The organism is Streptosporangium sp. NPDC020072 (assembly GCF_040631445.1).
GTDB lineage: Bacteria > Actinomycetota > Actinomycetes > Streptosporangiales > Streptosporangiaceae > Streptosporangium.
On record NZ_JBEYAB010000011.1, the window covers coordinates 224,887 to 282,557 of the forward strand.

A 57,671-nucleotide genomic window follows, 5' to 3' on the forward strand; every position below is an offset into this window, starting at 1 on the left:
CCGCCGGGGCCGCCACGCCGTACCCGAGGAAGCTCATCGCGGCGATCAGCCCGGCCGACCAGGTGAGCATCGCGCCCAGGTGGACCAGCAGCGGCGTGGTGACGTTGGGCAGGATCTCGCGGAACAGGATCCGGCGCCGGGGGTAGCCCAGAAGCCTGGCCGCCTCCACGTACTCCTGCCCCATCACGCCGAGCGTCAGGCTCCTGGCGAGCCGTACCGTGCCGGGCAGCAGCGTGACGGCGACGGTCGCCACGACCAGCGGGCGGGAGCGGCCGAGCATCGAGACGGCCAGCAGCACGAGCACCAGGTGCGGGAAGGCCAGCAGCACGTCGGCGCACCACAGCACGGCCCGGTCGGCCAGGCGCCCGGTCCAGGCGGCCGACATGCCGATCGCCGCGCCCGCGAGCAGCGCGAGGACGGCGGCGCAGACGGTCGTCAGCACGAGGGAGCGCCCGCCGAGCAGCACCCGTGACAGCACGTCGGCGCCCAGGTAGTCGTAGCCGAGCGGCGCCCCGGGGGCGGGCGCGCCGTAGGCCGGTCCGACCAGTTCGTCGGCCGCGTACGGCGCCGCCACCGGTCCGAGCACCGCGACCAGCACGACGAGGACGGTCAGCAGCGCCCCGAACCTGACCTGCCGGTCGCGCAGCGGGCGGACGGCCCCCGCCAGGACGTTCACGACCGCGCCCGTTCCCGCCCGCCGGTCGCGCGGGGGACGGATCGCGCTCACCGCTCCCCCGTCCTGAGCCTGGGGGTCAGCAGCACGGTGACCAGGTCGGCCAGGAGGTTGACGACGACCACCCCGCCCGCGACGAGCAGGGCCGCCGCCTGGATCACCGGGATGTCGCGGGCGCCGACCGCCGCGTTCAGCGCGCCGCCGAGGCCCGGGTAACTGAAGGCGACCTCGACGACCAGCGAGCCGCCGAGCAGCACCCCGGTGGTCAGCGCCGTCGCCTGTACGGCGGGCACCAGCCCGTTGGGCAGGGCGTGGCGCCAGATCACCCGGCGTTCCGGGACGCCCCGCAGCCGGGCGGCGGTCGCGTAGTCGGACTCCAGGGCCTCGGCCACCGAGGAGCGGACCTGGCGCAGCAGGTAGGGCGTCTCCGCGGCGACCAGGGTCAGGGCGGGCAGGAGGAGATAGTGGGGCTGGGCGAACGGCGACACCCCGGGTTCGAGCAGCGAGGCGGCCGGCAGGACCGGCCAGACGGTCGTGGCCAGCAGGACGATCAGGGCGACGGCGACGACGAAGCCCGGTACGGCCTGCAGGGAGACCGCCACCGAGGTGACGACGCGGTCGGCGAGGCCGCCCCTGCGCAGCGCGGCGAACAGGCCGAGGGCCAGCGCGAGGGCGACGGCGACGGTCAGCGCCGAGGCCAGCAGGGCCAGGGAGTTGACGAGCCTGCCGCCGAGCAGGGACGCCACGTCGGTGCCGGAGTCGAGGGATCGGCCCAGGTCACCGGTGATGACGCCGCCGAGCCAGGTGAGGTACCGCTGCCACAGCGGCCGGTCGAGTCCGAGGTCGAGCCGCAGCCGGGCCAGGCTCTCCGGGGTCGCGTCCCCGCCGAGGATCGCCATGGCCGGGTCGGAGGGCAGCGCCTGGGTCGCGGCGAACACCACGACGCTGGTGGCCCAGACCGCCGCCGCGCCGTACGCGACCCGGCGCAGCAGCCACCTCCCCCGGCCACCCGCCCGGGGTCGCCCCGGTTCCTGTCCGGCCATGTCAGGTCGTCTCCTTGACCCAGAGCTTCTCGAAACGCCAGGTCGCGAACTGGGTGTGCTCCGGGGTGACGCCGCCGACGCCGGTCGAGACCGCGTCCAGGGCGTTGTTGAAGCCCCAGATGACCATTCCGCCCTTCGCGTGCTGGATGCGCTGCATCTCGTGGACCAGTTCGGCGCGCCTGGCGGTGTCCGGCTGGGTGACGGCCTGTTCGAACAGCTCGGTGAAGCGCGGGTCGGAGAAGTGGGTCTTGTTCGCGGCCGAGACGGGCGCGTCCAGGTGCAGGGCGCTGGACAGGAACGACTCGGTCAGCAGGCCGCCGGTGCTCATCGTCCAGTCGAGGCGCCGCGGGCCGTTGAAGGTCGCGGCGTCGACCTTCTTCACCGTGACGGTGATCCCGGCCTTCTTCGCCTGGGCGGCGAAGACCAGCGCGGCGGCGTCCCCGCCCTCCCCGGAGACCAGCTCGATCTGCAGGTTCTCCCGGCCCGCCTCCTTCAGCAGCGCCCTGGCCCGTTCGACGTCGTGGGGACGTTGCGGGATGCTCCGGTCGAAGGTGGGGTCCTGTGGCGAGTAGAGGTCGTTGGCGAGGCGCCCATGGCCGGACAGGGCGCGATCGACCAGTTCCTGCCGGTCGGTCAGCAGCCGGAACGCCTCACGCACCCGCTCGTCGCGGAAGGGCTCCTTGCTGAGGTTGAGGTCGAAGGACTGCCAGTTGCTGGTCTCGGAGACGACCACCCTGACCCTCGGGTCGCCCTGCAGCAGCCTGACCTGGTCGGCGCCGATGCCGTTGGCGAGGGAGATCTGGCCGGCCTGCAGCGCGGCGATCCGGGACGCCTCGTCCTGGAAGTCGATGATCTCCAGTTCGTCGGCGTACGGCCGGCCGTCCTTGAAGTAGTTCTCGAACCGGGTGAACAGCGACCGCCGCCCCGGGGTGAACTCCTTGAGCTTGTACGGCCCCGCCCCGACCGGCCTGGCCGGGTCGTAGTCGACGGGGACGACGGCGCCGAAGTTGGTGAAGGTGTCGGGGAAGGGCACGAAGCCCTTGCCGTCCTTGAAGTGGAAGCGCACGGTCCGTTCGTCGACCTTGTCGATCCGCTCCCGGTCGAGGGTGAACAGCAGCGCCGCCCAGGGGGAGCCGAGCGCGGGGTCGGTGAGCCGCCGGGCCGAGAAGATCACGTCGTCGGCGGTGATGGTCTTGCCGTTGTGGAATTCGAGCCCCTGCCTGAGCCGTACGGTCCAGGTCGTCGCGTCGGCGTTCGCCTCGGTCTCCTCGGCCAGGGCCGGGGACCAGTTCATCTCGGCGTCCCACTCCCACAGCTTGCTGTAGACCGCGAAGCCCCTGATGATCGAGCCGATGGTGAGCGGCTTGTGCGCGTCGAGCGTGCCCGCCCTGTCGCCGTCGACCACGCCGAGCCTGAGCCTGCCGCCCCGCCTGGGGGCGCCGTCGGCGACCGCAGCCTGCTGGATCGTTCCAGGGCGCGCGGCCTCCTGCCCCGGGGCGCAGCCGACGAGCGCCGCCCCACCGAGAAGTACGGCTCCGCCGAGGAAGCCACGCCGGGTGATCTGGCCGTTCATCGAAGTGTCTCCTGAAGGGTTACGCGTCCGCGCGCAGCGAGGGGATCTCGAAGCCGTGGTCGAGGTCGAGCAGGGGGAAGAGCAGGTCGGCGACCCGGTGCGCCTCGGCGATCAGCGGGAAGCCGGACAGGATGAAGGACTGGACGCCGTGCTCCTGGTACTCGCGGATGCGGGCGGCGACGTTCTCCGCGCTGCCGACCAGGTAGGTGCCCGAGCTCGGTGAGACCACGTCGAAGCCGAACAGGCTGGGCCCGGTCCAGACGTTGGGGTGGATCTCCAGGTCGCGCACGTCCGGCAGGCGCCCGGAGCGCAGCGCCTCAAGACGCCGGTTGACCCGCTGGTCCTGGCTCCGGTAGGTCTCGATCGGTTCGGGCAGGTTCCACTTGGCGAGTTCGAGGGCGGTCTCGACCGAGGTCGCGCGCAGCAGCGAGGCGGCGTGCTCCCAGGCCTCCTCCTCGGTCTCGCGCACGATGATCTGCAGGCGGGTGCCGTACCTCAGGGTGCGGCCGTGCTTGGCGGCCTCGGCACCGACGCGGCGGAACTTCTCGCCGAGGCGCTGCGGGGTGTCGGCGAAGCTGAGGTAGACGTCGAGCAGGCCCGCCGAGTGGGCGACGCCCGCGGGTGAGGTGCCCGCGCCCCACAGCGGTGTCGGGCGTACGGCCGTGCCCCACGGAGACAGCGGCCCCCCGGGCCCCGCCCGGCCTGCCAGCCGGACGTGCCTGCCCTCGTACGGCTCCGGCTCGCCGAGGTAGACGCGCTGGAAGGCGTCCCAGTACTCGGCGCTGAAGTCGTAGCGCTCGTCGTGGCCGAGGTGCAGGCCGTACTGGGCGAGGGTGGCGTCGTTGCCGTTGACCACGTTGAACAGCAGCCGCCCGCCGGAGAAGCGGTCGATGGTGTGCGCGATCTGGGCGAGTTTGGCGGGTGAGGTCAGACCGGGGTAGACGGCGGTGAGGAACCGCATCCTCCGGGTGGCCCCGGCCATGGCCGCCGCGACGGTCAGCCCGTCGTCCCGGCCGGTGCCCAGCAGCGCGCCGTAGTAGCCGAGCCGGTCGATCGTCTCCGCGACGTGGCGCAGGTGGTCGAAGTCGGTGGCCCATCGACCGCGCTCCTCCCAGGGGTACGGCCCGTCGGGGGCGGTGAGGTACCACAGGAGCTGGGCGGGCGGGACGGTCATCGGTGTTCCTTTCCGGGGATTCGGCGCAAAACATACTATACAGATAGGAAATAAATGCAATTACGGACGGCCTCCAACCCGATCCGGGCAGGCCGGAAGCACCGGAGGTGACGGACGGCGGACACATCCCCGTACGGTGGGCAATCGCCTGATTGCCTGCCGTCGCCCTCACGTTCGTGATCTGATGACCTTCCCCGCTCCCTGCACACCGTCCGCGAGCACGCCTGCCCCGGCGCGCCCGCGGACGCCCGCCCGGCCGTTCAGGCGGTGCCCGCCCCCGCGGCGGGCGCCGCCCCTCGTGAGTATGGAAGTCGCTGCCATGTCGCCGAACGTAAGTCGCCTGTACCAAGCGGTCCTCCGGGACAGGACCGCACCGATATCCCCCCGGCTGCGACGCACCTTCGGGGAGTGGCTCGCCGCCAGGGGATTGCCGGCCCCGGAGACGGGCAGGGAGGCGCAGGAGTTCGAGCGGGACGGAGTCCGGGTCCGCGTCGAGCGCTCGGGCGAGTGCGGGCGCTACCTCGTCGAGGAGAACCGGGCGGAGGGCCTGCTGCGCACCCGGGTCGCCTACGCCGAACGGACGGGCGGACCGGCGGGCTGGGTGGTCGTCACGGTCGAGGGGGACGGTGAGAGCGGTGCTGGACACGCCCCGGGGTTCGTCCAGGCCTACCTGCGCACCGCCAGGATCACCGACGGCGGCACGCACCTGCCGGACGCCGCAGAGGAGGTCGACGAGGACGCCGTCCACCGGCTGGTCTCGGTGCTCTCCGAACGCAGGCGCCGCGTCCCGGTGGCCGTCGTCTCGGTCGATCCGCAGGACCCGCGGGCGGCGAGGACCCGGGCCGAATACCTGGCGGGCGCGGTCGCCGGGGCCGGGATGGTCGCGCGCTTCGCCGACCTGCACGCCCAGCAGCGCTTCAACGAGGCCATGGGCTCCGACCTCGGGGTGTTCGGCGGGGGGATCCGCACCTACGTGGCCCCGTTCGACCCGGGCGGGGAGAGCTACCCCTACCGGCACCGCCCGATGGGCGGGGCGATGGTCCGCAAGCAGGGCAGGCAGGCCCTTGACCTGGCCGCGGACGGCATCATCGGGGAGACGGCGCGGCGCGCGCTCCCCGACGACGTGCAACGGGCCTACCGGGTCGTCTCCAGAATCCTGGTCGGCAAGGCGACCGCCGGTGACCTGGCCGAGGCCATGACCCCGCGTCCCGCGCCCACCGGCTCCCCGGGAGACGGGCTGCGCCGCTGGATGATGGCGATGGGCCCCCGCAGCGCCCCCGCCGAACCCGTCCCCGCGCGCGGCGCGGAACCCCCCGCCGAACCCGAGCCCGCGGCGACGGCCGTCCCGGCCGCCGAGCCGGAGCCCGCGCAGGAGCGGCGTTCCCTGGACGTGGACGAGCTGGCCCGCCTGGTCGCCGCCGTGGTGGTCAGGGAGCTGCGGGGCGAGCTGGACGCCGCCCTCGGCCTGGCGGCCTCCTCATCCGGGGCCTCCGGCGGTTCCGGCAGTGGTTCCGGCAACGGGGAGATCCTGCGTCAGATGCGCACCCTCGGCGCGCACGTCGAGGGCCTGCGCGATCTGGTCGTCGTACGGCAGAGCGGCGACCAGCTGCTGGCCGAGGCCGAGGACGAGAGCGACAGGCTGGCCGGTGAGATGGACCGCCTGCACACCGAGCACGAGATCCTCCAGCAGGAGTACGCCGAGGCCGTCGCGTCCGCCCGCAAGCTCCAGGAACGGGTCCGCTGGCTTGAGGGCAGGCTGGCCAGGGCGGGCAGTCCCGCCTTCGGGCTCTCCCCCGACGACGCCGTCTTCGAACCGACCAGCCTCATGGACGCCCTGAACATGGCGCGGGAGAAGCTGGTCCACGTGGAGATCGGCGACACCGACACCGAGGCCGCGAAACTCGACCTCACCTACCCCACACTCGCCAGGGTCTGGGCCTCCAAGACCTGGGACGCGCTGCGCGCGCTCGACGCCTTCGCCCAGGCCAGATCGTCGGGCGAGTTCTCCGGAGGGTTCTTCGACTGGTGCAGGAGCTCGGCCGTCCTGACCATCCCGGCCGGGATGGTCGCGATGAGCGAGTCGAAGACCGTCAACACCAACGGCAGATACAGCACAAGGCGGACCTTCTCCGTGCCCGCCGAGGTGCACCCGTCGGGGAAGGTGATGATGGAGGCGCACATCAAGATCCGCAAGGGCGGCTGCCCGGCGCCCAGGATCCACTTCCACGACGACTCCGGCGGCCTCACCGGCAAGGTCTGGGTCGGGCACGTGGGCGACCACCTGCCCAACCCGCACACCAACTGACCTCTCCCACGGCCGGGGCCGTGGGAGGTCGTCGCGCCGTCGCCGCCCGCGCCCGGACTCCTCGAAGACCGGTCACCGGGTGAAGAGCGGTCTGGTGCGGGAGGCCGCGACGGCGGCGAAGCCGTACTCCAGCATCTCCTTCTCGTAGCGCGCCTTGGCCTCGGGCGGGGGAAGCGTGGCGAGCAGTTCGGTGAGGAGGGCGGCGTCGCGCAGCGCCGTGTTGGCGCCCTCGCCCTGCCCGGGTGACATGGCGTGGACCGCGTCGCCCAGCAGCGTCACCCCCGGCTCGTGCCATGGCCGTACGGGCCGGGCCGAGTGGAGGTTGACGGGGAAGGTCGCCTCGGCCTCCGCCTCGGCGACGACCTGGACGGCGCCGGGGTGCCAGCCGGCCCGCCGCAGGGTGTCCAGGGCCAGGCCGCGCAGCCGTTCGCCGTCCCATCGCCTGAACTCGTCGGCGGCGATCGTGCTCGCCCCCGGCCAGCCGCGCAGGGACCAGGCGAGGTAGTCGGGCACCGGGGTGAGGCCGGGGTGACCGCCGCGGGCGCGGCAGGCGACGGCGCCGAACGAGGTGCCCGCCGGGTCGGAGGTGATGTTGAAGCCGTCGGTGAAGACGCCGGGCAGCCAGTCGAGGGTGCGTTCGGTGAGCGGCGTCCTGCCGTAGATCATGCGGCCCAGGTCCTCGATCTCCGCGTCGGGGACGAGCTGTCCGCGTACGGCGGAGGCGACACCGTCGGCGCCGACGAGCAGGTCCCCGTCCGCCTGGCTCCCGTCGGCGAAGACGGCCCGGATCCCGCCGTCCTCGGTGGTGCGGTAACCGGTGAAGGTCTTGCCGAAGCGCACGTCGAGATCGTTGAGCAGGATCTCCCTGAGCGTGAGGCGGTTGACGCCGAACACCTGGTCCCGGGGGTACGGCGGGACGGGGTTGGCGAACCTGGGGTTGAGGCGGTGGTCGGCGACCACCAGCCGGGTGGCGGGTTCGAGTGACGTCTCGACGCAGCGGTCGAAGAGCTGAGGGGGCAGGCAGGCGCGCAGTGCCCGGCTGCCGGTCTCCTTGACGGTCAGCCGCCAGCCCTGGCCGCGGAAGTCGGCCGAGGCGTCGCGGTCGAAGACGCTGACCTCGATGCCCGCCCGCCGTAAGCCGTGCGCCAGGCAGAGCCCGCCGACGCCGGCACCGATGATCAGTACATGGGTTCTCACGGTGGCGACCCTACGATTTAACTGCCGCGACAGCAACTGCTGGAGCAGCTATCCTTGCCGCCATGGATCCTTCCCTGATCGCCGTGCTCGCCGCCGGAGGACTCGTCCAGCAGGTCGGCCGGGAGCTGCGCAACACCGTGGAGGCGCGGCTGGCGCCCTTCGACATCACCTCGCAGCAGGCGGCGCTCCTGCTCAACGTGCTGCGGGGGCAGACCGGTCCGGCCCAGCTGGCCGTCGTGCTCGGCACCGACACCGCGGGGACGACCAGGCTCCTGGACAGGATGGAGGCCAAGGGCCTGATCAGCCGGAGCAGGCATCCCAGCGACCGGCGCGCCGTGGTGATCGAGGCGACCGAGGCGGGCCGGGCGCTCGCACCCCGGATCGCACCCGTCTTCGGCCAGGTCAACCGGCGGATGCTCGACGGGGTGTCGGACGAGGAACTCCGGGCGCTCACCGGACTACTGGAACGCATGCTCGGCAACCTGCGATCGCCGTAGGCCCGCAAGGACGTCCGGCCGTCACCCCGCACCCCGGAGTCCGCCCGGTACGGTCGGCACCGGAGGCCACCGCTTCACCGGCCTGCCGGGACGACACCCGTGCGTCCTCGGTGGAACACCCGCGGATCCGGGCTTCCCCGGGTCGGCGCAGGTCTCACGGCCTGTGGCAGGGTGGATGACCGTGACCCGCCCCGGTCGAGCCCCGCGTCCAGACCGCCCTGCCGTCCGCCGCCTGATCCTTGTCTCGGGACAGGAGGGCGCGGGCAAGACCACGATCATCCGTGCGCTGTTGCCCCACACTCCGAGCGGCGCGAGGGTCGACGCCGAAGACCTGGGCCAGGTCAATCCGTGCCTCTTCGACGACGCGTTCTGGCGGCTGCTCCGGGCCAACGTCGCCGCCCTCGTCCGCAACTACTGGGCCGCCGGCTTCGAGAACGTCATCACGGGAAGTTTCTTCACCACGCGCGACGACTTCCTGCGCTTCCGCGAACTCGTCCCCGAGGTGGACGAGGTGTTCATGGTCCAGTTGCTCGTGCAGCCGGACGAACGCCTGCGCCGACGCCTCACCCGCGCCAAGCGGACCACCCAGGAGTGGCGCGACAGGGTGGACCGGACCGACATCGCCGACACGGCGATCGCCGCCGACCAGGACGGCTACCGCTATCTCGCCGTCGACAGCACGGCGATGACACCCGGCCAGACGGTGACGGCGATCGTACGCGGGTTCCCGGAGATCTACGGCTCCCGGCCACCTGGTTGGGGTGCCGGTAAGAAACGTGTCATGAGCCCCAAACGGCGTTGATCTTGCTGTGACTTGCATGGTCAATGCTGGTTGATCATGAAACACCCCCGATGCACATCGACGATCCTGGACGAAGAGCGCGACCTGATCGCCGGAAAGCGCGACGCCACTCGACTCGGATTCGCGATCTTGCTGAAGTTCTACACGCAGCACGGCCGGTTCCCGCGCGGCCGTTCAGAGCTGCCGGACGACGTGGTGGAGCACGTGGCCAAGCAGGTCCGGGTTCCTGCCTCGGAGTTCGGCTTCTACGAGTGGTCCGGCTCCACGATCGAGTACCACCGCCATCAGATCCGCACCCACCTGGGCTTTCGGACCTGTACGACGGAGGACGCCATGAAGCTGGCGGTGTGGCTGGCCGAGGAGGTCGCGCACGCCGAGCGACGACCTGAGCGGATCCGGGAGGAACTGCTCAAGCATCTGCGCGAGGAGCGGATCGAACCGCCAGCGCCTGGGCGGATCTCGCGGATCGTGGCATCGGCCCTGCACAACGCGGAGGTCGCCTGGTCGGCGCGGATCGCCTCCCGCTGAGTCCGGAGACCGCGCAGCGGATCGACGATGCCAGCCGCGCGGCAGCCGAGGGTGCCGGTGACCGTCAGGAGCCCACGGGTGAGGTGCCTGCCGAGGATGACGACGCCGACTCCGACCTGCTGGCGTTGATCAAGTCCGCGCCAGGCAACGTGAGCCTGGAGTCGATGACGACTGAGATCCGCAAGCCGGCGGCGGCGCGCTCGATCGAGCTGCCGCCTGAGTTGTTCGCCGACGTGGCGCCCAAGGTGCTGGCGGCCTGGCGGGCCCGGGCGGCGGTGGAGGCGCCTTCCCACATGCGCACGCATCCGCGCGAGCTGACGGTGCTGCTGCTGGCGGCGCTGGTCCAGGAGCGGGAGCGGGAAATCACCGACGCGCTGGTGGAGCTGCTGATCGCCACGGTGCATCGGATCAAGGCGCGAGCCGACAGCAAGGTGACCAAGGAGCTGATCAACGCGTTCAAGCGGGTGGCCGGCAAGGAGAACATCCTGTTCAAGGTCGCCGACGCCGCGCTCAGGTGGTGCCCGAGCACCGTGGCACCGCCGGCGGCGGCCAGGTGGTCGCGCCAGGCGCTCACCTCGCGCGGGGTGACGGCCGAGAGCCGGTCGCGCCCGAGGCCGTCGGTGATCCAGGCGGCGAAGCGCTGCAGATGCCGGGAGATCTTGGCGCTGACCTCAGCCGAGCGGACCCCGCGCACGGCCAGTTCGAGGTAGCGCTCCGTCCACACCGGCAGGCTGTCGTCGGCCAGATCGAGCCGGCCGGGAAGCCCCACTACCTTTCGTGAAGTGATTTCGGCGCGATCCGGAGCCGGGCTGAGCGAGGCCGAGCTGGGCGTGGAGGACGGCATGCAGCCAGGGTTACTTCACGGAAGGGCTGTTTCCTGAAGAGAAGTGAGGCGGCCCGCCACCACAACGAATGGCCCGCGCGTCGCCTTGGGCCATCGTCAGCTCTGGAGTTTCTTCCGTACGTGGTCCGCCCCTTCGGAGTCCCGCGGTTCCGTACCGCTCCCGACGCCCGGTCGGATTCATGCCGCTGCGTCGTCGTCGATGCCGAGGGCGACCGCCAGGTCGCGCAGGCACTCTTCGAAGACGGGCTCCAGGTCGGTGTAGGCGAAGTCCAGTTGGTGCAGGACTTCCATGCACAGCAGGCCGTACAGCCTGATCCAGCACGACAGGAAGACGTGGGCGGCTTCGGGCGGCAGTCGCCCGTCGATGGTGGCGGAGTAGGCGGTCAGCTGCTCGCGCAGGGAGGCGGACAGGTCGGCTGGGTCGGGCACCGGGAACGGCCGTGTCCGCCACAGCTCGACCGTCAGGTCGAGCAGGATCTGCTCGAAACTCAGGGCGGCCTGGTGACGCACCGAGCCGGCATCGCGGTTCGGCGGTGCGATGGGGCTGGCGAAGATCCAGCCGAACTCGGCCGGGTGGGCGATGGCCCAGGTGCGCATGGCCCGGCAGACGGCCAGCAGGCGGTCGCCGATCGGCGCGCCGGCGCGGGCGTCGCGGGCCTGCTCCATGATGGCGGCCAACTCGCGGAAGAAGTCTGCGGTCACCGCGCCGACCAGCTCGTCGTGGCCGGCGTAGTAGTGGTAGAGAGCCGGGCCGCTCATGCCGACCTGCCGGGCGACCGCGTTGATGGTCACCGCGGCGGATCCCTGCTCGACCAGCAGCCTGCGCGCGGCCGCGTGAATCTCCTCCAGGGTGGCCTGGCGCAGCCTTTCCCGCCTGCTGGTGTGTGCGGACATCGTCACCCCTTGTGTTGTTTCTTTGGCGCCGTTGACATCTTAGGGCATCTATGTTTCCTTAATGCCTCTAAATAATCTAGAGGTAGTAAGGAGCGAACATGGGACTTGCGTGGTGGATCCTTCTCGCGGTCGTGGTGCTGGTTACGGCCGTGTGGTGGCGGATGTCCAGATCCGCCCACCTTCGGCGGCGCAAGGACTCCTGACATGGCACGTACGATGCGTGACCGCTTGTTCGGCAAGTACGCCATGGAGGCGACCGTCACCGTGGCCCAGCAGGTCAACCCCGCCATGCGCCGGATCCGGCTGGAAACCGACCAGCCCGTCGCCTTCCCCTACACCCCCGGCCAGCACGTCAGGATCCAGCTGAAGGACCCGCTGTCGGTGTCGGGCATCCTGCGCCCGGCCGAGACGCTGCGCACCTACACGATCTGGGACCTCGACCCCGGCAGGAAGGCGATCGAACTGCGCATCCACCTGTACGCGGGCGACGGCATCGGACTGAAGTGGGCGCAGGCGGCACGGCCCGGGAACCGGGTGACCTTCTGGTGGCCGCAAGGTGACTTCTTCACCCGCGAGGCCGACTACCACGTGTTCATCGGAGAGGAGACCGCCGGCGCCGCCTTCGGACCGATGATCAGAGCGTTGGGAGCCTCGACCGAGGTGTACGGCGTCCTGGAGAGCGAAACCCCCGAGCACGACCTGCCCATGCCCGGGACGCCGCCGCTGCGCCGCGTCCACCGCCACGGCGCCTCCGCTGTCGCCTCCCCGGTGCTGCTCGCGGCCGTGGCCGAACTCGACCTGCCGGGCAATGCCGGAGCCGCCTACGTGGCCGGGGAGGCGAGAACCTGCCAGTTGGTGCGCGATTTCCTGGTGCGCGAGCGCAACTGGTCACGGGCCTCGATCAAGACCAAGCCGTTCTGGGCGCCGGGCAAGCGGGGCCTGCACTGACCGTCAAGGAGACCTGAACATGAAAGTGATCATCGTAGGAGGCGGCATCGGCGGACTCGCCACGGCCGTCGCCTTCCATCGGCGAGGCTGGCAGGTGGTAGTCCTCGAACGCGCTGCTGAGTTCACCGAGGTGGGCGCGGGACTGACCATCCAGCCCAATGGCCTGCGCGCTCTGGACGCCATTGGCCTGGGCGAGCGGCTGCGCGCCGGTGGGCTGGCCGACCCGCTCGCGGGGATCCGCAGCAGGCGCGGGGACTGGCTGGTCCGCAATGACGTGGGCAGCCTCAAGCGCCGCTTCGGATCATGGGTGACCGTGCACCGGGCCGCCCTGGTCGACCTGCTGAGAGCAGTCGTGCCGCCCGACGCTCTGCGGTCCGGCATCGAGGTGCAGCACGTTCAGCGCGACGGCACAGTCCGCCACAGCGGCGGCACCTCCACCGCCGATCTCGTCGTGGGCGCCGACGGCGTGCACAGCGTGACCCGGCGTTCCCTCTGGTCCCATCTCCCCGGGCCGCGCTACGTCGGCTACACCACCTGGCGTCTCATCGCCCCGCCTCAGCGCGTCGAGGGGAGCGTGGAGACGTGGGGTAGGGGCGAACGGTTCGGGCACGTGCCGATGCCCGACGGCCGCATCTACTGCTACGTGATGGCCAACGCCCCGGCCGGCTCCCGCGTCGGCCTGGATGAGCTGCGCGAACGCTTCGCCCGCTGGCACCACCCCATCCCCGCGCTCCTCGGCTCCGCGCAAGAGGAGGCGGTGCTGCAACATGACACCCACGAGCTGCCGATGCTGCCCACATACGTCTCCGGGAAGGTGGCCGTTCTCGGAGACGCGGCCCACGCCATGACCCCCAACCTGGGGCAGGGCGCCTGCCAGGCGCTCGAGGATGCGGTCACGCTCGCGCACGCGGTGGACACCCTCGGCGTACGCGCAGGGCTGGAGGCGTACGACCGCACCCGCAGGCCGCGCACCCAGCTGATCGTCCGCCGTTCCCGCCAGGCCGGCGCCGCCGCGCACTGGACCTCCACGCCGCTGACCGTCCTGCGGGACGCGGTTCTTCCCCTACTGCCCACCAGGTTCTTCGCCCGCTCGCTCATCCCCGCCTACACCTGGACGATCTGATGCTTCTCCCACGAATCCTGATCATTGCCGTCGCAGCGATCACGACGGTCGGTGCCGTGCTCGCCGACCTGGTCATCCCCGACCTGGCGGCACAGCACGCCTTCAACCCGGCCTGGCCGCCCCACGCCAAATTCCACGATGCCCAATACATGGTGATGACAGTGCTCCTCGGCCTCACCGGCCTGGCCCTCGCGCTACGGCCAGGCCGGAACACGCTGCTGCACGCCGCCGCCATCCTGGCCATCCCGTGGCTCGGCATGATCGGTGCGCTCCTGTTCCCCGCGACCGCCACCTACGACCCGGAGTTCGCCGACCGGACTGTCTTCGTCCTAGGACTGCACGGGCAGGTCTTTATGGCGATCGTCCTGCTCGTAGCCCTGCTCGTCGCGGCAGCGGTGACGCTGCGCATGCCGTGGTCTTCGCCACCTGGTCATGAGCGCTATCACAGCCCTGCCTGAGTGCCTGTCTTTGAACCCGGACTGGATCTTGTAGTGGGTCACTACATGTGCGGCCCGAGGAAGCAACCGCCGGACGCGTCGATGACCTGCCCGGTGACCCAGCGGCCCGCGTCAGAGGCCAGGAAGCCGACCACGTCGGCGATGTCCTCGGGCTGGCCGACCCGGGGGATCGCGTTGCTGCTCGCGACCATCTTCTGGGCCTGGGGATTGCCGCGCATCCACGGGTTGGCGTCGGTCTCGGTGGGGCCCGGGGTAACCGTGTTCACCGTGATGCCACGGGCCCCCACCGCATTGGCCAGGGTGCGGCCGAAAACGTTCATGGCCGCCTTGCTCATGGCGTACGCCAGTTCCGGTAGTGCGATCCGGGTCGCCGCCGACGACACGTTGATGATGCGACCACCGTCGTTCATCAGAGGAAGCGCTCGCTGGGCGATGAACAACGGCGCCTTGGTGTTGACGGCGAACACCTGGTCGAAGGCTTCGGGGGTGATCGACTCGATCGGCCCCGGGGCGCCGGTGGCGGCGTTGTTGACCACGATGTCCAGCCGCACCTGCCCTGTCCGTTCGCGCAGCCCGGCTTCCATCCCGGTGAACAGCGTGTCCACGTCGGTGGGAACGCCCAGCTCCGCCCGGACAGCGAAGGCGTTGCCGCCGGTTTTCTCGATCAGGGAGACGGTCTCCTGGGCGGCTGTCTCGTTGGACCCGTAATGCACGATCACCAGCGCGCCGTCGGCCGCCAATCGCCGCGCGATGGCCCGGCCGATGCCCCGCGAAGCCCCTGTCACCAGCGCTGTCCTGCCGTTGAGAGTCACTGCTTCCTGCCCTTCTTCACGTCCGTCACGTGCTCGTGCTTCATGATGTGAAGCCTGGCCAAGCGCGCTGACAACACAGTGACAACCCACTGACAGGTCGGAGCCTGTTCAGCAAGGGGCCGGGGCGTGACCGGGGTGTAGGGGACATTTCCGTTTGTGGGTGCTGCGCGGCGGTGCGTGCCGGTCGAAGGCGCGTCGGGTGCGTGACTGGGCTGCGCGTCGTGAGGCGCTGGCGGCTGTGGTCATTTCCGCTGAGGCTGCGGTGTCGTTGGAGTCGCTGGCGACGCGGCAGGCGTGGACGCGGTGTCCGGAGTGCGGCGCGCTGGTGTGGGCTGGGGTAAAGCGGCGCGCGGATGCGGTGTATCGCTCGGCGCAGTGCCGGACGGGGGCCTGGAGGGCGCGGTGGGGCCGTTTGCGGGTGAGGCGTCGGGTCATGAGGGTGATCGAGGTCCAGAGAATGTGTGCTTCGCTGTGGCGGGCCAGACGTTCGTAGTCGCGGCAGTTGCGCCGGGCGCGCATGATCCACGAGATGCTGCGTTCCACGACCCAGCGGCGCGGCAGGACGATGAAGCCCTTCTGCCCGGGCGGCCGGTTCACGATTTTGAGGGTCAGGTGTAGGACGCGCTGGGTCCAGTCCATCAGGGTGCCGGGGTAGGCGGAGTCGGCCCAGACCAGGGTGAGCTGAGGATGCAGCATCGGCCGCTCCACCGCCTACGCGGCACTCGTCGGACGGTGACCAGCAGCTATCCCACCCGCATCCCGCTGCTGCCCCTTTGGCGCCCTGGCAAGATCATTCTCATCGATAACGGCTGTCCGCCCGTTCCTCAACCCCGGACACCCGCATGGACCACCACGGCGTCGAATGAGAGGGTTTGGGACTGCCATCAAGTGCAGGCCCAGGTGGTTGTTGCTCTCGCAGCAACGCCCGTTTGGGGCTCATGACACGTTTCTTACCGGCACCCCTGGTCAGGGGCACGGCCCTCGCGGCGGGATGCCCGGCAGGTGTTGTTCCCATTCGGCCCGGGTGATCGGCGGGGGTGACAGCGCGCACAGCCGCCGGGCGGCCGGCGCGGGGTCGACGGTCCACAGCCGGGCCGTGGCGTCCTGCCCGCCCGTGGCCAGCAGGCCGGTGCGCCGGTCGAAGACCAGGGCGTAGACCGCGCCGAGATGGCCGGTCAGGGTGGCGACCGGCACCGGGCCGCCGGGGGTGGTCAGGTCCCACAGCAGGACGGCGCGGTCGGCCCCCGCGGTGGCCAGGGTGCGCCCGTCCGGGCTGAAGTCCACCGCGTTCACCGCGTCGCCATGGCCGCCGATGACCGTCGCCGGGCTCCCGGCCTGCGTGCCCGTGTTCCACAGGCGCACGGCGCGGTCGGCTCCGGCGGTGGCCAGGGTGCGCCCGTCGGGACTGAAGGCCACCGCGTTGACGGTGTTGGTGTGGCCGGTCAGCGTGACCAGGGGGCGTGTGCCGGTGAGGTCCCACAGACGCACGGTGTGGTCGGCGCCCCCGGTCGCCAGGAGGCGGCCCGCCGGATCGAAGGCCAGCGCGTAGACGCCGGAGGTGTGACCGGTCAGCGTGACCGGCGCGCGGCCGAGGTCGGCGGTGTCCCAGAGAACGACCACTCCGTTCTCCCCCGCCGCGCCCAGCCGCCTGCCGCCGGGATCGAAGGCGACGGCGAAGACGTTACCCAGCCCTGGGGTCAGGACGGCCCGGGGGGCTACCGGGGTCGCGCGGGGAACGGCCGAGGCGGCACGGAAGGTGGCCGGAACGGCGACGTCCCACAGCCGGACCGTGCCGTCCAGGCCGCCGGTGGCCAGGGTGCGCCCGTCCGGGCTGAAGGAGAGCGCCCCGACGTTGTCGGTGTGGCCGGTCAGGGTGACCAGCGGCCGGACCCCGTACGGATCCGAGACGTCCCACAGCCGGACCGACCGGTAGGTCCCGGCGGCCAGGGTGCGGCCGTCCGGGCTGAAGGCCACCGCGCTGACCTCGCCCTCGTGGCCGCCGAGGACCGGCCTGCGCAGGTCCCACACCCGGACCGTCTCGTCGAAGCCGCCGCTGACCAGGACCGCCCCGTCCGCGGCGAGGTCGACCGAGTAGACGGTGCCCGAGTGGCCCTCCAGCACGACGGGGGCACCGGCCCGGCGCGGATCGCCCACATCCCACATCCGGATCGTGCGGTCGTAGCCGCTGGTGACCAGGGTGCGGCCGTCCGCGCTGAACACAGCGCCGACGATCCCGCCGGTGTGCCCCTCAAGGGCGGCAAGTCGCCTGGGGTGCTCAAGGTCGGTGGCGTCCCACAGGTAGGCGGTGTTGTCGAACCCCCCGGTCATCAGCAGGCGCCCGTCCGGAGAGAAGGCGACGCACAGCACGCGGGCTCCGTTGCCGCGCAGGTCGGGCAACCGTACGGGGTGGTGCGGATCCGTGACCCGCCACAGGCGCACGACCGGCTCGGCTCCCGCGACCACGAGGAAACGGCCGTCCGGGCTGAAGGCCGTCGAGGACAGCCCATCGCGGGGACCGCGCAGCACGGCCAGCGAGGCGGGGTGTGCCGGGTCGGCGACGTCCCACAGCCGTGCCGTACGGTCATAGCTCGCGGTGGCCAGGGTGCGACCGTCGGGACTGAGGGCCAGGGCCCTGACGACGCCGGTGTGGCCGGTCAGAGTGGCGAGGGCACGGGGACGGCGCGGGTCGGCCACGTCCCACAGGCGGGCGGTGCCGTCGTCGCTCCCGGTGGTCAACAGGTGGCCGTCGGCGCTGAAGACGGCGCTGGTGACGCCCTTGGTGTGTCCGGTGAGTACGGCAAGCGGGGTGGGCCGGTGCGGATCGGTCAGGTCCCACAGGCGGACGGTGCCGTCCATGCTCGCGCTGGCCAGGGTGTGCCCGCCTGGGCTCAGCCGTACGGCGTAGACGGCGTTGGTGTGGCCGGGCACGAGGGCCGCGTAAGGGTTGGCGAAGGAACTGAGCAGGCTGCCGCGTGCCTCCCTGGTCGGCGCGAGCCGGTAGGCGGCCAGGGCGAGCTGGGCGGCCAGGGCCGGATTCGCGGCGCGCAGCGCGTCGGCCTCGTTGGCGACCTTGCCCGACAGCGCCTCGTCACGCTGGCGTCCGACGGTGTCGGAGGCGCGCACCGCCGCGACGGAGGTGCCCGCGGTGACCAGGACGAGCACGCTCAGCAACGCGATGAGCTGGTAGAGCCTGCGGACGCGTCCGCGTTCGCGCCGCCCGCTCGCGGTGACGAAGTCGCGCACGCGCGGGTTGACCGGGTGGTGGGAGGCGCTCTCCAGCCAGGCCCTGGCCGCGGAAAGCCGCGTCCCCCGGTAGAGGGCGGCCGGGTCCCGGTTCTCCCGTTCCCACAGGTCGGAGGCCTCCTCCAGCTGTTGCGCGGTCAGCAGCCAGGCCCGGTCGGCGTCGATCCAGCCGCGTAGCCTGGGCCAGCACCACAGCAGCGCCTCATGGGTGATCTCGACGGTCTCCGCGCCCGCGGTGAGCAGCCTGAGGGCGACGAACGCGCCCACGATCCGCTCCAGCTGCTCGGCGTGCTCGTGTTCCCGCAGATCACGCCAGGGCAGCGGGCGCCGGGTGCCCGGGATGCTCCCCGCTGTCTCCCCTGACGTCTCCCCCGGGACGCGTACCAGCCGCAGGAACAGCCGTCCGGCCAGCGCGCGGCCGGTCTCGTCGAGCGCCTCGTAGGCCTCCTCCGCCGACTGCGCGACGGCCCCGTGAATGCCTCCACTCGCCTGGTATCCGGCGACGGTCAGCCTTCGGCGTCCGCCGTCGCGCCAGACGGTGAGCAGCGCGTGCGACAGCAGCGGAAGAGCCCCCGCGTCGTGCGCCGTGGCGCCCGTCGCTCCCGGGTCAGCGGGCGACAGGTCGCGCAGGACCAGCTCGACCAGGCCGTCCTCGACGTCGCCCCTGGCCTGTCGCGCGGGCTTGACGATCGCCTCGCGCACCTCGTCACGGTTCATCGGCCCGACCAGGACCTGGGAGTCCTGCAGGATCCGGGCCAGCGCCGGGTGCCGTAGCGCCTGGGGGTAGAAGTCCGCGCGCAGCGCGAACACCACCACGCCTCCCCCGGGCGGCCGGGCGTCCGGCCCGGCGCCGCCGGTGAGCGCGGCGACGAACCTCCGGCACTCCTCCTCGTCCCGGCACTCGGTGAAGACCTCCTCGAACTGGTCCACCACCAGGACGTGGCCGCCGGCCTCCCCCCATTCCTCGGGTAATCGCTCCATGGGCCGTTCCCCGGGAGTCAGCAACGTGACGTGCCCGTACCCGTCACGGGTCACCGGAGTGGCCCGCCCGCTCCCGTCGCGGGCCGGCGGCGCGACCTGCCCGTACCCCTCGCGGGCCGACGCCGTGACCGGCCCGTCCGCGTCACCGGGCCGCAGCGCATCCACTCCATGCCCGTCGTTGGGCAGCGCTATGACCTGTCCGTCCACGTCGCGGGCCGACGCTGTGGCCTGCCCGCCTCCATCGTTGGGCGGCACCGTGACCTGCCCGTACCCGTCGCGGGTCAGTGCCGGGATCAGTCCCGCTCTCAGGAGTGACGACTTGCCCGACCCCGAGGCCCCGACCACCGCGAGCACGCCGCCGCCGTCCCCCGCGAGTACGGCCACGCGTTCCCGCAGCAGCCGGACGAGCCCGTCCCTGCCGTGGAACCAGTCGGCGTCCTCGGGCTGGAAACTCGCCAGCCCCCGATAGGGCACCGGAGCACTTGAGGGTCGTCGCCCCGGGCTCCGGCGTATCCGCAGCAGCGCCTGAACCCATTCATCGAGCGTGTCCGGGTCACGGACGCCACAGGCGCCGAGAACGTCGACGAGTGTTCTCCTTGAGGGCAGGTGCGCCCCGGAGAAATACCCGCCGACGGTACTGTCCGGAATCCCGGTCGCGCGGGCCACCTCTCTGACCGTGTACCCCACCCTCTCCCGCAGGAGAGACAGTTCCCGGGCGAAATCCCGCCGCTCCGCGATCCCCTTTACCCCGGATTCATCCTCTTTCGGGGACTTCTCTCGCAAAGCGCCCTCCTCGCCCCGAGGCCAGCCGTACCCGGAGTGTATAGAGCCATCACCCCACTGTCCCGACTTGTACGGACATCACCCGAGATCTTTTAGGCACCCCCTTAACCCACGTACGACAGGGCATCGACCAGCCATCTACTTTTACGGGGCACCATGGCGCCGTCGCCTCACCCATGAAATATCGGCAAAGTCGAGAACGGATCCACCAACTCATCCGAACCCGCATAGCCACATTCGTCAGCCCCTACAACCAATCCCACAATTGCCCTTGGCAATCCTGCGAATCACGTATGCCGAATGACTTACCAACCTCGATGCGCCAACGCTCACGCGACTGGTGAAAGCACCGACCTCATACCCATCTCCCAAACTTGGCCAGGGTATGAGGATTCCACCTTCATACATTCACAGCGGCTGACCCCGCGCGAAATAACGGCCGTGGAACAGTGGCGGGTTCTATGGTTACGATGCGAACCGTCTAACGCTCAAGATTGACAAGCAGATCGTCGAGCTCCTGGACCTCGGGATGGCCAGTGCCGTACTCGGCGCGCAGGTCCGGTAAGAGATCAGTCAGAATACGTTCGGCGGCGTTGACGTCACCTCGCGCGATGTGGACCTCGCCGATCTGCCGCCGCAGTTCCATCGTGAGCGGCGCCGTCACCCCCAATGCCCGCTCCATGTCCCGGCGCAGGACGGTCATCAGGCCGAGCGCCCGGTCATAACGGCCGAGGGCAGCGTGGCAGAGGGCCGCGTTGAAACGGCAGCCCAGCACCGCCTCGTGGTCTGGGCTGAGCAGCTCCGCCAGCCCGGGAATCACCCGTTCCAGCTCCGGCGCGGCCCTCCGGTAGTCGTGAGCCGCGAAACGGGTGTTGGCCAGGTGCATCCGCAGTGCGAAGACCAGCGGATGGCGCTCCCCCAAGATATCGACGGCCGGATCGAGCACGTCCTGGATGACCTCGATCGCCTGGCTGAACCTGCCGTCCTCGGCCAGCTCCTCGGCGCGCTCCTTGGCCGCGGCGACGTCCCGCTCCGAGACCCGGCCGCCCCGGGAAGGGGCGGGAGGCCGAGGGCCGGTGAGCGCAGTCTCCGCGATGCGGCCGACCACGCTCGCGTACATCCGCGCCGGATCGGGGGACGGCGCCGGCACCGTGAAGCCGGGGATGGGTGACGGTTCCCCGACGAAGGGCAGCAGCCGCGCGTAGACATCGGCAGCGTCCTGGGGACGGTCGACGGGGTTCTTGGCAAGCAGTTCCAGAACGAGTTCCTCGACGCCTTCGGAGACGTCCGGACGCAGGGAGCGCAGAGTCGGCGGAGGTTCGGTGTGGTGACGCCCCAGCTCGACAGCGGGAACCTTCGACTCGAAGACGCGCGTGCCGGTCAGCAGCTCGTGCAGGACGCAGCCCACGGCGTACAGGTCGCTCTGTGGGCTCGCCTTACCGGAGATCCCCGTCTCCGGCGCCATGTAGAACGGCGTACCGACCCCCTCTCCCAGTTTGGTGATCTTCGTCAACTCCGGTGCCCCGAGGATCGCCGCGATGCCGAAGTCCAGCACCTTCACGCTTCCGTCCGAGCAGATCATGAGGTTGCGCGGCTTGATGTCACGGTGGATCAGCGACTCGGCGTGCGTGACCGTCAGGACGGCGCAGATCTGAGCGGTCACGGCCGCCGCCCAGGGCAGTGGAAGCGGACCATGGGAGTCGACGAGGTCGTCTAGCGTCCAGCCGTCCACGTACTCCATGACGAGGAACAGTTCACCAACGTGGGTGCCCATGTCGTGGACGATGGGCACCCCCGGGTGCCGCAGCCGCGCGGTGACGCGCGCCTCACGCCGGAACCGCTTGATCGCGGCCTCCCGGCGCTCCTCGGTGCCAAAGGCGGCCCAGCGGATGAACTTGACCGCGACGTGCCGGTCCAGAGTCTGGTCGAACGCCTTCCAGACCTGGCCCATTCCGCCGCTGCCGCGCTCCTCGACGAGCTCGTAGCGGTCGCCGACAACCGTGCCACGCTGCAACCCGGGGCTCCGTTCGTGGTGGAGGACGCCCCCAGTTTTACCGGTTGAGCGGTAAATGATCCAGATCAGTCGAGCGTGCCCTCGCGGATCATCCGGTAGACCTGCCGGCGCCCGAGGTCGGTGATCCGGCTGCGGAACAGTGACTCGTCGAAGAAGCGCTGTACCAGGCCGGTGTTGCCGGTGTGCCGGTCTACCACGACCTTCTCCAGGTGGTCGGCGAAGACCTCACCGAAGTTGGCCTCGTCGTTGACCAGCGCGGCGGCGATGAGCGAGTCGTTGCGCGCGGCTTCCTCGAACTGCTGCTCCACCCAGATCTGGTCGGTCTCGGACAGGCCCAGGCCGTACTTGTCGTTCACCGAGGCGATCAGGGCGCGCAGCGACGTCATCTCGGCGTCCGCCGCGCCGCCGCCGGCGCCGGACGGGGCCGGAAGCGTCACCTCACCCGTCTGAGTGGGGCTGAGGCTGATGTCGTGCTCGCCGGTCTTGCTGATCCTCAGGTGGGTGAGGTCGATCTCACCGACGTCCACGGCCGGGTCCTCCCTGCGCGGCAGCCTGTTCAGCAGGAACCGGCCGAACAGGTAGAGCCGCTCCAGGTCGTCGTCGGTGTACGGCACGACCTGCGACAGGAACCCGTACAACCGCACGTAGGACCGCAGGTCGGCGCGGAAGCTCTCGGCGGAGTCGTCGTCGTTCTCCAGATCCTCCCTCTGCCGTTCGATGAAGCGCGCGACGGCGGGCTCGGTGAAGCGGTAGAGCGCCGCATGCGCCTTCTCCCAGTCCCGCTGCGTCGCCGAGCTCCGCTCAGCCTGGAGATACGCCTCGGCGAGGGCCTGCATCTCCGACACCACCAGCAGCGCGTGCCCCTGTACGGCCGCCACCCGCGTGTAGAGCAGGTTGGGGTCCACGTCCTCGACGGCCGTGCCCTCGAAGTACGGCTGGAACTCCGCCTGGATGTCCTCGGCCTCGTTGGCGAAGTCCAGGACGAAGACGTCGCCCTGCGACTTGAGCCGGTGCGTACGGTTCAACCGCGACAGCGTCTGCACCGCGGCCACCCCCGCCAGCTTCTTGTCCACGTACATCGTGGTCAGCAGCGGCTGGTCGAACCCGGTCTGGTACTTGTCGGCGACGACCAGGATTCGGTACTCCGCCTTCTCGGCGGCGTTGGGCGAGGTGTCGTCTGCCCGACAGTAGGCGAACCGCTCCGGTAGCTCCCGCTCCCCGAAGCCGTTCAGCCTGGCCTCGGTGTACTCCGTCTCGACGCCCTGCTCGTCCTTGAGCTTCAAGGTCTGGGAGAAGGCGATCAGTGTGCCACAGTCGGCGTAGCCGTGGGCGGTCACATAGTCGCGGATCGCCTGGCCGAGCCTGAGGGCGTGCTCACGCGAGGGGGTGACCACCATCGCCTTGGACCGCCCGCCCATCTGGGGCGCGGTGTGCCTGCGGAAGTGCTCCACGATGATCTGCGCCCGCTGCTGCATGCTCGTCGGGTGTAGCTGCGCGAACTGCGTGAGCAGCGCCTGTCCCTTGCGCCTGTCCACCTCGCGGTCGTCGGGCTCGGTGCTCATCAGCCGCCAGAGCGTCTTGTAGGTGACGTAGTTCCTCAGCACGTCGAGGATGAACCCCTCCTCGATCGCCTGTCGCATCGAGTAGACGTGGAGGGCGCGCGGGTTGCCATCCTTGCCGGGAGTGCCGAACAGGGTGAGCGTCTTGTTCTTCGGCGTGGCGGTGAACGCGAAGTACGACAGGCTGTCGTGCCTGCCCCGAGCCAGCGCGCTCGCCGTCAGCAGGTTGCCGTCCTCGTCGACGTCGTCGCTACCGAGCCTGCGCAGCACCCGCTTGAGGGCGGCGGCCCCCTCCCCCGTCTGCGACGAGTGCGCCTCGTCCACGATCACCGCGAACCGCCGGCCGCGCAGCCCCTCGACCTGCTGGAGGATGTGCGGAAACTTCTGCAGCGTGGTGATGACGACCTTCGCGGTCTCCCCCTGCAGCGCCTCGGCGAGCTGGGCGGAGTCCTGGTCGATCCGCTGGACCACCCCCGGCGTGTGCTCGAACTGGTAGATCGTCTCCTGGAGCTGCCGGTCGAGGACCACCCGGTCGGTGATCACGATGACCTTGTCGAACACCGGCTGGTTCGGCCCGTACCCCTTGGCCAGCGCCGTCTCGTCGAGGTCGTCCAGGTCGGCGGAGGTGTGCAGGTTCGACAGCGCGTGCGCCAGCCAGGCGATCGTGTTCGACTTGCCCGAACCCGCCGAGTGCTCCACCAGGTAGTTGTGCCCGGACCCGTGCTTTCGCGCGTGGCCGGTCAGCTTCCGGACGGCGTGCCACTGGTGGTAGCGCGGGAAGATCAACGGCAGCCGGTGGGCCTTCCCCGGGGACGGCTTGCGCCCCTTGCCCTTCTTGACGTCCTCGTCGTCGACGTGCAGGAACCGCCTGAGCAGGTCCATCCAGGTGTCGCGGTGCCAGATCCGCTCCCACAGGTAGGCGGTCCGGTAGGTGCCGCCCGACGGGATCGGCGGGTTGCCCGCGCCACCCTTGTTGCCGGGTCCCCCGCTGCCCATGTTGAACGGCAGGAACCGGGTCTTCTTCCCTGCCAGCCGCGTGGTCACGAACACGAGCTCCGTGTCGACGGCGAAGTGCACCAGGGCCCGCCTGGCGAACAGCAACTCCTTGGGATCGCGGTCCTCGCGGTACTGCCGCTTGGCGTGCTCGACGGTCTGCCCGGTGAGCGGGTTCTTCAGCTCGGCCGTGGCGACCGGGACGCCGTTGACGAACAGCGCCAGGTCGAGGGTGTCGGCTGTCTTCGCCGAGTAGCGGAACTGGCGGACGACGCTGAGGATGTTCTTGTCGTACGGCTCCAGCGCGTCGGCGGCGATGGTGTGCGCGGGCCTGAAGTAGGCCAGCCGGAACGTGATCCCCCGGTCCTTCACCCCGTGCCGCAGCACCTCAAGGGCACCGTCGGCGTCGATCGCCTTGGCCACCACGTCGGCCAGCCGCCGGGCCGCCCCCGCCTCGTCCCCGGCCTGTGCGACGACCAGCCGGTTCCACTCTTTCGGCTGGGTCGCCTGCACGAAGTGCAGCAACTCGGTCGGGTTCAGCCCCAGGGCGTGGTCATAGAGGTCGTTCGAACCCCTCACCCACCCGCCCTTCTTACGAAGGACCGACTCGATGGCGTCCTCGAAGACCTTCTCGTGGTGTACGGGGGCCACGATCACGTTCCTTTCACCCTGATGCGGTGACGTAGAGCAGGTGAGTTCTTACGGGATACGGCGATGAGCTGACGAGGGGGTACGGCGTGACGTGGGAAAACGGCCGTGACGGCCGTTCAGGTCGACGCATCGGATCGACGTGAAGCCGGGGCCGAGATCAGGACATCCCGACCCTGCGGTTCGTCGTAGGCCGGAGCGGACGAGCTCGGGGTTATCGGTCTCCGAGGGGCGAGCCGAACTGTCCGGCCTTCACGCAGTTAAGGAAGGCATCCCACTCGGCGGGGGTGAAGAGCAGCTTGGGCCCCTCGGGGTCCTTGGAGTCACGTACGACGACCAGGCCGGCACGCCCCTCGGCGAGGCCCTTCAGCTCCGCGACCTCAACGCAATCACCACCGTTGTTGCCGCTGAGGCTTGACTTGCGCCACCGCGCCTTGCTTACGTCCATTTTTCCTCTGCAGTCCTCTTGATGAGATCTAACGACATGCTCAGAGGCAGCGCCTCTATTCGGATGGCCTCGAACTGCTTCACGGCCGCCGCTACCTCGTCCCGGTCGCCGGTCGTCAATCCGCGAGTGGCCGTCTCCAAATACGCTATCTCGGTTCCGCCCGGCAGGGTGGCGATCGCGAACCCCGCCAGAATGCCCGCTCGCACGCAGTCGCGTGGAACGACCTGCACGCTGATCTGAGGACCGGCGACCTCCAGCAGATAATTCAGTTGGTCACGCATGGTCTCCTGCCCGCCTACCGGACGGTGCAGGACCAACTCGTCGATCACACACCGGAGGGTGGGCGGCGGAGGGTCTTCACGGGTCAGGATGGCCTGCCGCTCAAGCCGGGCCGCGGTCGCGGCATCGTCGCCGAGCAGAGCACGCGCGTAGGCCTTGGTCTGCAGCAGTCCCGGAAACACCAGCGGCTGATAGGTCCGGATAGTGGTCGCCGCCTGCTCCTTGTCGCGCCACTTCCCGAACCAGGAAGGGAAGACCTGGCCCTTCCTCCAGTCGAGGAGGCGGTGGAGCGCCCCGCCCGTGTCGAGGACCCGGTCGCACTTCTCGGCGAACTCCGGACTGGCCGGAAGCTGCCCCGTCTCGACCCCGCTGATCAGCGACTCGCTGAAGTGGATGCGCTCGGCGAGCTGTCCCTGGGTGAGGTCCGCGGCCCTCCGGTAGTGACGCAGCTCCCTGCCCCATATCGCCTGAGGCGTGTAGAGGTTGACCACGATGCCCTCCCTTGCCGGAATTCAATGACGGCGCCCTGAACCCCAAAGCTCAAACTTGGTAATCGTTTCATCACCAAGCGTAGTCGGCTCTCGGCATCCTGAACATATAAAACCGAGACCGGAAGAGAAACCCCATGAAAGAGATTCTCAACGCGTACACAGCACGAACCGGATGCCTCCACATAGTGGACCCCGTCCTCTGCGTGCTGGGCGAGAAATGCATTCCCCACGAGGCCAGAAACGTGGCATCCGCCCGCCGCTTCGTCCGAGACATCGCCATCGAGTGGAACACGGCGGAAACGGTTCCGGAAATCGCCGAACTCCTCACCTCGGAAATCGTCACCAACACCATCGTGCACGGCGCCACGAGCCCCACCACCGCACCTCCCGTTCACATCACGGTCATGAGGGAGGGAAAGCTGATGGTGGTCGAGACCTGCGACTCCTCAAGCGCGATCCCCCGAACAAGGAACGCGGCCCCCATGGAGACCTCCGGCAGGGGCCTCACAGTCGTCAGGGAACTCGCCCACAACTGGGGCTGGCTCCCCCACCCCAACGGCAAATCCGTCTGGTTCGAACTCGTCGCATGGCCCTGAACGTCATTGAGGTTCGCTCTCCAACTCCAGCTCTCCTTGATCGTCGGCCTCTCGCTCCCTCCATACGGCGTCGGCCAGCTCCACAAGGGTGCCCTGTCCTGGAACCACCCATCTGAGTGTGCCCTGAACGGCAACCGGTGCGTTCTCCCATTGCGCGAGTCGCCACATGTGCGTGACGAGCCCGGAAGGCGAATAACGTTCGCCGTCAGCCGCCCAAAGAATTGGCTTGGACCTCTCGTTGACCCATGTCGCCTGCTTACGGCTGGGGTTCTCCGCGAACCAATCCTGCATAGTGGCCGCCTCGACGGCGCTGCCGGTCTTGAATGTGAGAGAGGCACCTTCGGGGATGCGAGCGGCGTCCACAAGGAGAGAAACCGCGTTCGGCTTGCGTGGTTTTTTGGGGATCGGTCGGAGATATTCCCTCGAAGCCACTGGCAGCGGCGTATTGGACGCCATGTCGTCAAGCACCCGTTTGACCAGGACCCGACAACGGACCTCGTTCATGAACGTACTTCTGATGAAGGAGGTGGTGGAGAACTCCGCGTCCACGTAGTGAGTCATCCGGTTCAGGAGGTCAACCGCGATGCCAGGAGCCTCCGCGACGAACTCCGCCCACTCCTCGTCCGAGTCGTCGAAGTGGTTCTTGCCGACGTGCTGGAAGACGAGGTGCGCCAGGAGGAGGCCGCCGTGCTCGGCGACTCCGGCCGCACGCCCCTGACGCTCTGCGACGGCCTTGTGAAGCACCTCCCTGATAACCCGGTGCAGGAGGACCGCTCTCCAGATCTGCTGCACAGGCGGGGGCTTCTGGAAGATCCGGGTGTAGATGCCCTGCGTTCCCTCCTGCCACAACTCGTCTGGCTCAACCTTGATCCGGACCGCCAGACGGGAATCGTTGTGCGCGCAGGCGAGGGCGAAAGCGGCTTCCACAATCGAGCATCCCGCCTCCGGGGGCGGGTCCAACTCACCACGCCTGAAAACATAGGTCTTCTGCAGGTGGAACAGGAAGTCGTCCCGGATCTCCCCTTGAGCCGGTTTCAAGGTGACGAAGTCGCGACGCTCCACGCTGTTCTGCGTGTTGGTGGCGGTCGTGATGTCCGTGGCGAACCCGTCGGGGCAGTCCTGGATGGAGATCACCTTGACGCTCACCTGCGCGCCGAGCAAGGCGTCGGGGTTCTTTCTCGACGCCTCATAGGCGGCGGCCACGGTCTGTGCCCCGTTGACGACGCTGGCGTTGGTCAGTTTGAGAGTCACCGGCCCGCGAGGGTCACTCCTGCTGAACGGCGTGGCCTCGATCGTGTCGCAGAGGACCGTGATCCCGTTGTTGAAGTACCAGAAGGCGTCGGGATTTTCCGTGAGGGTTCTGACGATCTCGTTGTTGACCTTGGTGAGCCCCAGCGATTTGCGAATGTTCTGCTCGAACAGCCTTCCATGATGGTCGCCGAACCACTGCGCGACCTCATCGGCGGAAACGTTTCCCTGATATGCCTCGAAGGGAGCCTGGACCCGGAGCCAGCTGGCCATCTTGGCCTGGAGCGTGACCTGGTCGGTCAGTTCGTTGCGAACGATCTGCCACGCGTCCGCCGCGTTGCGAACCTCGTAGTCCAGCATGGCGCCGAGCGAGTTGAACTCACTCTTGGCATCCTCGAAGCATTCGACCGCCTCGGCGGAAAGCTCTCCGGGGCCCATCGTCACGACGAGGAGTGTGATGCGTGCGCGCGCGTTTTCCAGTACGGCGTTCACGCGGTCGGCGAGAGCGGAGAAACGGTCGTTCAGCCGGTCGTACTGCCGCTGGTCGATCCGCTTGAGACCGTTGACCAGCTTCAGCGCCTCTCCAACACCGAAGCCCGCAGTGCCCTTGTTGCTCCACTTCGCCTGGATCAACCAGATCTGCGGGGCTCCGTCCATGATGGCGACGGCGTCAATACCGTAGTCGTCCCGGCCGTCGACGACACAGGCGGCCGCTGCCGCATTGTCACAGCCGGTGACGTCCCGCGCGAAGAGCGCCGCGAGTCCCCGAGAGAGAAAGGCCGACTCCCTCTCTCCCGCGTCTTTCTTGAGGAAATCCTCCATGGAGATCAGGTCCGCGAAGTCCCTCTTGATCGCGGCAGCCACATGGGCCACCTGCCTCGGCATCTGCTGACCAGGTGGACGGCTCACTCCCGCATTCCCCTCGCCGTGGTGACATCAATCTGCCCGGTAACCGCTTCCACGATCAGCGCCTGCCGTCGCTCAGCAATCACACTTAGTTGCCTCTCTAGGGCATCAATCAGACTCTGATCTTGAACTATTGATTGATCAAGGGATCCAACAATAGATTCCTGAACCCGCCGGCTAGGGAATGGAAATCTATGAGTAGCGAGTTGATCACCCGTAAGGTGAGTCATGGTTGTTGCGTTACCTTCAGCCTCAAATACACTCATGGCCCGAGCGACGCGAAGGCAGTAGTAGAGCCAACGGACCGAGCTGCGCCCCCGCGACCTGGCACGATGCAACGCCTTCTGATAATAAATCTCAGAAATCCGCCCGTCCCAAATTGCCGCCCTTCCAGGATAACTCCCCCCCTCGCAGATCAAAAGATCCCCAGGAAGCAATTCGTATCGTTGACGCTCAGAAGGCGGGAAGTCCATGAAGGCAAGTTCAGCTACATCAATCTCGTCCCACTGAACATTGGCGACTCGCAGATATGGCTTTAGGTGATCCCCCTTGGATCGATCCTGATTGAGCATCTTTCCCAGTCGAACCTCAAACTGACTTGACACGGTCATCACAGGCCAAGAAACTGGAATATCACCGAGCCACGCAAGACCGCTATATTGTCGATCGTTCGACCATTCAGTCCCGCGAATTGCATTAAAAGATTTTACGAATGACCGTTCTTTAATAAGGGAGATCTGTCGTTCACGAGAACCGACAAGTCGATCAATGCGTGACACCTCTACATCGAGAAAATCAGAGATGCGCCGCTGCTCCTCAGCACTAGGCAACGGGACTCTGAGCTGCTCGATGTCCGGCATATAGATCGTCTTATGCGTTGACCCCGCCGCTACCCTACGGAGATCAGGGGCCATTGCTCGCAATGCGTAAAGAAGATAACGCGGCTCCAGCTTCGGACCACATGTCCATGCCGCGAAGTCCTGGCTGGTCGCCATGTCACAACCCATGATGGCCGAGAAGCCGACGGATGCCGTGCGCGAGAGAATGACTGTTCCTGCCGGGTGTAGAACCGCCGCCGAGTTCGCGAGACCGAGGTTGCTGATCTTTTCCTTAGTCTCCAGCACCGTGTCGCGTGTCCCGTCCCGGAGCTGCCAGACGTCAGCGAGAGTCATCCAGGGAAGCGTGCAGTTCTCCCAGTACTCCGGATGCTGACGGCTGGGCGTATGCCCCGTCCCCAGCTTTGCAACGTATCTGATCGGAACGGTGGGCCAGCGCGACCTGGAGAGCCACGGAGCGAGATCCGTTCCGCTCACCGGGTCACCTCTCCCAGGAGCTTCTGGATCTCGGTCTCAAGCGCTTTAAGCTCCGCGTCGATCTCCTCCACTGGTCTCGGCGGCGTGTACACGTAGAAGTGCCGCGTGAATGGAATCTCGAAGCCGAGTTTGGTCTTGGAGTGGTCCACCCAGGCGTCCGGCACGTGCGGCAGGACCTCGCGCCTCATGTACTCCTCGATCTCCGCCTCCCGTTCCGCCGGGGTGGAGTTCATCGACGTCAGCGGCACATTCTCGTTGTCCCGAAGGTCGGCGTCCGGCAGCGGGTTGTTCTTCCGGTCGATCTGGAGCTCACCTTCAGGGTCGCTGACCGCGACCTCCGCCCAGATCGCTTTCTCCACCGGAGCGGGCAGTTTACTCAGCCCGCGCTCGGCCAACGCCGCGTCCAGCTTGCCGGCGAACTCCAGCTTCGTGCCGCAGGCCGTACCGACCATAGAATCGAGAGCGGCAAGTACCGCGTCACGCTGCTCGAACTTGGCCACCGCCTTGGCTTCCCCCACCGCCTCAGCGGTCAGGCCAGTGACCTCGAAGCGCTGACGGAGTGGGCGCTCCACGGTGATGCGCTGGTAGCCGAAGGCGTGGCGAGGAAAGACCTTCACCTTGGCGTGGTGCTCATGCTCGGAGTCCGCCGCGATGGCGAATGCGTTCTTGTAGATCGTGGTCAGCTCGGTGATCTGGTCCTCGGGGATGAACTTACGCTTGTCACCGAGGGACTTGCGCATCTTGGCCCAGGAGGCACGGGCGTCGAGCAGAATCACCTTGTCCTTCAGGTCGGCGGCCTTGCGGTTGGACAGGATCCAGAAGTAGGTGGAGATGCCGGTGTTGTAGAAGAGTTGGTCGGGCAGGGCGACGACGGCCTCAAGCCAGTCGTTCTCCAGGATCCAGCGGCGGATCTCCGACTCCCCCGATCCGGCCGCGCCGGTGAACAGCGGGGAGCCGTTGAAGACGATCGCGACGCGGGAGCCGCCCTGCTCGACCGGCTTCATCTTGGAGATCATGTGCTGGAGGAAGAGGAACGAGCCGTCGTTGATCCGAGGGGTGCCCGCGCCGAAGCGGCCGGCCCAGCCCAGGTTGTCGCGCTCGTCCTCGATCTGCTTCTGGACCTTCTTCCACTCCACGCCGAACGGCGGGTTGGCCATCAGGTAGTCGAACTGACCGTCGGGGTGGCCGTCCTGGGTGAAGGAGTTACCGAAGGCGATCTTCGAGGGGTCCTGGCCCTTGAGCATCATGTCGGAACGGCAGATCGCCCACGACTCGGGGTTGAGCTCCTGGCCCGAGACCTTGACCGTGGCCTTGGCGTTGTAACCCTTGATGTACTCCTCGGCCGCGCTGAGGATGCCGCCGGTGCCGCAGGCCGGGTCGTAGACGGTCCGGACGATGCCGGGCGTCATCACGTCCTGGTCGTCGGGCGACATCAGCAGGTTGACCATGAGCTGGATGACCTCGCGCGGGGTGAAGTGCTCACCGGCGGTCTCGTTGGAGATCTCGGAGAACTTCCGGATCAACTCCTCGAAGACGTAGCCCATCTGGTGGTTGTCGACCACGTCCGGGTGCAGGTCGATGGCGGCGAACTTCGACAACACCAGGTAGAGCAGTCCGGCCTCGTCCAGGCGGGTGATCTGCTCGTCGAACCGGTACTTGTCCAGCACCTCGACGGCGCCCGGAGAGAAGCCCCCGATGTAGGCGCGCAGGTTCTTGGCCACGTTCTCGGAGTCGGCGCTCACCTTCCCCAGATCGAGAGGGCTGGTGTTGTAGAAGCTCGCCTCCGAGGCGTTCCTCAGCTTGATCTCGACCAACCCGGGCGGCAGCGACCCGCTCTTGAGCTTCTCCGCCTCGGCGAGCACGGCCTGCTTGGTCGGTTCCAACACGCAGTCGATCCGGCGCAGTACGGTGAAGGGCAGGATGACCTTGCCGTACTCCGACTGCCGGTAGTCACCGCGCAGCAGGTCGGCCACCGACCAGATGAAGTCCGCGTACTTCTGGTGGTTACCGCTCACCGTCGTCCTTCCATGTTTCCAATGACTCGCGCTTCCCATCTTCGCCAACCGCGACCGGCCGACGCGACAGACGGGGAAACTTTCCAGGCCACAGCGGATACCGTCACAGCAACGCCCGCCCGCCGGGATGCAGAACGCTTCCACCGAAAGCCGGGAAAGCCCACACGCCCAAGACTACCGCATCCATGTCACAACATCAGCAACCATCATTTGTTTTGTGGCCTCAGTTCACAGACATCACTCTCTGGCCTGGGGCTGCCCCCTCGGACGTCAGTCCTGTCGTGGCACCAGACGCGGAGGCATCGACCGGGACGGCTTGGCGTAGCGAGCGTGCACACGTTCCACCTCCCTCTCCCACACCATCCGAAGCTCTTCGTCCGTCGACGGAACCTGGAAGCCAAGTCCCTTCAGCACCTGACGGAACACCGGATCCACGCCTCCGCCGGGCAGCGTGATGAGAGCCGACAACATCGGGATGACCTCGACGGCCGGTGTGTCCACGGCTACAAGGACAGCGGGCCAGTCGACGGGCTCCTGAAACGCCGACTCGGTGGCCACCCGGTCCATAACCTGCTTCCAGTCGACGGTCGCCTGCTCCTGCGCGACACCGGTCAGGAGACGTCGCACACCGTTCACCAGACCAACCGTTCTCGCGGACGCGAAAATTCTTCCCCGGCGCTCCGCAAATCCATTCTTCGCTGTTTTCGGCTCGGATGCCTGCCAACGCTTGGTATCGGCTCCCGCGATTCTCCGAGAGCCGACCTCACGAGTAGGAGGGTCGACCGCGGCGGCCTGGTCAGCGGCCGCCTTCCATCCAGAAAACGTTTCCAGCCATTTCTTGTAGCTCTCGATCTGCTTGCGCTCGCTCTTGAGGTCCGAAGCCGGAGCAGTGGCCACCACCTTTCCGGCTGTGGAGAGAAGGTCGACCATAAGAGCAACCTCTCCCTTTCTCCTCGCACTTTTTACCTGTTCCAGCAGGTCGTGAAGCTGGGCACGGTTCTCTTCTTGCCCGACTCGATCAGCTCGCTGAGGCGGAAGGGTTCGCTGCTTCTTGGCTTTGGGCCGCGCGGGCGCGGCTTTCTTCGGATCGACGCCCACTCGACAGGCGGGTGCAGAGGAGATCTTCGCCCGCCGCTGGTCCAGAACCCACCGTTTCCACTCGTCGATCTCCTGCCACCTGCGACGGAACCTCGGCAGTCTCAGCAGCGCCTGTCTGTCATCCACGGCGAGGAGGTGATACACCTCACCGAGCAGGCGTGCCACCTCCTCAACGTCCCGAGCGGATCGCGCCTTGCGTAATTGGCCTGTCAGCGGAATCAGACTGGCATGAACCCATTCCTCATCGCGCAGGACCATGCGCATGCTGACGGTGCGCGCCTGGGTTACCCGGTTAGCGGCCTCGGTCTGCGCCTGGGGCAAGTCCACCGGCCCGGTGGTCCGCCTGTGGGGCTTGAGCCGTACGTCCCGGAGAACGGGGGTGACGATCCCTCGCTCGGAGATCTCACATTCGCTTAGATCGTTCCAGAAGAGGTCACCGTCTCGCGTCTCGGTTCCCACCTTGACGACCCGGGCGCCGTCTTCCATGTCGCACCTGACGCGAAGGGCGTATCCGTTCCTGTCGACCAGGTCCCTGGCGGTTCGAGTCGCTCTTGGCCCGAACATCCACTCGACATCACGGACACCCCGGCGAAGCGCCCGATCCGCCTCGGTCCACCCTTCCGGCGTGAGGTTGGCGAGCTGAACCCGGATCAGAGACCTTCCCTTTGGCTCGTTCACGGTCAGGTCCGTGCACTGTCCGTCGGACATGTTTCCCTGGAACCGCTGTGGCCGAGCGTCTCTGAACGCACCGCTCAGTCCCCGGTGAATGTAGAGGTGATCGGCGCTGTCCGCGCCGACATACCTACGTTCACACGTGGGAGCCCTACCGTCCGTATCCGGGTAGTGCGCGAAGTGGCACACCCTGTCCTTGTAGACCTTGCCCATGAGCCGCCAGCCGCATCCACCGAGCCACTCGCCACACCAGAAGGTCCGTCCCTCGTATTGTCTGAGATACGGCTTGGCATAGTAATGATCCTCGGGCAGGGAAAGCGGGTCCTCTGATCTGGGGTCGTCAAGAACCGCCGTTTGGACCTTCCGGTTGTCCAACGCCATAGGACCTCTTGGGAGTCGCGTACGGGCTAGCGGTAGTACCACAAACTCCGGAAATCTGGATTTTGCGGCAGATCGCCGAATCCTAACGCCGTGACAGCCGACCGAACAGGGAAACGACGGCTCTTCCCTAGGAGATCGGTTCAGGTGGGGTGAGTGTTCCATGGGTGAGGCCGTGGAGCAGTGTGGCCACCGTCGAACGGCCGGACGCGCTCAGCTCCCTGAGCTCGGCCTCGAAGGCGAAGATCTGCCGGAACACCTCTCCATATCGTCTCTGCTCCCCCGGCGACAGGCGCGGCACCTGGGCGCGGCGGGGGTCGAAGCGTGTCGCGCCCGACTGTGTGCCGACCGTCGCGGCGGAGGACAGCGTCCGGACGAACCCCGCGAGGAAGAACGGGTCGAGCCGGTCCGGATCCGGCCTAAGCAGGACGAGCCTGGGGCCGAGCAGCAGGCCCGGAGTCTCGACGACCAGGGTCGCCAGACTGTTCCCCCTGGCGGCGACGACCACGTCTCCGGGTTTGACGGTGATCCGACCCTCGGGCTGGGTGCGGGTGGCGTCCGCCGGTTCCCCGTCGAACAGGTGCCGATCGGTCAGCACGGAGTCGCCCACCCCGTCGATCTCGAACCGCCCGGCCTGCTGGACGGTCAGCGCTCCGACCCGCTCAAGCTCCGCCAGGCCGACCGTCGGCAACTCCCTGCCCGTCCCCGCCATGGCCTCGGGCAGCAGGATGGAGAGCCGTCCGAGCCGTCCGGCCAGGCGCTCACGCAGGAGAGGATAGGTGTCGGCCGGAACCGCCCGCGTCCCCAGGTGACGGGCCGGGGTCACGTCGACGTCCTCGTCGACCAGGTCGATGATCGGAACCGTACGGCTCTCGCCGGGCCGGTCGACGTCAAGCTCCGGGTCCGCCCGGAACTCGTGCCAGCGCTCGACGGTCGCGTCGGCGTCGCCGGGATCGGTCTCGGCCATCAGTACCCGGGACGGGGTACGGCCGTCACCCGACGGTTTGCGGAGCACCCAGACGTGCACGGGGAGCCCGGTGCCCGAAGCCGCCTTCGGGGGGAGGCCGATGACGGCCTGGAGCGTCCCGCTGCGCAGGAGGTTGCTGCGGATGCGACGGCCAGAGCGGCGGTTGGCCACCGTCGCGGGCATGAGCAGCACCGCGATTCCGCCCGGTTCCAGGTGGGCGAGTGCGTGCTGGACCCAGGCCAGCTCAGACTCCGTCTTGGGCGGCAGGCCGTACTCCCAGCGCGGGTCACTCGTGAGGTCGTCGTATCCCCAGTTGCGCTCGTTGAAGGGCGGGTGACACACGACCGCGTCGACGATCAGGCCGGGCCAGGCATCCTCACGCAGAGAGTCGCCCGTTTTGACGGTGCTGTCCACCACGCTCAACGTCAGGCGTGACTGGGCCAGCCTTGCAAGGGAGTCTTCTTGTTCCTGACCGTAGGCGTGTTCCACGCCGCGCACCGCGGCGAGGAGAACCCCGAGCCCGCAGGCCGGGTCGAGGACCGATCGGACGTCCGGCCCGATCAATCGCGCCATGAGGTCGGCGACCTCGACGGGGGTTTCGGCCAACCTGCGGGAGTGGACGTCGGCGTAGCGGTCCAGCAGGAAGCGGACGGCCTCGGCGTCTCCCTCCTGCTGCGCGTATTTTCGGACGAGCCTCCACACGGAAGCGGGGAGCGTGTGGGGCTTTCCGCCATGGTGCAGCAGTTCGGTGGCCTCGGCGACGCTCTCACCAAGCCGGAGATCGTCGGAGACGGCACGGATCTGTTGCCAGACGCGTTCCCGCAGCGGCAGTTCCTCCACCTTGCCCTGCTCAAGCAACCACGTCTCAACGGCCTGGAGGGAGAACGCCGGGCTGGTCGCCGTACCCCCGACGGGCTCGGGGAAGTCCTCGTGCCGCTTGCGCCAGTTGCTCACCGCCGCGCGGCCGACCCCCGCCATCCGCGCGATGTCGGCCGCGGTGACGGTCACCTCGTCTCCTGCCATCATCGGCCCCGCACTCCCCGAATGGACCTTCCGCCCCCTCGGACGGACATATGTGGACGTCAAGATATCGCAGACGTTGACTGTGCGTCGACCACCGGCGTTCGTCACGTGAACATCATTCACGCATATAATGCGATGACCTGGGGGAATCCCTCCCTGAAAGCCGGGCCCCGGTGACGCCCCGTAGTGGCCCTCCCGTTCCGGAGGAACGGCCGGGCTCACCCGAACCGCCTGACGGGAGACAAGGTGTCAGCTCACTCTCCAGTCTCCCGTCGCCGTCGTAGTGTGCCGCCGAAGCCGCAGAACCTCGCGGAACTCCGTCTGGCGCCTGGCCGCCCCGTGGACCAGCATCACCTCGCGTGCCGACACCTCGTCGGCGATCTCCAGCAGCCCGCGCCTGTCCGCGTGCGCGGACAGCCTCATCAGATCCACCCGCGCCCTGACCGGGATCCTCCGCTCCTCACCCATGTCGTCGACGACCAGGTGGGGGGAGACACTCTGAACCGAGGCCAGGAGTCTCCTGCCCGGCGACTCCTCGTCCTGGTAGCCGGACAGGAACAGGGCGCTCCTCGGATCAGGGAGGATCTTCGCCGCCCACCGTACGGCGGGCCCTCCGGAGAGCATTCCCGAGGTGCTGATCACCACTCCGCGGGTGAACCTGTCCATGTCGCCGGGCCTGGCGCGGCCGACGTTGCCGCCGAAGATCGACAGCGGGCGGGGACCGTCCGCGGTCACGGCCTCGAACGACCTGCTGATGTCGGCGGCCATACCGTCGACCAGGACCGGCACATGCGGGAGGTGGCTTCGCATGACGAGGGCCAGCTCCTGCGCCCGGCCGAGCGCGAACGCCGGGACGAGCACCCGGCCCCCCTGAGCGTAGATTCCCTCAACGGCCCTGACGAGCTCACCGACCAGGCCGTCCCGGTCGCGGTGGTCCTCCGTACAGCAGGTGGACTCCATGACCAGCAGGTCGGCGTAGCGGGCCGACTCGGGGACGGCGTAGCCGTCGACGCTCTTCTGCCGGAAACCTGAGATGTCGCCCGTGACGGCGACACGGGACTCCCCTGCCCGCACCACGACCCCCGCCGCTCCCAGGATGTGGCCCGCGGGGAACAGCTCGACCGTCAGGTCCCCGACCCGCCGCGGCACGCCGAAGGCCAGCTCCTCACAGCGCAGCGCCGCCTCGTCGATCGCCTCACGAGGGTAGAGAGGCTCGGTGTCCCCGCCCCAGGTGCCGGCCAACCGCCGCCGTTGATCCATGATCTTCACCGAGTCGAGCCACATGGCGGGCATCAGCTGAACGGTCTCTGGCGTGGCAATGATCCGCAGGTCCGGCAGCCGGTCGGCCAGCGCCGGGACGTATCCGCAGTGGTCGTTGTGGGCGTGCGTCACCACGACGGCGTGCAGGGGGCCGTCCAGCGCACGTGCGATGTCCGCGGGCGGCCTGGACGGGTCTCCTGGGACGAGACCGGCGTCAACGAGCACGCGGGTGCCTCCGGCCTCGACCAGCAGGCAGGAGCCGCCGATGCCCGTGCCTCCCCCGAGCGGCACGACCCTGAGGTCACGTTCCCCGGAGACGGCGACCGTGGCCGTGGGAGGCGGCTTCGGAGGTTCGATCAGCGCCCGAAGTACGCGGACGAACGACTCGGGGGTGATTCCGGCGAGCCGCGCCGTCGTCTCCAGCAGGGAGGGGGCGGGAGCCGGAGGCGGCTGCCGCCACAGGCGCGGATCACGGCTCTGCGAGTCGCCCTCGGGCTCCGGTGGTTCCTCTTGTAGCAGCCCCAGCAGCGCCGACGCCGTGGACACGGGGTCACGCAAGCGCCGCCGCGTCGCGGAGAGCTCGGCGTCGAGCCGTTCGGCCCGTTCCATCGCCTCACGCGCCGTCTGCCGATGTGCCTTCACATCGGCCAGGGCGTTGTCCCGCTTCCCCGTGGCCGTCCGCAGCTTCTCCTGTAGCTGCTTGTTCCTGTCGTGCAGGCGGCGGAGCCTACGGTCGACGGTCGCATCGGCCTGTCTACCGCCCACCATCTCCGCGAGTCTGACCGCTGCAGCCCGGACCTCCGGGTCGGTGTGGAGGAGAAGTCCGGCGAAATCCCACTCAGCCTGCCGCGAACGCGGAATCCGCAGTCGCTCACGGCAGAGCCGCCGCAGATCGTCCGACTGGGCCAGCATGTCGAGTAGCGCGGCCCTGTGGTCGGCGGCGAACCTCTCAGCTCCGCCCGTGTGCCCGGCCATCGTGGGGCGGCTGAGAACGGCCTCCGCCGCCGCGTGCAGCAACGAAGCGAGCAGATCGGTTGTCACGAGCGGGTATCCAGCCATCCGGTCGCCTCAGCCAGGACCGGCTCGCAGGTGAAGGTGCCGTCGGCTCTGGGCTCCAGTGCGCCAAGCAGGCGAAGCGCCTCGACCGTGGCGGCCCAGGAGGAATATCCGTCAGCACGAAGACGGTCCCGGCGCGCCGTACCCGCCGTCTCGCCACCGGCCATCTCCTCCAAATACTCGGCCAGTTCGTCCGGCCGAGCAGGTCCTACGTCGATCACCTGCCGCCAGGCCCAGCCGAGTGTGGCGTCCCTGAGCACGCCGGTCGAACTGACAAACTCCTCGGCGTTGGCTCGGGTCCACTCACGGCAGCGTTCGAGCGCGTCGTCACGGTCGACAGGTCCGCCCTCGATAACCTTGCTGATCAGGATCGGCCATCCGCCAGTACACCACAGCAACGCCTCCTGACCGGCCGGGCTGCGATAACCGAGATCGACGTCGTTCATCCACTGGCGTACGTCCGCCTCTCCGTAACGCCGTAGCTCCATGATCCAGACAAGGTGTGACAGGTCGTCCGTGTCCATACCCGTGCTGAGCCAGAGGGGAATCAGCTCGGGGGGTGCCAGCAACGCCAGCGCCAGCGTCCCACCGCCTCCCTGCGACAGGGCGTTCACCGCCGTCCTGAGGACCCCGGATGCCTGCTCCCGCGAGCGCCCGGACAGATCCACGACCACGACGCCGTGTCCGCCGCTGTCCCTGGCCCGCTGGACCGCACCCTCGAAGGTGTACTCCCTGCCCGCCCGCCACACCTGGGCGACGTGCTGCCGTCCGGCCTCCTCCTCCAGCGCCGCGCCGACACGTTCGAGGTGGAGTGCCGGGGAGCCGGTGATGAGGTGGAGACTGTCCCGGTGGCTCAGCAGCCGGGTCACCTGGGCCCCGGTGAGCGGGGAGCGGTCCGGGCCGTTGCGGTAGGGGGCACGGTAGGAGTGCGCGTCGAAGGAGTCCGGCCGCTCGAACTCCTCGGCCTTGTCAAGCACGGCGTAGACCTCCTCCGCCCCGCCCAACAGAGTGAGGATGTGAGGGGTGCGCAGGCGGTACCCTCCGGCGTCCGAGGAGAGCACTCCGAGGTTGACGCACTCCTCAAGCAGGCCGCGGAAGCCGTCACCCGTGCACCCCTCGAAGCCCTCGGACCACCAGGTGTGGCAGTCCTCCTGCAGCTTCTGCACCCCGATGGTCGCGTCCATGCCGTTCGACAGCGCGTGGAAGGCGACCGCGTAGGCGATCACCTTGTAGCGCTTGTCCAGGTCCAGCGTCCACTCGAACCGGTCCTTGAACCCGACCGTGAGCGCCTTGTCGCGCCAGACCGCGGTCACGTCCTCGGAGGTGATCTCGTATGGCAGGCCCCCGCCGTGGACCGGCATCCGGCGCAGCCGCCGCAGCAGGGCCTCGGCGAAAAGCTGGATGTGCGCGGGGGCGTTGTTCGCCTCGGCGATGACACGGGCCGCCAGGGTGTCCGGGAAGCGGAAACCCAGCGCCATGAGGGGTCGGGTGAGCAGGTCGAAGGCGTCCTGCGGGTCCAGCGGACCGATGGGGATCGGCGTGCCCAGGTGCGGCAGCGGCTGGTTGGACAGGCTCTGGAACCTGGCGGTCTGATGGAGTCCGGCGAAGACCACCTTGACCCGTCCGTTGGTACTCTGCATGAGGTCGCGCAGAGCCTCGACGTTGGTGAACTTCGCGTTGGCGGCATCCTGGTTGAGGAAGGCATCGGCCTCGTCGAGCAGGATCAGCACCTGCCTGGTGAGATCGCGCTCGATCCACCGCCTGACCGCCTGGCAGATGTCTCCCCGGTCCTTCATCACCGCCCCCGACTGGGGAAGCACTCCGGCCTCGGCGAGCCTGCCTGCCAGCCGTGGCCACAGCGCGCTCTCCTGAGAGATCTTCCCTATCTCCTGGATGGTCTCCAGGATCACAACACGGTCGGGGTCACTTCTGCGGAGGCTCCGCTCGGCCTCCCGCAGCAGCGCCGACTTGCCGAGTTGACGCCCGCCGTACACGATCGACGAGCCCGAGCCGCTGATCACGCTCTCCAGTTGGGCGTCGCGGCCGTAGAACATCTCCATCGGCACGTCCCCGGTGGGGGCGTAGGGGTTGGCCGCGCTGAACGGCGCGAGCAGGCTGACCACGGCCGTCCAGCTCGCCTCGGGCAGCGCGGCGAGGTAGCTGACCGCGGCGTCGTCGATCATCATCGTGGCAGGCCGGGGGCGCCTGCGAGCGGCGGTTGCCAGCTGCTCCCGCTGCCCCGGTGACAGCACCCCGAAGTAGAACACCAGGACGGCCTGGTCCGGGGGCTCGTCCCTGAGCCACTCGATTAGTTGCTGCGGCCCAGGCCTGCGCCAGACGAACAGCAGCCGCAGACTGTCTCCCGACGGGCTCATCTTCGAGCCGAACGCCGGAAGCAGCGCGTCACCCGTCCGAACCTCGTTCAGAGTCACCCACAGCCGGTTCTGCGCCGTCTCTCCCGGCTCCTGCCGACCCTCCAGTCCGATCATTCGCAGCACGGCCTCGATCGCGCCCTTCAGGTTGCCGGCGGACTTGGGCCCCTCAGCCAGAGATTTCCACAGGCGCAGCCCGTTTCTCACCTCCTCACGCCGCCCGGCGGGCAATGCCTGGAGATCGAGCCCCGCTCCCGAGATGACACTGTGCAGCTCCGGGTCGGCGACGTCCCGCCCGCTCCGGATGGCCTCCAGCAGGTTCCTGACCCACTCGTCGCTCTCCCGCTTCATGGCACGCCCTCCCGAGGAGAGGATGGACATGTTCTCGAAGGCCTGGGGGAAACTCGGAAAGAAACGACTGAAGTGGTCAAAGGACCCCTGGTCGGTAGGCAACGACATGCCCGCCTCCGCCTGGACCAGATACTCGCGGGCTGTCGTCAGCTCGCCCCTGGCAAGACGCTCCCTGATGCGGGGCGCCGCTTCTCGCACGTCAGGGTGCTTGGCACTCTTCTCCTCCAGTCGAGCCTCCTCTTCTGCGATCCGCGCGACGTAGACCGCCTCCATCTCGGCCTCTACCTCCTGGGCGCTCTCCGCGACAACGCCGAAGTCCTCCCGTCCTGGCTCTGCCAGGGCCTGCAACCTGCCGGTCATCCTCCTCGCGTCGGCCTCGGTGAACACCCCCTTCCTGCGCCGGTCGGCCAGTAGGTCCCTGAGCGCCTCGATTCGCTCGTCCCTGCTCTCCCGCGCTTCCTCGACGAGCTTCTTCCTGCGCGCTCGCAGCTCCGTCGCGAGTTCCGGGTCCTGTCGCTCGACCGCCGTCACCACCGCGCGTGTCCCCTCGTGGTCGCCAAGGGCAGCCCGGGCCTCGAAGGCCTTCTTCCAGTCGGGGGCGTCCGCTGTCGCGAGCCGGGCCAGCGTCTCCGGTGCCGGAGTCTCCCTGGGACGCAGGGTCCCAGGGTCGAGCCTCACCTCGGGGGCGAGAAGAAGGTCCTGGTTGAGCACTGTGGCCACCGTCGGTTCCGTCTCGCTCAGCGCCTCACCGTCAAGCAGGTGAAGTGTGTCGGTGATCAGATGCGCCGCTCCCGCAGCGGCGGCCGCCAGCACGGGATCTCCCGCCTTCGCCAGAGCGCTGAACTCCTTGGCGAGATTCGCCCTGTGCGGGCCGACCGCCGCCCGGAGCTTCGACAGCTCCTGTGACGGCCATTCGTTCGCCCCGTTGCCACGCCGGATCTGGACTCCCCGAACGGCATTGGCCCAGTCCGCAACGAGATCCAGGGACTCCTCGACCATCTCGACCAGCTTGGCCCGAGCCCCTGCGATGATCTTGGTCTTTCGGGAGCCCGACGAGCGTTTCGCCTCGGCGTCGATCAGACGGTCGATCCTGCCGGCCGTACGCAGCCCGTCCAGCTTCTGGACGGTCTCCTCCAGGAGGCGGACATCGTCTCGGACCGCGACTCCGACCAGATCGCCCACGGCTCCGTCCGGCTGGATGAGCGACTTCCACACCACGGTGGCCGCGGCGAACTTGATGTTCCGGTGCGGCCCCTCCTCAAGCAGGCGCGCGCACGCGACGACCGTGCGTTCGTGGTCGCGTTCAGCCCGCGCCGAGTCGCGCATCTGGCCGGAGAGCCCAGGAACGAGGTAGACACCGGAGCGCAGTGCCTGTCGGAAGGCCTCCCCGCACGCGGTCATGGCCGGATACCCCAGGACCGTCGAGGCCAGCTCCTCCACCAGGCGCTCGGATGCGTGGGTGGGGTGGACGAGTCCCGCACGGATCGACGCCGCCCAGGCGAGGAGGCGGCCTGCGGAGTCGTCGGCCAGGTCATCGGCCACGATCCGCTGGGCCGTCTCGGCGAATGCCGCGGAGAGCCGCCCGGCGAACGCGCTCATGTCAGCGGCCAGCGCGGCACACCGTCGTGCGGCGATCTCAGACTCCGGACGCCCCTCGGCCGCGCGAATCCAGGCCGCGAGACCGAAGCGCCGCGCGTGAAGCGCCGCGACCTCCTCCGGGCCACACCTCCCGGGCGTCCCGTCAGGGTTCCCGGGCGCCTCCGTGGAGTTTTCGGACGCCTTCTCGGGGTTCTCGGTGAGCGGAGGTCCAGGGACGACGATCCGCGCGGCCCGGGGCGGTTCCGGGTCCGCGGTCACCGAGTGCTTCGGCGCCGTGGACGACGCGGGCTGAACCACGCTCGTCTCGGACCGGAGGCCGAACCTGCTCTCCAGCATGCTGTCCAGGCTCGCTAGATCCAGCTCCCGCGTCTCCTCCGGATCGGCCGTAGTGTCTCCCGGAGGGGGTTCGTCGTCGGGGGCGGGGGAAGGCTCGGCCCCTCCTTCGTCGTCCGGCCCCGGCCTGTCCTCCTGCGCCTCCACGGTCGCGACCTTCGCGGGGAGGGCGTCGCCGGTCGGTGGTTCCAGCCTCAGACGTCCGCCCAGGGCCGCCCGGATCACCGGCTGCCACCGCGAGGGCAGCTCCCTCCTGGCGGACTCCTCAGGGTCGTCGGCGAGCAGCACCGCGTCCGGGTCGGCGGACAATTCGATCAGCTCCACCAGAGCCTCAAGCCCGGCCGAAGGCCCCTTCGCGGCGGCTTCGCGGACCTCGTCTAGCAGTTCGTCGAGAAGATCCGGTCCCCGCAGACCCGCCAGGGCGCCCACACGTTCGGTCCGAACCCGCCTGTCCTCGACCTGGTCGAGGGTGTTCCCCAGTCCGGCCAGCGTGGTCCCCGTGATCTCCGCCGTGCCCGCGTCCCGGAGCCGTTCCCTCACCTCGTCGAACCCGTCCAGGGCCTGCACGATCGTGTCGACGTCCGCGTCAGAGGGCCGTACCCCACCGGACAGGTCTCCGTGCACGCGCCCGGCCGCCTCAGCGGCCGCCGCGAAGTGCTCTTCGAGCCGCCGCAGGGAGTGGCGGAGGTCGGGGACGGAAGGGCCGATCAGGTGTTCCTCGGGCATCTGCCCGCCTTCCTCTTCGACGGTGACGGCACCGGGCGGGGACGCCGGCGGGGGCGTCAGGGCGATCTCGCACAGGACGTCGGCTCCGGCTGGGGTCTCCGGCAGGTCGGACGTCTCGTCCCGGGCCTGCCGCCACAGTTCCCTGACGACCGTTTCGGCCTCGGCTCCCAGCCTGTGAGCCGAGGGGACCAGCATGCCCAGGGCGACGGCGGAGAGCGGCAGGTCCCTGCGGAGGACGTCTGCGAGGATGAGGTCGACCAGGTTCGCGGGCAACGGCGCCGTCCTCTGCAGCGCCGTCCCGATGTAGCCAGCCTCCACCAGCACCTTCTCCGCGGTCTCCGCGTTCAGCAGGAGGACGCAGTCTTCAGCGGACAGGTCGTCGCGGTTTTCGAAGGCCCACGTGACCAACCTGCTCAGGGCGTCGACGAGCCTTGACCGCGTGATATCCGAACCGCGCAACATGCCGACGAGGTTCGCTGCGGCCGACGGGGTTATCACCTTCAGGCTGGGCAGCCCCACCAGACGGAAGATCGCCTGCCGCCCCTCTGGAGGGTAATGCCCGACGGCTGCCAGGAAGTCCTCGGCGGTCACCCTGACCGTGGCGCCCGCCAGCACCCGGTCCACATGCCGAAAACAGTCGAAACGCGAGAGCGACCCCAGCGGGGCCGGGTGTTCGGAGTCGCCGCACCGGCAACGGATCCGCTTCACGATCCAGGCCACCTCCATCTCCGGCGGAGCACGCCGAAGGCCCAGGACGGATGGTTTGTCTGACCGGAGCCCGCTCTGTGCGACCAGAGACGCGCCTGTTCACTCAGCGACGGCTTCCGTGTACAGGAAGGTATATCAGAAGCATCTTAACTTCAATACGCGACAGTTTGTCTGTGAACTTGAATCACAAAATTACTGCATGCGACTCACGCCAGTTCACTCAAGGAGCGGCAGCGGCCCCGTCGTTCCGGTTCGCGCCAGAGTGCCTCGAGCGAGAAGGCATCACCATCGGGTTTCGGTTGGCCCCGCCCGTTCGCCGAACGTACGAGAACAGCCATGACTTCGCACACGAGCGTGAAGACGTCCCGCGTTCCTCACCCGAAGCCCCGGAGTCACACCGTGGCCATGATGGTGCCCAACCGTCGGTGCTCAACAAAGTACGGTCAGTGTTGCCCCAAGGGTCGCACAACGGCTACCCGTTGGTGGTGGTTTCACCCCTATGCCAATCCGAATCGGATATGGGACAGTGGGTAGAACCCTCAGGTGATCACGTTGTCGCCCGGTCAGGGGTTGCCGCAGATCGCCGAGCTCGTGCTGGCGCTGGTGCTCTCCTTCGCCATCGGGCTGGAGCGCGAGGCCCGTAACAAGAGCGCCGGGCTGCGCACCCACACGCTCGTCGGCCTGGGCGCAGCGCTGTTCATGCTGGTCAGCAAGTACGGCTTCAGCGACGTGCCCGGCGCGCACGTCTCCCTCGACCCCTCACGGGTGGCCGCGCAGATCGTCTCGGGCATCGGGTTCATCGGAGGCGGCCTGACCTTCGGCACGGCGCCACGCCGCTGACCAGGAAGACGTCTCGGACTGGACAGAGATCGGCGTGCAAGTCCAAAAGGACGATGGAGGAGAGGCCGCCCCAGCCACCGTTCACGGCTTCAGTTTGAGCTTCTTCCTTGACGTGCCCGGGAACACCGTGACCAGGTGTTCCTCTCCCGTTTTGCCCATCCGGATGTAGGCCCGGAGCCGGTAGTGGCCCTTCCCCGCGATCGCCAGGTTCGGCATCGGGGCGCCCGCGCCCACGTCTCCCCCGTCCGCCTCCGGCACCTTGAGCCAGCCGCTGCGACTGACGACCGGTACCTCGGTGACCTGGTCCCACCCGGCTATCCGCTGTGGCGGCGCGGTACGGAAGGCCTTCACCGTGAGGCACAGATCGATGACGTCTTCGAGGTGTCCGACAAGCACCGCGCTGTCGAACGCCCCGACGAGAGTGTTGTCGTCGTAGAGCCTGTCCGTCGCCTGTTCCGCCGCCTTCTCGACCTCTTCGACCTTCGGGTCGTGGACCAGGTAGCCGTGGTCGCCGTCGGCGAACAGGAAGTATTTGGCCGTGGCCTGGACGACGCCCTTCGTCCGGGGCCACGGGTCGCGGCACTTCGCGTTCTCCTCGGCGACGTAGGCGGCACCCGCGTCCTCCGTCTCCTTGGTCGACTGCAGCAGCTCGGGATTGGTCGCGCCGATGATCTCCGGGCAGATGTAGACGAGGTCCCACGGGTCCACTCCCCAGGCGGGACGCTCGCTCCCGGCCCGCGTCAGGATCGCCTTCTGTTCCTCGCGATCCTTCGTGCGGCACAGGGTCCGTCCGTACCCGAGGATCCCCTGGTCCGACAGGCTGTCCGGGAACAGGGGTGGCATTCCGTCCGCTGTGATCCGTGCCCGGCACAGGAACACGGCGTCGCGTTCGGTGGGTTTCAGGTCGCCGAAGCTGGGCCGGTCATAGCAGTCCATCGACCAGCCGGTGTAGGTGAGGTGTGGGGTCTGCTCCGGGTGGATCATCACGGTGATCGGCAGGACGACCATGGCCGCCACCACGATGCGGACCACTTTGCTCCGCGCGGGCGGAGGGCCCACCGGCCGGCCCCCAACGGACAGTTCACGAGCGGTCGCTGCGATCCACACGGTGCTGACGAGCTCCAGCACGTCCGTTACAACCGGTGCCACCGGATTGGCGTAGAAGTCCCATCGGAAGAGAACACTGATCGCGATTATCAGCGCGTAGTCACCGACTGACAACCACCCCGCGATCTGCGTACCGCGGCTCCACCGGCCGTCGCGCCGCTGTCCGACGATCGTGATGACGGTCGCCGCCACTCCGCCCAGCATCATGCCGAATCCGAAAACGTAGCCCGTCCCGATCTCCGGGAGGTCGAGTTCGTCGAGGAGTTCGTCGGCGATCCCGGCCAGCTCGACCGCGAATATCACTGCGGCCACCACGCGCAGCATGCGGGACCGCCAGCGGATGACGAGCAGGTAGAGAACGTCGATCGCGGTCCACAGTACGAGCTGGAATACCACATCGACCGCGTCGGGGAGCATCCCGATCGGAATCCACAGCACGAGGGAGTACGCCACCGCCAGATACAGCAGTCGGCGCAACACCCTCGTCCGGCGGTCCAGTGGCCCCGGCGCGGGGGTACGCAGGATCAGCCACAGGAGCGCGGCCTTCACCAGGGCGGCCACGAGCAGCGCCACGACTGTCGCGGTGCCGAACTCGCCGTCCACGTAGAACCTCGCGTAGACCGGCGATGTCCATTCGACGGCCGCCCAGAGCCAGGCGTCGCCGAGCACCAGGCCCACGACCGCCGCCACAAGGGACAGGCTTACTAAGCCAATCCTGGTGATACGCCAGAAACCATCCGAAAGCACGGAAAGTGATCTTAGTCCGGCACTGCCGTACAGGCGGACGTAACGGAGCGTACGGTTTCACCCCGCCGGCCAGGCTTCACGGCCTTCGACGGAACGCCGATGACAGTGCGGCTCCGCCCGGGATGTTGGTCCAGTTTCCCGCCCCAGCCCCTGCGGTTCGCCGCGGAGCCGGGGCGGAAGGGTGACCTCGGGTTTCTCAGTCGCCGAGGGGCGAGCCGAACTCCCCGGCCTTTACACCATTGAGGAAGGCGTCCCACTCAGCAGGAGTGAAGAACAACTTCGGGCCCTCAGGGTCCTTCGAGTCACGCACAGCGACCAGATCAGCGTGCCCGGCACCCTTCAACGCAGCGACCTCAACACAGTTCCCGCCGTTGTCACCAGAGAGACTCGACTTGATCCACCTGGTGTCACTCAAGTCCATTTTTCCTCTACCGCCTTCTGGATGAGATCGATGGACATACTTATCGGCAACGCCTCGCTCCGAATGGCCTCGAAACGCTCCACGGCCACGGCAACGTCTTCCTCGTCGCTTGTGGTGATTCCCCGCACGGCTGTCTCGGCATACAGTACGTCCTTTCCTCCCTCTAGTGTCGCGATCGCGAACCCTCCCATCAGGCCTGAGTGCATCCCCTGCGGAACCAGTTGAACGCTCAACCGGGGGGTAAGCTCCAACTGCGCCCTCATCACCCCGGAACCGCCTATTGGACGGTAGAGAATCGCCTCGTCGATGACGCACCGGAAGACCGGAGGCCGAGGATCCTCACGAACGAGGATGACCTGGCGCTCCAAACGAGCTCCCACAGCCGCCTCGTTACCGTGCAGCAGCACACGGGCGTAGCCCTCCGTTTGAAGCAGTCCAGGGAAAACGAGCGGCTCATAGGCACGTAGCGTGATCGCTTCCTGCTCCTTGTCGCGCCACTTGCCGAACCAGGAGGGGAAGACCTGGCCCTTCCGCCAGTCGAGGAGGCGGTGGAGGGCTCCGCCCGTGTCGAGGACCCTGTCGCATGTCTCGGCGAAGTCCGGACTGGCCGGGAGCTGGCCTGTCTCGACCCCGCTGATCAGGGACTCGCTGAAGTGGATCCGCTCGGCGAGCTGTCCCTGGGTGAGATTCGCGGCCTTCCGGTAGTGACGCAGTTCCCTGCCCCATATCGCCTGAGGCGTGTAGAGGTTGACCACGATGCCCCCCTTGCCGGAATTCAATGACGGCGCCTTGAATCCCAGAGCTCGACCTTGGTAATCATTTCATCACCAAGCGTAGTCACCGCTCGGCATCCTGAACATACAAAACCGAGAGCGGAAGAGAAACCCCATGGAAGAGATTCTCGAAACGAGCGTGGCACCGAGCGAACGTCTCCACTCAATGGATCTGGCCCTCTCCGTGCTGGGCGAGAGGTGGATTCCTCATGAGGCGAGATATGTGGCGTCCGCCCGCCGGTTCGTCCGAGAGATCGCCGTCGACTGGAAAGCGGCCGAAGGCATCCCGGAAATCGCCGAACTCCTCACCTCGGAGATCGTCACCAATGCCGTCGTCCACGCCGCCGCGCGTCCCGTCCAGGTCTCGGTCATGAGAGAGGGCAGGCTGATGGTGGTGGAAGCCTGCGACTTATCAAGCACGATCCCCCAGATCAGGAGCGCGGCCCCCATGGAGATCTCCGGCAGGGGACTCACCGTCGTCAAGGAGCTCTCCCACGCCTGGGGCTGGCTCCCCAACCCCCACGGCAAATCCGTCTGGTTCGAACTCGTGGCGTGGCCCTGAAGCCAGGAAGGACAGCTTCCACAATAGGCCTGTCGACATCTCAGGACACCACAGCGATATCCTCAACAGTCTCATGAAAAGCGATTCATCATTTTCCACGGTATGGCGAAACTCAGGGCCAGCCCCTTTGGGGAAGAAAATCCCCGGTGCGGCCTCGGACACCAGAGCAGGCGGGCGTCACGCCGGGCAGTCGTGGGGGTCGATGCTCTTCCTGGCGCCGGTGACCGTGATCTGGGCGGGGCTTTCCCGCAGCGTGGCGGCGGTTGTGCACACGATCTGTTCGATGGCCAGTCGGGAAAGCTCACCGGCCGGGGTGGACAGGGTCACCACCAGGTGGCCCGCCCGCTTGGTGGTGACCGAGAACGGGGCGGCCCCGGGTGGGACGTCGGTGGTGAGCCCGTCCGACCGTTCCATCACGGTGGGTCCGGCCGCCAGCAGCGCGAGCGTGTCCTTCCGGAACACCGGCCGGTCGCTGGGCCGTGTCACCGCGCTGAGCCTGCCGTCCCTCACCAGGTAGAGGGTGATCTTCCAACCGGGCGCGACGACTCCGCGCGGCGGCTCGCCCGCGTCGATGGCGCCGTCGCTGGGGCGCACACCGCAACCGGCCACGGCGACGAGCGACACGAGACCCGCGGCGAGCGCGCGGCGGGCGATCCCGCCCCTCGCTCGGAACCCCTGTCCCGAGCGGGTGCCCGGCGTAACGGCCCCCGTTCGGGACCCTCGGCCCGGACGTGCGCCCGGTGTGGCAGCCCTCATTCGGGACCTCCTTCCGGGTTGTGTTCCCCACGTGGCAGGCGCAGGGTGAACACGGCGCCGCCGTCGGGAGCGTTGGTGACGGTGATGTCGCCGTGGTGCAGGCGCGCGTTCTCCCTCGCGATGGCCAGGCCCAGGCCGCTGCCCTCGGATCTGGCCCTGGCGGCGCTGGCCTTGTAGAACCGGTCGAACACGTGCGGCAGCACCGCCTCGTCCAGCCCCGGCCCGTGGTCGCGGACCTCGACGGTGATCCAGTGCGGGTCGGCGCGCAGCCGTACCGACACCGGGGGCTCGCCGTGCCGCAGGGCGTTGCCGACCAGGTTCGCGAGGATGACGTCCGCCCTGCGCGGGTCCAGCCGTACCGTCACCCCGGGGGGGAACTCGGTGCGCACCTGTTCCGACCAGCCCCGGGTGCGCAGGGTCGCGCGTACCAGCTCGGCCACGTCGACCTCGTTCAGCGCGAGGGCCGCGACGCCGGAGTCGAACCTGCTGATCTCGATGAGGTCGTTCACCAGGGCGGTGAGGTTGAGCGTCTCCTGGCTGACCAGCCTGGCGGCTCTGCCCGCGTGTTCGGGCAGTTCGGCCGCCTCCTCGTCCAGGACCTCGGCGACCGCGGTGAGCGCGGCCAGCGGGGTGCGCAGTTCGTGGGAGACGTCGGCCACGAACCGGCGGGCGTCGGCCTCCATCTCACGGAGCTGTTCGACGTGTCGTTCCAGCTCGGCGGCGGTGTCGTTGAACGTGCGTGCCACCTCGGCCAGTTCGTCGGAGCCGCGCACCGCGATCCTGGTCCGCAGCTCGCCCTCGCCCAGCAGGCGCGCCGCCCGGCCGAGTTCACGCACCGGCCGCAGCACACCACGGGTGGCCAGCGCCGTCAGAACGACCGCGAACGCCAGGGCCACCCCGCCCATGAACCAGGCGAGCACGGCGAGGTTGTCGATGGCGCGCTGTTCGGAGGCCAGGCTGCGCGCGACGTAGACCTCGATGCCGGACGCCCGGGTCGACCGATCTTCCTCAACGATCAGCAACGGCGTGCCGATGATCAGATAGGGTCCGTCCTCCCACGCCACGCGTTGCCACGCGATGACGCCGTCGGCCACCGCCCGCCGCAGCTCGCCGGGGATCATCCCAAGATCCAGGCCTTGCCGGCACGGGCGGCCGAAGGGCAGGCACGGCCGGGCCGGGCCGGCGGGCGAGCGTGTCCCGTGGTAGACGGCGACCGCGTCGCTGTTCCTTTCCGCCACGACGCTGACGATCTCGCTGAGTTCGTCCGGGCCCGGCGTCGGGTCCCGCAACGGGAAGAGCGCCTGCAGGCGGTCTCTCATCGCCTCGACCGCGGCGTTCTGGGTCCGCTCCAGGATCTCGTTGCGGGCCACGACGTACATCCCTCCGGCGACCGAGGCCGCGGTGACCACGCACAGCAGCGCGAACGCGGCCAGCAGCCGGGCGCGCAGTCCCAGGTTCAGCCGGAGGGTCACACCGGGCCGAACCGGTACCCGAACCCACGGACCGTCTGCACGTAGACGGGCGCCGCCGAGTCGTCCTCGATCTTCGCGCGCAACCGCTGCACGCACGCGTCCACGAGTCGTGAGTCGCCGAAGTACCCGTGTTCCCACACCGACTCCAGCAGCTGCTGGCGGCTGTGCACCCGGCCCGGTGTGCCGGAGAGTTCGAGCAGCAGGCGCATCTCGGTCGGGGTGAGGCCGACCTGCGTGCCTCGTTTGGAGACCACCAGGGAGGCCCGGTCGATGGTCAGGTCCCCGTACCGCTCAAGTTCGGCCTGGTCGCGGCCGACCCGCCGGAGCACCGCGCGGATGCGCGCCTCAAGCACCCTGGGCTGCACCGGCTTGACCACGTAGTCGTCGGCGCCCGCCTCAAGCCCGGCCACCACGTCGATGTCGTCACCGCGCGCGGTCAGCATGATGATCGGTATCTCCCTGGCGGCCCGGATGCGGCGGCAGACCTCGAACCCATCCATTCCAGGCAACATCAGGTCGAGCACGACGACGTCGGGAAGGTCCGCGCGCAGCCACTCCAGCCCCTGCTCGCCGGACTCCACCCCGCGCACCCGGTGTCCGTGCCGGGTCAGGGCCAGCTCAAGGCTCTCCCGCACGGCCGGATCGTCCTCGATCAACAACACTCGTGACACGTTGCCGGGTTTCACCGCACGCTCCGTACCTTGTCCGCCGGTCGACTCCGTCCACTGTCGACCGGCCCTGTCACCGCCCCGTCCGCGCGATGTCTTGGTTGTGTCACGGTCGTGCCGACGATCACCGTCGAGAAACGGTGACATACGGCAGACAAAGCACACACATTTGGCGCCAATCGTAATCGCCATGGATGAACCACGCACCATCCCCTCTCGGCCCCGAGACCGGCTGTTCGCCGTGGTCACGCTGGTGCTCGCCGTACTCCTGTTGCCCGTGGCGCTCGCCTGCCGTCCTGGCCGCGCCCTCGAACTGGCCTGCCGCTGGGCGTTGCGGGTGCGGTTCCCCGCCGAGGACCTGGCCGGGCTCACCGACGGCGCCCTGGCGGCGTTCACCGCGGCGCGCACCGAGGCGTTCTGGCGGCACGGCCAGCTCATCGGCCTCACCTCGGGGTACCGCGACCCCGCCGTCCAGCAGCGGATGTTCGACGAGGAGGTGCGCCGCTCCGGCTCCCCGGCCCTGGCTCGGATGCTCGTGCTGCCACCGGCGGAGTCCAGCCACGTCAAGGGCCTCGCGCTGGACGTGCGCCCGCACGAGGGCGCGCGATGGCTTGAGGAACACGGCGCCCGCCACGACCTCTACCGCGTCTACGACAACGAGTGGTGGCACTTCGAGTACCGCCCGGACCGCGAAGGCGTGCCGCCCCGGCGGCTGCCCCATCCCGGCGTGTTCCCCGGATACCGGACGGACGAGCCGTTCGACGTCTGGGGTGACCGGGCTGTCGCGATCTCCGCCACGGTGTCCTCCCCCCGCAGACTCGCGCCGGCTTCCTGAACCCGGGGCCCGGCGTGTCGGAAAACCCACGGTTCGTCGATCAAGAAAGGTTCATGATCATGGATTCGGACTCCGTACGCGGTGTCGACCGGCGACGGCTGCTCAGGTGGGGCGGATTGGCGGCCGGCGCGCCGCTGGTCGGCGCCCACCTCGGCCGCCCCTCCCCTTCCCCGGCGACCCGTGACGTGATCCCGCCGGACACCCGGCCTGGCGGGGCCTACGACCGGTATGTGGCGAAACTGGCCGCCGAAGGCAGGTTCTCCGGCGTGGTACTGCTCTCGCACCGGGGCCGGACCGTGCTCTCCCGCGGCTACGGCATGGCCGACAGGGAGAAGGGGATCCCCAACCACAGGGGCGTCGCGTTCAACCTCAGCTCGGCGGGCAAGCCGTTCGGCGCGGTGGCCGTCCTGCAGCTGGTGCAGCAGGGAAAGGTGAAGCTGTCGGACACGGTGGGCACCTACCTGACGGACTTCCCCAAGGAGATCGCCGAGCGGGTGACCGTCCACCACCTGCTCTCCGGCACCTCCGGGCTGAACTCCCCGGAGGAGGACCTGCAGCGTGTCTTCCAGAGCCGGGAGGAGGTGCACGAGTTCTACGAGCAGTGGGCCCGGCGCGCGAAGCAGGTGGCTCCCCCCGGCACGCCGACCGACCACGCCGGGGCCGAGGTCGCCATCCCCGCGCTGATCGTGGAGGCCGTGACCGGCAGGACGTACTGGGACCACGTCGAAGAGCACGTCTTCCGGCGCTGCGGCATGACCGGTACGGCGTTCTACACCAGGCCGCAGTGGCTCACCGACGAGCACATCGCGCACTCGTACATGCGGCAGGCCGACGGCGGTGTGGTGGACGCCGTCCGCAATCTGGACAAGGGCAGCCCCGACCCGTACCAGCTGGGCAAGAACCCGGGCCGCCTCTTCGTCGACGCCCCCGGGGACGGCGGTTTCGCCACCGCGCCGGATCTTGTCCGGTTCGCGCACGCGCTGGGCGACGGCACCCTGCTGGACCGGCCCCACGCCGAGATCCTCACCGGGGCCAAGGTCCCTCTCGGCAAGGACGCCTTCGGGGCCTACTCGATGCCGGTCGCGATCGTCGGCGGTCAGTGGGTGGTCGGTCGTGCCGGTGTCAATCCCGGCAGCTTCGCCAGCTGGAACATCTATCCGTACACCGGATGGGTCGGCGTCGTCCTCGGCAACCACGACGGAGCGCCGTTCCAGGAGATCATCCAGCGGGAGATACAGGCCGTCACCGGGGCCTCCCCCGGCGGCGGCGAGGGCGGCTGACCCCCGGCACCGATAAGTGGGTAGAACCCTCAGGTGATCACGTTGTCGCCCGGTCAGGGGTTGCCGCAGATCGCCGAGCTCGTGCTGGCGCTGGTGCTCTCCTTCGCCATCGGGCTGGAGCGCGAGGCCCGTAACAAGAGCGCCGGGCTGCGCACCCACACGCTCGTCGGCCTGGGCGCGGCGCTGTTCATGCTGGTCAGCAAGTACGGCTTCAGCGACGTGCCCGGCGCGCACGTCTCCCTCGACCCCTCGCGGGTGGCCGCGCAGATCGTCTCGGGCATCGGGTTCATCGGAGGCGGCCTGATCTTCGTGCGGCGCGACGCCGTACGGGGGCTGACCACCGCCGCGGTCGTGTGGGTCACCGCGGCGGTGGGGATGGCCTGCGGGGGCGGGCTGCCGGTGCTCGCCGTGGCCGTGACCGCCTGCCACTTCCTCACCGTCTACGGCCTCAACGCGCTGGGCCGCAGGTTGCCGCTCTCGCGGCGAGCGCCGATCCAGCTGCGCATCGTCTACCTCGACGGGACCGGGGCGCTGCGCCGGGTGCTGGTGGAGTGCACCCAGCGGGACTTCGTGGTGGCCGAGGTCTCCGTCGAGCGTGAGGTGCCCGGTGAGACGGCGGAGCCGGGACACGACCGCGGTCGTGATCACGGGCGTGACCGCGAGCCGCGGCCCCCGCGGCGGACCGTCGCGGTGACGCTCGTCCTGGAGGGCAAGGGGTCGATCCCCGAGCTGACCGCCGCCCTCGGGGAGATGCCCGACGTCGTCGGTGTCAGCTCCCGCGAGGGCGCCTCAAGCACCGACTGAGCCGTCACGCCGGGTCCCGGCGCGGGGCGTGGCCGTACGGCCCGGCCTCTCCGGCGCTCGAAGCACCCGGCCGCCGGATCTCGGCGTGGGACGTGAGGGACCCCTCCCGCTGGACGGATCACCATCCTGTTCCTCCTCCGCCGGGAGAAACGTCCAGCCCGGGTTGCGTACGGCGGACGGAACGGCACCATGCGGACCGTGGATGACAACAATCTTCTCAATCTCGACGGCCGCAGGTTCGTCATGGTCAGCTCGACCGCGAGCGCCGTTGACCCGGACGGGCCGACCTCGTTCACCTACCAGGAGTCCGACGGCCTCATCTGGGGCGACTACACCGGCGACACCGTGGTCACCGGGCGGTTCGTCGGTGTCCGGGACGGCGACCGGATCGAGCTGACCTACGTGCACCTGCTCAAGAACGGCGAACGCGCGAGCGGCAAAAGCGGAAGCCGGATCGAGCCGCTCGCCGACGGGCGGCTGCGCCTGGTCGAGGAGTTCCAGTTCGCCGGGGACGACACGGTGCACGTGAGCGTGTGCGCCGAGGTCGCCTGACCGCCTTCTGACCTCTGGCCGACCGAAAACCGGGTCAGACGTCGCGCTGCAGCTGGGCGCGGCCCTCCGCCGCGCCCACGAAACGCATCTTGCCCAGGGGGACCTCGCCGCCCGCCGGATCGGGGGCCGGGCGGCGGGTCGACCACGCCGGGCCCCGGTCGCTCGGCAGGACGTAGGGCCGTCTGATGACCTCGTCGAGGATGAAGACGGTTTCGGTCGCCTTGACGGCGGGGATGTTGGCCAGCCTTTCGGTCACCATCGTGTGCACGGCGGCCACGTCCGTCATGCGGACCTGGATCATCGCGTCGTGCTGGCCTGTGGTGACCGCGCAGTACTCGACCTCGGGCATGTGGGCGAGCTGGGCGCGGAACTGGCGCCACATCTGCTGCCTGACGGTGACGAAGATCAGCGCCGTGATGCCGAGACCGGCGCGGACGTGGTCGATCTCCGCGGTGAAACGCCTGATCGCGCCGTCGGCGCGCAGCGCCTCGAAACGGGTGTAGGCGTTCGCCCTGGAGATGCCGACGCGCTCGGCCAGGGCGGCCACGGAGATCCTGCCGTTCTCCCGCAGGACCTCCAGAATTCTCAGGTGCGTCGCGTCGAGGTCAAGGCCGATACCGATCCGTCCAGCCTGACCGCCATCTGGAGACATGTTCCTTGACGTTTCGGTCATGATCATACCCTTCGGGTCGGATTTGTCTCAGTTTACTGCCATGACCTGGACTTTCTGCCTGTACATCCTGGACGATCGACCACCAAACGTCCACCACGGCCCCTTTTCGGAGGACACAAAAATGGCGATCCGTTCCCGGCGCCCCACGGCGAAGGCGGCGCTGCTGCCGGTGCTGCTCACCGGCGCCCTCGCCCTTGCCGCCTGCTCCAGCGGCGGCTCGTCCACCCCCGCGTCGCAGACAGGCGGCGGCACCGCCGCCAAGACGCTCGTGGTCGACACGTCCTTCAACCTCAAGACGGCCGACCCGGGGCGCACCTACGAGCCGACCGGCCTGACCGTCGGCAAGGCCGCCTACGACACCCTGCTGACCTTCGACGGCTCCGACGTCACCAAGCCGGTGCCCTCCCTCGCCGACTCCTACGAGCTGTCGGCGGACGGCAAGAAGCTGACCCTCAAGCTCCACCAGGGCGCCACCTTCGCCGACGGCTCCCCCGTCACCGCGGACGACGTCGTCTTCTCCCTCAACCGGGTGCGCGACATGAAGGGCACCCCGTCCTTCCTGCTCGACGGGGTTGAGGTCGAAAAGACCGACGAGACGACGGTCACCCTGACCTCGAAGAACCCCAACCCGGCGCTGCCGTACATCCTGCCCAACCCCGCGCTGGGCATCATCAACTCCAAGGTTGCCAAGGAGCACGGCGCCACCGCCGACCCCGGCGACAAGGCCGAGCAGTACCTCAACTCCACCTCGCTGGGCTCGGGACCGTACACGATCGAGTCGGTGAACATCAGCAGCCAGGTCGTGCTCAAGGCCAACGCCAAGTACTGGGGCCCGAAGAAGCCGGTCTACGACAAGGTCGTGATCCGCAACGTCGAGTCGGCGACGCAGAAGCTCAACGTCTCGCGCGGCGACAGCCAGGTCGCGCTCGACCTGTCCGGCGACCAGGTCAACGGGCTGCCGGGCACCCTGCAGGTCACCAAGACGCCGTCGGCGAACGTGGTCTTCCTGCTGGCCAACCGGAACTCCTCGGTCAGCGCGATCACCGCCAACCCCAAGTTCGCCGAGGCCGTCCGCAAGGGCATCGACTACACGGGCCTGCTCGAACTGGCCGGTGAGGGTTCGGTGCAGGCGCCGGGCGTCATCCCCTCGATGTTCCTGGGCGCGCTCCCCGCCGACCAGGCCGCCAAGCGCGACGTCGAGGGCGCCAAGGCCGCCCTCAAGGAGAGCGGCGTCGCCGACCCCAAGGTCA

The 57,671-nt window shown here is 68.6% G+C and carries 41 protein-coding genes and 2 pseudogenes (2 of these 43 only partly in view); 16 read left to right on the top strand and 27 right to left on the bottom strand.

The features are described from left to right. The 4 genes in view from ABZ470_RS26820 to ABZ470_RS26835 are tightly spaced (at most 19 nt apart) and all read right to left on the bottom strand, a layout consistent with a single transcriptional unit that may run on beyond the window. On the bottom strand, nucleotides 1-727 hold the 5' portion of the coding sequence (locus tag ABZ470_RS26820; protein ID WP_362914717.1) for an ABC transporter permease. Its footprint begins 161 nt before the window's first position; 727 of the gene's 888 nt are visible here — the first part of the coding sequence; the start codon lies at nucleotides 725-727; the stop codon falls past the left edge of the window. After that, nucleotides 724-1,716, bottom strand: coding sequence for an ABC transporter permease (locus ABZ470_RS26825; RefSeq protein ID WP_362914719.1), 993 nt, complete (start codon nucleotides 1,714-1,716; stop codon nucleotides 724-726). The genes ABZ470_RS26820 and ABZ470_RS26825 overlap by 4 nt, the downstream gene beginning before the upstream one ends. A 1-nt stretch (nucleotide 1,717) precedes the next feature. Continuing rightward, entirely contained in the window at nucleotides 1,718-3,289 is a 1,572-nt protein-coding gene (locus ABZ470_RS26830) for an ABC transporter substrate-binding protein (protein ID WP_352011799.1), read from the bottom strand. 19 nt (nucleotides 3,290-3,308) lie between these two features. Further along, nucleotides 3,309-4,463 carry an LLM class flavin-dependent oxidoreductase gene (locus ABZ470_RS26835; protein ID WP_352011798.1) on the bottom strand — a complete coding sequence of 385 codons (1,155 nt, stop codon included), beginning with the start codon at nucleotides 4,461-4,463 and terminating at the stop codon, nucleotides 3,309-3,311. 319 nt (nucleotides 4,464-4,782) lie between these two features. Here ABZ470_RS26835 and ABZ470_RS26840 point away from each other — a divergent pair, with 319 nt between their 5' ends. Next, the gene (locus ABZ470_RS26840) at nucleotides 4,783-6,768 is read left to right on the top strand and encodes a hypothetical protein (RefSeq protein ID WP_362914721.1); all 1,986 of its coding nucleotides are present in this window, start codon (nucleotides 4,783-4,785) and stop codon (nucleotides 6,766-6,768) included. Nucleotides 6,769-6,840: 72 nt separating this feature from the next. Here the strand turns inward: ABZ470_RS26840 and ABZ470_RS26845 are convergent, their stop codons facing one another. Further along, nucleotides 6,841-7,965: an NAD(P)/FAD-dependent oxidoreductase gene (locus ABZ470_RS26845; protein WP_362914723.1), complete on the bottom strand. Its 1,125-nt coding sequence runs from the start codon at nucleotides 7,963-7,965 to the stop codon at nucleotides 6,841-6,843. A gap of 62 nt (nucleotides 7,966-8,027) precedes the next feature. Between ABZ470_RS26845 and ABZ470_RS26850 the strand changes: the two genes are divergently transcribed. The 4 genes from ABZ470_RS26850 to ABZ470_RS26865 all read left to right on the top strand — a co-directional run bounded on the left by ABZ470_RS26850 (nucleotide 8,028) and on the right by ABZ470_RS26865 (nucleotide 10,502). Next, on the top strand, nucleotides 8,028-8,462 hold the full coding sequence (locus ABZ470_RS26850) for a MarR family transcriptional regulator (RefSeq protein WP_362776308.1): 435 nt from the start codon (nucleotides 8,028-8,030) through the stop codon (nucleotides 8,460-8,462). A gap of 181 nt (nucleotides 8,463-8,643) precedes the next feature. Then, nucleotides 8,644-9,264, top strand: coding sequence for a hypothetical protein (locus ABZ470_RS26855; protein WP_362914725.1), 621 nt, complete (start codon nucleotides 8,644-8,646; stop codon nucleotides 9,262-9,264). 36 nt (nucleotides 9,265-9,300) lie between these two features. Continuing rightward, nucleotides 9,301-9,792 carry a DUF4158 domain-containing protein gene (locus ABZ470_RS26860; protein ID WP_362914726.1) on the top strand — a complete coding sequence of 164 codons (492 nt, stop codon included), beginning with the start codon at nucleotides 9,301-9,303 and terminating at the stop codon, nucleotides 9,790-9,792. An 83-nt stretch (nucleotides 9,793-9,875) separates the two neighbouring features. Beyond that, nucleotides 9,876-10,502, top strand: a complete 627-nt coding sequence (locus ABZ470_RS26865) for a hypothetical protein (RefSeq protein WP_362914728.1) — start codon at nucleotides 9,876-9,878, stop codon at nucleotides 10,500-10,502. A gap of 311 nt (nucleotides 10,503-10,813) precedes the next feature. Here ABZ470_RS26865 and ABZ470_RS26870 read toward each other — a convergent pair whose 3' ends face one another. Then, complete coding sequence (locus ABZ470_RS26870) at nucleotides 10,814-11,530, bottom strand: WHG domain-containing protein (protein WP_362914729.1); 717 nt, start codon at nucleotides 11,528-11,530, stop codon at nucleotides 10,814-10,816. A gap of 204 nt (nucleotides 11,531-11,734) precedes the next feature. On the opposite strand from ABZ470_RS26870, the gene ABZ470_RS26875 reads away from it, so the two are divergent. The 3 genes from ABZ470_RS26875 to ABZ470_RS26885 are packed head-to-tail and all read left to right on the top strand — an operon-like array spanning nucleotide 11,735 to nucleotide 14,059. Continuing rightward, entirely contained in the window at nucleotides 11,735-12,478 is a 744-nt protein-coding gene (locus tag ABZ470_RS26875; RefSeq protein WP_362914731.1) for a siderophore-interacting protein, read from the top strand. A 19-nt stretch (nucleotides 12,479-12,497) separates the two neighbouring features. Then, nucleotides 12,498-13,601 carry an FAD-dependent monooxygenase gene (locus ABZ470_RS26880; protein ID WP_362914733.1) on the top strand — a complete coding sequence of 368 codons (1,104 nt, stop codon included), beginning with the start codon at nucleotides 12,498-12,500 and terminating at the stop codon, nucleotides 13,599-13,601. Beyond that, entirely contained in the window at nucleotides 13,601-14,059 is a 459-nt protein-coding gene (locus ABZ470_RS26885) for a DUF6640 family protein (RefSeq protein ID WP_362914735.1), read from the top strand. The genes ABZ470_RS26880 and ABZ470_RS26885 overlap by 1 nt, the downstream gene beginning before the upstream one ends. A gap of 41 nt (nucleotides 14,060-14,100) precedes the next feature. On the opposite strand, the gene ABZ470_RS26890 is transcribed toward ABZ470_RS26885, so the two are convergent. From ABZ470_RS26890 to ABZ470_RS26920, 7 genes and pseudogenes are all read right to left on the bottom strand, one after another. Then, nucleotides 14,101-14,871, bottom strand: a complete 771-nt coding sequence (locus ABZ470_RS26890; protein WP_362914737.1) for an SDR family oxidoreductase — start codon at nucleotides 14,869-14,871, stop codon at nucleotides 14,101-14,103. Between the two features lie 242 nt (nucleotides 14,872-15,113). Then, nucleotides 15,114-15,561 (bottom strand): annotated as a pseudogene (locus tag ABZ470_RS26895) (transposase); the annotation flags it as partial. 276 nt (nucleotides 15,562-15,837) lie between these two features. Beyond that, a complete protein-coding gene (locus tag ABZ470_RS26900) occupies nucleotides 15,838-19,878 on the bottom strand; it encodes a helix-turn-helix domain-containing protein (protein ID WP_362914739.1) in 4,041 nt (1,346 codons plus the stop codon). A 481-nt stretch (nucleotides 19,879-20,359) separates the two neighbouring features. Continuing rightward, on the bottom strand, nucleotides 20,360-21,892 hold the full coding sequence (locus tag ABZ470_RS26905; protein ID WP_362914741.1) for a serine/threonine-protein kinase: 1,533 nt from the start codon (nucleotides 21,890-21,892) through the stop codon (nucleotides 20,360-20,362). A 65-nt stretch (nucleotides 21,893-21,957) separates the two neighbouring features. Further along, nucleotides 21,958-25,095 (bottom strand): type I restriction endonuclease, encoded by a 3,138-nt coding sequence (locus ABZ470_RS26910; RefSeq protein WP_362914743.1) that lies wholly within the window; start codon nucleotides 25,093-25,095, stop codon nucleotides 21,958-21,960. A 211-nt stretch (nucleotides 25,096-25,306) separates the two neighbouring features. Beyond that, nucleotides 25,307-25,540, bottom strand: coding sequence for a DUF397 domain-containing protein (locus ABZ470_RS26915; protein ID WP_362914745.1), 234 nt, complete (start codon nucleotides 25,538-25,540; stop codon nucleotides 25,307-25,309). Continuing rightward, on the bottom strand, nucleotides 25,531-26,310 hold the full coding sequence (locus ABZ470_RS26920) for a helix-turn-helix transcriptional regulator (RefSeq protein ID WP_362914747.1): 780 nt from the start codon (nucleotides 26,308-26,310) through the stop codon (nucleotides 25,531-25,533). The genes ABZ470_RS26915 and ABZ470_RS26920 overlap by 10 nt, the downstream gene beginning before the upstream one ends. Before the next feature lie 134 nt (nucleotides 26,311-26,444). Here ABZ470_RS26920 and ABZ470_RS26925 point away from each other — a divergent pair, with 134 nt between their 5' ends. Next, the gene (locus ABZ470_RS26925; RefSeq protein ID WP_362914749.1) at nucleotides 26,445-26,906 is read left to right on the top strand and encodes an ATP-binding protein; all 462 of its coding nucleotides are present in this window, start codon (nucleotides 26,445-26,447) and stop codon (nucleotides 26,904-26,906) included. Nucleotides 26,907-26,909: 3 nt separating this feature from the next. Here the strand turns inward: ABZ470_RS26925 and ABZ470_RS26930 are convergent, their stop codons facing one another. From ABZ470_RS26930 to ABZ470_RS26960, 7 genes are all read right to left on the bottom strand, one after another. Further along, complete coding sequence (locus ABZ470_RS26930; RefSeq protein WP_352011787.1) at nucleotides 26,910-29,018, bottom strand: AIPR family protein; 2,109 nt, start codon at nucleotides 29,016-29,018, stop codon at nucleotides 26,910-26,912. Nucleotides 29,019-29,059: 41 nt separating this feature from the next. Continuing rightward, nucleotides 29,060-30,373, bottom strand: a complete 1,314-nt coding sequence (locus tag ABZ470_RS26935) for a restriction endonuclease subunit S (RefSeq protein ID WP_362914751.1) — start codon at nucleotides 30,371-30,373, stop codon at nucleotides 29,060-29,062. Continuing rightward, on the bottom strand, nucleotides 30,370-32,388 hold the full coding sequence (locus ABZ470_RS26940) for a class I SAM-dependent DNA methyltransferase (protein ID WP_362914753.1): 2,019 nt from the start codon (nucleotides 32,386-32,388) through the stop codon (nucleotides 30,370-30,372). The genes ABZ470_RS26935 and ABZ470_RS26940 overlap by 4 nt, the downstream gene beginning before the upstream one ends. A 270-nt stretch (nucleotides 32,389-32,658) precedes the next feature. Continuing rightward, nucleotides 32,659-34,539, bottom strand: a complete 1,881-nt coding sequence (locus ABZ470_RS26945) for a hypothetical protein (RefSeq protein ID WP_362914755.1) — start codon at nucleotides 34,537-34,539, stop codon at nucleotides 32,659-32,661. Between the two features lie 127 nt (nucleotides 34,540-34,666). Next, nucleotides 34,667-36,511, bottom strand: coding sequence for an N-6 DNA methylase (locus ABZ470_RS26950; protein ID WP_362914757.1), 1,845 nt, complete (start codon nucleotides 36,509-36,511; stop codon nucleotides 34,667-34,669). Between the two features lie 264 nt (nucleotides 36,512-36,775). Next, nucleotides 36,776-38,827 (bottom strand): MBL fold metallo-hydrolase, encoded by a 2,052-nt coding sequence (locus tag ABZ470_RS26955; protein ID WP_362914759.1) that lies wholly within the window; start codon nucleotides 38,825-38,827, stop codon nucleotides 36,776-36,778. Beyond that, a complete protein-coding gene (locus tag ABZ470_RS26960) occupies nucleotides 38,824-44,931 on the bottom strand; it encodes a hypothetical protein (RefSeq protein WP_362914761.1) in 6,108 nt (2,035 codons plus the stop codon). Before ABZ470_RS26960 ends, ABZ470_RS26955 begins: the two co-directional genes overlap by 4 nt. A gap of 543 nt (nucleotides 44,932-45,474) precedes the next feature. Here ABZ470_RS26960 and ABZ470_RS26965 point away from each other — a divergent pair. Beyond that, nucleotides 45,475-45,744 (top strand): annotated as a pseudogene (locus tag ABZ470_RS26965) (MgtC/SapB family protein); the annotation flags it as partial. 108 nt (nucleotides 45,745-45,852) lie between these two features. Here ABZ470_RS26965 and ABZ470_RS26970 read toward each other — a convergent pair. The 3 genes from ABZ470_RS26970 to ABZ470_RS26980 form a co-directional block, all read right to left on the bottom strand. After that, nucleotides 45,853-47,568: a hypothetical protein gene (locus ABZ470_RS26970; RefSeq protein WP_362914763.1), complete on the bottom strand. Its 1,716-nt coding sequence runs from the start codon at nucleotides 47,566-47,568 to the stop codon at nucleotides 45,853-45,855. Nucleotides 47,569-47,821: 253 nt separating this feature from the next. Next, nucleotides 47,822-48,046: a DUF397 domain-containing protein gene (locus ABZ470_RS26975; RefSeq protein WP_362914765.1), complete on the bottom strand. Its 225-nt coding sequence runs from the start codon at nucleotides 48,044-48,046 to the stop codon at nucleotides 47,822-47,824. Then, the gene (locus ABZ470_RS26980) at nucleotides 48,037-48,801 is read right to left on the bottom strand and encodes a helix-turn-helix transcriptional regulator (protein ID WP_362914767.1); all 765 of its coding nucleotides are present in this window, start codon (nucleotides 48,799-48,801) and stop codon (nucleotides 48,037-48,039) included. Before ABZ470_RS26980 ends, ABZ470_RS26975 begins: the two co-directional genes overlap by 10 nt. 133 nt (nucleotides 48,802-48,934) lie before the next feature. Here ABZ470_RS26980 and ABZ470_RS26985 point away from each other — a divergent pair, with 133 nt between their 5' ends. Next, on the top strand, nucleotides 48,935-49,381 hold the full coding sequence (locus ABZ470_RS26985; RefSeq protein ID WP_362914769.1) for an ATP-binding protein: 447 nt from the start codon (nucleotides 48,935-48,937) through the stop codon (nucleotides 49,379-49,381). A 177-nt stretch (nucleotides 49,382-49,558) separates the two neighbouring features. Here the strand turns inward: ABZ470_RS26985 and ABZ470_RS26990 are convergent, their stop codons facing one another. From ABZ470_RS26990 to ABZ470_RS27000, 3 genes are all read right to left on the bottom strand, one after another. After that, entirely contained in the window at nucleotides 49,559-50,005 is a 447-nt protein-coding gene (locus ABZ470_RS26990; protein WP_362914771.1) for a GerMN domain-containing protein, read from the bottom strand. 128 nt (nucleotides 50,006-50,133) lie between these two features. After that, a complete protein-coding gene (locus tag ABZ470_RS26995) occupies nucleotides 50,134-51,609 on the bottom strand; it encodes a HAMP domain-containing sensor histidine kinase (RefSeq protein WP_362914773.1) in 1,476 nt (491 codons plus the stop codon). Continuing rightward, nucleotides 51,606-52,280 carry a response regulator transcription factor gene (locus ABZ470_RS27000; RefSeq protein ID WP_352012080.1) on the bottom strand — a complete coding sequence of 225 codons (675 nt, stop codon included), beginning with the start codon at nucleotides 52,278-52,280 and terminating at the stop codon, nucleotides 51,606-51,608. Before ABZ470_RS27000 ends, ABZ470_RS26995 begins: the two co-directional genes overlap by 4 nt. A gap of 187 nt (nucleotides 52,281-52,467) precedes the next feature. Here ABZ470_RS27000 and vanY-N point away from each other — a divergent pair, with 187 nt between their 5' ends. The 4 genes from vanY-N (at nucleotide 52,468) to ABZ470_RS27020 (ending at nucleotide 55,748) form a co-directional block, all read left to right on the top strand. Then, nucleotides 52,468-53,112: a D,D-peptidase/D,D-carboxypeptidase VanY-N gene (gene vanY-N / locus ABZ470_RS27005; RefSeq protein ID WP_362914774.1), complete on the top strand. Its 645-nt coding sequence runs from the start codon at nucleotides 52,468-52,470 to the stop codon at nucleotides 53,110-53,112. A gap of 59 nt (nucleotides 53,113-53,171) precedes the next feature. Beyond that, the gene (locus ABZ470_RS27010) at nucleotides 53,172-54,392 is read left to right on the top strand and encodes a serine hydrolase domain-containing protein (RefSeq protein ID WP_362914775.1); all 1,221 of its coding nucleotides are present in this window, start codon (nucleotides 53,172-53,174) and stop codon (nucleotides 54,390-54,392) included. Nucleotides 54,393-54,425: 33 nt separating this feature from the next. Continuing rightward, the gene (locus ABZ470_RS27015; protein WP_362776336.1) at nucleotides 54,426-55,196 is read left to right on the top strand and encodes an MgtC/SapB family protein; all 771 of its coding nucleotides are present in this window, start codon (nucleotides 54,426-54,428) and stop codon (nucleotides 55,194-55,196) included. Between the two features lie 198 nt (nucleotides 55,197-55,394). Then, nucleotides 55,395-55,748: a hypothetical protein gene (locus tag ABZ470_RS27020; protein ID WP_352011771.1), complete on the top strand. Its 354-nt coding sequence runs from the start codon at nucleotides 55,395-55,397 to the stop codon at nucleotides 55,746-55,748. 34 nt (nucleotides 55,749-55,782) lie between these two features. Here ABZ470_RS27020 and ABZ470_RS27025 read toward each other — a convergent pair whose 3' ends face one another. Then, nucleotides 55,783-56,421 carry an Lrp/AsnC family transcriptional regulator gene (locus ABZ470_RS27025; protein ID WP_362914777.1) on the bottom strand — a complete coding sequence of 213 codons (639 nt, stop codon included), beginning with the start codon at nucleotides 56,419-56,421 and terminating at the stop codon, nucleotides 55,783-55,785. Nucleotides 56,422-56,542: 121 nt separating this feature from the next. Between ABZ470_RS27025 and ABZ470_RS27030 the strand changes: the two genes are divergently transcribed. Next, on the top strand, nucleotides 56,543-57,671 hold the 5' portion of the coding sequence (locus tag ABZ470_RS27030) for an ABC transporter substrate-binding protein (protein WP_362914779.1). The gene runs 482 nt beyond the window's last position; the window shows 1,129 of its 1,611 coding nt (coding positions 1-1,129); the start codon lies at nucleotides 56,543-56,545; its stop codon lies off the right edge, out of view.

Excerpts from the sequence above, each read along its gene's own strand:
- ABZ470_RS26885 (WP_362914735.1), top strand. The coding sequence starts at position 13,601 with ATGCTTCTCCCACGAATCCTGATCATTGCCGTCGCAGCGATCACGACG.
- ABZ470_RS26850 (WP_362776308.1), top strand. The coding sequence starts at position 8,028 with ATGGATCCTTCCCTGATCGCCGTGCTCGCCGCCGGAGGACTCGTCCAG.
- ABZ470_RS26925 (WP_362914749.1), top strand. The coding sequence starts at position 26,445 with ATGAAAGAGATTCTCAACGCGTACACAGCACGAACCGGATGCCTCCAC.
- vanY-N (WP_362914774.1), top strand. The coding sequence starts at position 52,468 with ATGGATGAACCACGCACCATCCCCTCTCGGCCCCGAGACCGGCTGTTC.
- ABZ470_RS26830 (WP_352011799.1), bottom strand. The coding sequence starts at position 3,289 with ATGAACGGCCAGATCACCCGGCGTGGCTTCCTCGGCGGAGCCGTACTT.
- ABZ470_RS26915 (WP_362914745.1), bottom strand. The coding sequence starts at position 25,540 with ATGGACGTAAGCAAGGCGCGGTGGCGCAAGTCAAGCCTCAGCGGCAAC.
- ABZ470_RS26825 (WP_362914719.1), bottom strand. The coding sequence starts at position 1,716 with ATGGCCGGACAGGAACCGGGGCGACCCCGGGCGGGTGGCCGGGGGAGG.
- ABZ470_RS26945 (WP_362914755.1), bottom strand. The coding sequence starts at position 34,539 with ATGGCGTTGGACAACCGGAAGGTCCAAACGGCGGTTCTTGACGACCCC.
- ABZ470_RS26860 (WP_362914726.1), top strand. The coding sequence starts at position 9,301 with ATGAAACACCCCCGATGCACATCGACGATCCTGGACGAAGAGCGCGAC.
- ABZ470_RS26840 (WP_362914721.1), top strand. The coding sequence starts at position 4,783 with ATGTCGCCGAACGTAAGTCGCCTGTACCAAGCGGTCCTCCGGGACAGG.
- ABZ470_RS26975 (WP_362914765.1), bottom strand. The coding sequence starts at position 48,046 with ATGGACTTGAGTGACACCAGGTGGATCAAGTCGAGTCTCTCTGGTGAC.
- ABZ470_RS26870 (WP_362914729.1), bottom strand. The coding sequence starts at position 11,530 with ATGTCCGCACACACCAGCAGGCGGGAAAGGCTGCGCCAGGCCACCCTG.
- ABZ470_RS27010 (WP_362914775.1), top strand. The coding sequence starts at position 53,172 with ATGGATTCGGACTCCGTACGCGGTGTCGACCGGCGACGGCTGCTCAGG.
- ABZ470_RS26875 (WP_362914731.1), top strand. The coding sequence starts at position 11,735 with ATGGCACGTACGATGCGTGACCGCTTGTTCGGCAAGTACGCCATGGAG.
- ABZ470_RS26835 (WP_352011798.1), bottom strand. The coding sequence starts at position 4,463 with ATGACCGTCCCGCCCGCCCAGCTCCTGTGGTACCTCACCGCCCCCGAC.
- ABZ470_RS27025 (WP_362914777.1), bottom strand. The coding sequence starts at position 56,421 with ATGACCGAAACGTCAAGGAACATGTCTCCAGATGGCGGTCAGGCTGGA.
- ABZ470_RS26880 (WP_362914733.1), top strand. The coding sequence starts at position 12,498 with ATGAAAGTGATCATCGTAGGAGGCGGCATCGGCGGACTCGCCACGGCC.
- ABZ470_RS26985 (WP_362914769.1), top strand. The coding sequence starts at position 48,935 with ATGGAAGAGATTCTCGAAACGAGCGTGGCACCGAGCGAACGTCTCCAC.